Source organism: Streptomyces sp. NPDC006510 (genome assembly GCF_040611955.1).
In the GTDB taxonomy this organism is placed as follows: domain Bacteria; phylum Actinomycetota; class Actinomycetes; order Streptomycetales; family Streptomycetaceae; genus Streptomyces.
This window is the reverse complement of the sequence record NZ_JBEXPH010000032.1, coordinates 1-56,334: the sequence shown is the minus strand read 5'-3', so window position 1 is coordinate 56,334 and position 56,334 is coordinate 1. Positions and strand designations below refer to the sequence as shown.

At 69.3% G+C, this 56,334-nt stretch carries 51 protein-coding genes, 4 tRNA genes and 5 pseudogenes (1 of these 60 only partly in view); 22 read left to right on the top strand and 38 right to left on the bottom strand.

Going from position 1 to position 56,334, the window contains the following annotated elements:
• On the top strand, positions 1-550 hold the final stretch of the coding sequence (locus ABZY11_RS13430) for an RNA repair domain-containing protein (RefSeq protein ID WP_356479252.1). The gene continues 1,700 nt to the left of window position 1, outside the view; the window shows 550 of its 2,250 coding nt (coding positions 1,701-2,250); its start codon lies off the left edge, out of view; it ends in the stop codon at positions 548-550.
• Between the two features lie 89 nt (positions 551-639).
• Here ABZY11_RS13430 and ABZY11_RS13425 read toward each other — a convergent pair whose 3' ends face one another.
• Together ABZY11_RS13425 and ABZY11_RS13420 are read right to left on the bottom strand one after the other, a co-directional pair.
• A complete protein-coding gene (locus ABZY11_RS13425) occupies positions 640-849 on the bottom strand; it encodes a DUF397 domain-containing protein (protein ID WP_356479251.1) in 210 nt (69 codons plus the stop codon).
• A pseudogene (locus ABZY11_RS13420) lies at positions 846-1,175 on the bottom strand (Scr1 family TA system antitoxin-like transcriptional regulator); the annotation flags it as partial. The pseudogene ABZY11_RS13420 and the gene ABZY11_RS13425, both read right to left, overlap by 4 nt.
• A gap of 144 nt (positions 1,176-1,319) precedes the next feature.
• Here ABZY11_RS13420 and ABZY11_RS13415 point away from each other — a divergent pair.
• From ABZY11_RS13415 to ABZY11_RS13395, 5 genes and pseudogenes are all read left to right on the top strand, one after another.
• Positions 1,320-1,729 (top strand): annotated as a pseudogene (locus ABZY11_RS13415) (ATP-binding protein).
• 36 nt (positions 1,730-1,765) lie between these two features.
• Positions 1,766-2,072, top strand: a pseudogene (locus tag ABZY11_RS13410) (helix-turn-helix domain-containing protein); the annotation flags it as partial.
• A gap of 31 nt (positions 2,073-2,103) precedes the next feature.
• A pseudogene (locus tag ABZY11_RS13405) lies at positions 2,104-2,686 on the top strand (hypothetical protein).
• Between the two features lie 120 nt (positions 2,687-2,806).
• On the top strand, positions 2,807-3,265 hold the full coding sequence (locus ABZY11_RS13400; protein WP_356479250.1) for a GNAT family N-acetyltransferase: 459 nt from the start codon (positions 2,807-2,809) through the stop codon (positions 3,263-3,265).
• Positions 3,266-3,574: 309 nt separating this feature from the next.
• The gene (locus ABZY11_RS13395; RefSeq protein ID WP_356479255.1) at positions 3,575-5,533 is read left to right on the top strand and encodes a PIG-L family deacetylase; all 1,959 of its coding nucleotides are present in this window, start codon (positions 3,575-3,577) and stop codon (positions 5,531-5,533) included.
• 106 nt (positions 5,534-5,639) lie between these two features.
• On the opposite strand, the gene tuf is transcribed toward ABZY11_RS13395, so the two are convergent.
• From tuf to rpsL, 4 genes are all read right to left on the bottom strand, one after another.
• On the bottom strand, positions 5,640-6,833 hold the full coding sequence (gene tuf / locus ABZY11_RS13390; RefSeq protein WP_356479249.1) for an elongation factor Tu: 1,194 nt from the start codon (positions 6,831-6,833) through the stop codon (positions 5,640-5,642).
• Positions 6,834-6,993: 160 nt separating this feature from the next.
• Entirely contained in the window at positions 6,994-9,120 is a 2,127-nt protein-coding gene (fusA, locus tag ABZY11_RS13385; RefSeq protein WP_356479248.1) for an elongation factor G, read from the bottom strand.
• Positions 9,121-9,158: 38 nt separating this feature from the next.
• Positions 9,159-9,629, bottom strand: a complete 471-nt coding sequence (gene rpsG, locus ABZY11_RS13380) for a 30S ribosomal protein S7 (RefSeq protein WP_072485550.1) — start codon at positions 9,627-9,629, stop codon at positions 9,159-9,161.
• 2 nt (positions 9,630-9,631) lie between these two features.
• The gene (rpsL, locus tag ABZY11_RS13375; protein WP_003948652.1) at positions 9,632-10,003 is read right to left on the bottom strand and encodes a 30S ribosomal protein S12; all 372 of its coding nucleotides are present in this window, start codon (positions 10,001-10,003) and stop codon (positions 9,632-9,634) included.
• A 381-nt stretch (positions 10,004-10,384) separates the two neighbouring features.
• Between rpsL and ABZY11_RS13370 the strand changes: the two genes are divergently transcribed.
• From ABZY11_RS13370 to ABZY11_RS13345, 6 genes are all read left to right on the top strand, one after another.
• Positions 10,385-11,134: a Crp/Fnr family transcriptional regulator gene (locus ABZY11_RS13370; RefSeq protein ID WP_356479247.1), complete on the top strand. Its 750-nt coding sequence runs from the start codon at positions 10,385-10,387 to the stop codon at positions 11,132-11,134.
• Between the two features lie 146 nt (positions 11,135-11,280).
• On the top strand, positions 11,281-12,063 hold the full coding sequence (locus ABZY11_RS13365; protein WP_356479246.1) for a hypothetical protein: 783 nt from the start codon (positions 11,281-11,283) through the stop codon (positions 12,061-12,063).
• Positions 12,060-14,231: a hypothetical protein gene (locus tag ABZY11_RS13360; RefSeq protein ID WP_356479245.1), complete on the top strand. Its 2,172-nt coding sequence runs from the start codon at positions 12,060-12,062 to the stop codon at positions 14,229-14,231. The genes ABZY11_RS13365 and ABZY11_RS13360 overlap by 4 nt, the downstream gene beginning before the upstream one ends.
• Before the next feature lie 36 nt (positions 14,232-14,267).
• Positions 14,268-15,857, top strand: coding sequence for a hypothetical protein (locus ABZY11_RS13355; protein ID WP_356479244.1), 1,590 nt, complete (start codon positions 14,268-14,270; stop codon positions 15,855-15,857).
• Positions 15,854-16,363 carry a Pycsar system effector family protein gene (locus tag ABZY11_RS13350; protein ID WP_356479243.1) on the top strand — a complete coding sequence of 170 codons (510 nt, stop codon included), beginning with the start codon at positions 15,854-15,856 and terminating at the stop codon, positions 16,361-16,363. Before ABZY11_RS13355 ends, ABZY11_RS13350 begins: the two co-directional genes overlap by 4 nt.
• A 24-nt stretch (positions 16,364-16,387) precedes the next feature.
• Positions 16,388-17,479 carry a M48 family metalloprotease gene (locus ABZY11_RS13345; RefSeq protein ID WP_356479242.1) on the top strand — a complete coding sequence of 364 codons (1,092 nt, stop codon included), beginning with the start codon at positions 16,388-16,390 and terminating at the stop codon, positions 17,477-17,479.
• A 94-nt stretch (positions 17,480-17,573) separates the two neighbouring features.
• Here the strand turns inward: ABZY11_RS13345 and ABZY11_RS13340 are convergent, their stop codons facing one another.
• The 10 genes from ABZY11_RS13340 to ABZY11_RS13295 form a co-directional block, all read right to left on the bottom strand.
• On the bottom strand, positions 17,574-21,473 hold the full coding sequence (locus ABZY11_RS13340; RefSeq protein ID WP_356479241.1) for a DNA-directed RNA polymerase subunit beta': 3,900 nt from the start codon (positions 21,471-21,473) through the stop codon (positions 17,574-17,576).
• A 129-nt stretch (positions 21,474-21,602) separates the two neighbouring features.
• On the bottom strand, positions 21,603-25,088 hold the full coding sequence (gene rpoB / locus ABZY11_RS13335) for a DNA-directed RNA polymerase subunit beta (protein ID WP_356479240.1): 3,486 nt from the start codon (positions 25,086-25,088) through the stop codon (positions 21,603-21,605).
• Between the two features lie 620 nt (positions 25,089-25,708).
• Complete coding sequence (gene rplL / locus ABZY11_RS13330; RefSeq protein ID WP_118901854.1) at positions 25,709-26,092, bottom strand: 50S ribosomal protein L7/L12; 384 nt, start codon at positions 26,090-26,092, stop codon at positions 25,709-25,711.
• Positions 26,093-26,203: 111 nt separating this feature from the next.
• Complete coding sequence (gene rplJ, locus ABZY11_RS13325) at positions 26,204-26,734, bottom strand: 50S ribosomal protein L10 (protein ID WP_093540771.1); 531 nt, start codon at positions 26,732-26,734, stop codon at positions 26,204-26,206.
• A gap of 274 nt (positions 26,735-27,008) precedes the next feature.
• On the bottom strand, positions 27,009-27,911 hold the full coding sequence (locus ABZY11_RS13320) for a hypothetical protein (protein WP_356479239.1): 903 nt from the start codon (positions 27,909-27,911) through the stop codon (positions 27,009-27,011).
• Between the two features lie 162 nt (positions 27,912-28,073).
• Positions 28,074-28,796 carry a 50S ribosomal protein L1 gene (rplA, locus tag ABZY11_RS13315; protein WP_072485562.1) on the bottom strand — a complete coding sequence of 241 codons (723 nt, stop codon included), beginning with the start codon at positions 28,794-28,796 and terminating at the stop codon, positions 28,074-28,076.
• An 82-nt stretch (positions 28,797-28,878) separates the two neighbouring features.
• Entirely contained in the window at positions 28,879-29,313 is a 435-nt protein-coding gene (rplK, locus tag ABZY11_RS13310; RefSeq protein ID WP_006126872.1) for a 50S ribosomal protein L11, read from the bottom strand.
• A gap of 176 nt (positions 29,314-29,489) precedes the next feature.
• On the bottom strand, positions 29,490-30,368 hold the full coding sequence (nusG, locus tag ABZY11_RS13305; protein ID WP_356479238.1) for a transcription termination/antitermination protein NusG: 879 nt from the start codon (positions 30,366-30,368) through the stop codon (positions 29,490-29,492).
• Positions 30,369-30,441: 73 nt separating this feature from the next.
• Positions 30,442-30,729, bottom strand: coding sequence for a preprotein translocase subunit SecE (secE, locus tag ABZY11_RS13300; protein WP_093540775.1), 288 nt, complete (start codon positions 30,727-30,729; stop codon positions 30,442-30,444).
• A gap of 106 nt (positions 30,730-30,835) precedes the next feature.
• Positions 30,836-30,908: transfer RNA gene (locus ABZY11_RS13295), tRNA-Trp, on the bottom strand.
• A gap of 225 nt (positions 30,909-31,133) precedes the next feature.
• Between ABZY11_RS13295 and ABZY11_RS13290 the strand changes: the two genes are divergently transcribed.
• A complete protein-coding gene (locus tag ABZY11_RS13290) occupies positions 31,134-32,360 on the top strand; it encodes a pyridoxal phosphate-dependent aminotransferase (protein ID WP_356479237.1) in 1,227 nt (408 codons plus the stop codon).
• Between the two features lie 122 nt (positions 32,361-32,482).
• Complete coding sequence (locus tag ABZY11_RS13285) at positions 32,483-33,505, top strand: adenosine deaminase (RefSeq protein ID WP_356479236.1); 1,023 nt, start codon at positions 32,483-32,485, stop codon at positions 33,503-33,505.
• 16 nt (positions 33,506-33,521) lie between these two features.
• Here the strand turns inward: ABZY11_RS13285 and ABZY11_RS13280 are convergent, their stop codons facing one another.
• Positions 33,522-34,127, bottom strand: coding sequence for a TetR/AcrR family transcriptional regulator (locus ABZY11_RS13280; RefSeq protein WP_356479235.1), 606 nt, complete (start codon positions 34,125-34,127; stop codon positions 33,522-33,524).
• 87 nt (positions 34,128-34,214) lie between these two features.
• Between ABZY11_RS13280 and ABZY11_RS13275 the strand changes: the two genes are divergently transcribed.
• The gene (locus ABZY11_RS13275) at positions 34,215-34,850 is read left to right on the top strand and encodes an NAD(P)H-binding protein (RefSeq protein WP_356479234.1); all 636 of its coding nucleotides are present in this window, start codon (positions 34,215-34,217) and stop codon (positions 34,848-34,850) included.
• Between the two features lie 30 nt (positions 34,851-34,880).
• Here ABZY11_RS13275 and ABZY11_RS13270 read toward each other — a convergent pair whose 3' ends face one another.
• From ABZY11_RS13270 to ABZY11_RS13235, 8 genes are all read right to left on the bottom strand, one after another.
• The gene (locus ABZY11_RS13270) at positions 34,881-35,936 is read right to left on the bottom strand and encodes a UDP-N-acetylmuramate dehydrogenase (protein WP_356479233.1); all 1,056 of its coding nucleotides are present in this window, start codon (positions 35,934-35,936) and stop codon (positions 34,881-34,883) included.
• 70 nt (positions 35,937-36,006) lie between these two features.
• Positions 36,007-37,437: an MFS transporter gene (locus ABZY11_RS13265; protein ID WP_356479232.1), complete on the bottom strand. Its 1,431-nt coding sequence runs from the start codon at positions 37,435-37,437 to the stop codon at positions 36,007-36,009.
• Positions 37,438-37,512: 75 nt separating this feature from the next.
• On the bottom strand, positions 37,513-38,061 hold the full coding sequence (locus tag ABZY11_RS13260) for a TetR/AcrR family transcriptional regulator (RefSeq protein WP_356479231.1): 549 nt from the start codon (positions 38,059-38,061) through the stop codon (positions 37,513-37,515).
• Between the two features lie 116 nt (positions 38,062-38,177).
• On the bottom strand, positions 38,178-38,606 hold the full coding sequence (locus ABZY11_RS13255) for a MaoC family dehydratase (protein ID WP_356479230.1): 429 nt from the start codon (positions 38,604-38,606) through the stop codon (positions 38,178-38,180).
• Positions 38,606-39,058, bottom strand: a complete 453-nt coding sequence (locus ABZY11_RS13250) for a MaoC family dehydratase N-terminal domain-containing protein (protein ID WP_356479229.1) — start codon at positions 39,056-39,058, stop codon at positions 38,606-38,608. The genes ABZY11_RS13255 and ABZY11_RS13250 overlap by 1 nt, the downstream gene beginning before the upstream one ends.
• 123 nt (positions 39,059-39,181) lie before the next feature.
• Positions 39,182-39,346 (bottom strand): 50S ribosomal protein L33, encoded by a 165-nt coding sequence (gene rpmG, locus ABZY11_RS13245; protein ID WP_003956487.1) that lies wholly within the window; start codon positions 39,344-39,346, stop codon positions 39,182-39,184.
• An 89-nt stretch (positions 39,347-39,435) separates the two neighbouring features.
• Positions 39,436-39,508: transfer RNA gene (locus tag ABZY11_RS13240), tRNA-Met, on the bottom strand.
• A 45-nt stretch (positions 39,509-39,553) separates the two neighbouring features.
• Positions 39,554-39,626: transfer RNA gene (locus tag ABZY11_RS13235), tRNA-Thr, on the bottom strand.
• A gap of 302 nt (positions 39,627-39,928) precedes the next feature.
• Between ABZY11_RS13235 and ABZY11_RS13230 the strand changes: the two genes are divergently transcribed.
• Together ABZY11_RS13230 and ABZY11_RS13225 are read left to right on the top strand one after the other, a co-directional pair.
• Positions 39,929-41,230 carry an amidohydrolase family protein gene (locus ABZY11_RS13230; RefSeq protein WP_356479228.1) on the top strand — a complete coding sequence of 434 codons (1,302 nt, stop codon included), beginning with the start codon at positions 39,929-39,931 and terminating at the stop codon, positions 41,228-41,230.
• Positions 41,231-41,264: 34 nt separating this feature from the next.
• Positions 41,265-41,921 (top strand): SDR family oxidoreductase, encoded by a 657-nt coding sequence (locus ABZY11_RS13225; protein ID WP_356479227.1) that lies wholly within the window; start codon positions 41,265-41,267, stop codon positions 41,919-41,921.
• Between the two features lie 60 nt (positions 41,922-41,981).
• Here the strand turns inward: ABZY11_RS13225 and ABZY11_RS13220 are convergent, their stop codons facing one another.
• Positions 41,982-42,431, bottom strand: coding sequence for a DUF523 domain-containing protein (locus ABZY11_RS13220; protein WP_356479226.1), 450 nt, complete (start codon positions 42,429-42,431; stop codon positions 41,982-41,984).
• Positions 42,432-42,495: 64 nt separating this feature from the next.
• Positions 42,496-42,577, bottom strand: a tRNA-Tyr gene (locus ABZY11_RS13215).
• Between the two features lie 212 nt (positions 42,578-42,789).
• Here ABZY11_RS13215 and ABZY11_RS13210 point away from each other — a divergent pair.
• From ABZY11_RS13210 to ABZY11_RS13200, 3 genes are all read left to right on the top strand, one after another.
• A complete protein-coding gene (locus tag ABZY11_RS13210; RefSeq protein ID WP_072485575.1) occupies positions 42,790-43,278 on the top strand; it encodes a YajQ family cyclic di-GMP-binding protein in 489 nt (162 codons plus the stop codon).
• Positions 43,279-43,476: 198 nt separating this feature from the next.
• Positions 43,477-43,977 carry a methylated-DNA--[protein]-cysteine S-methyltransferase gene (locus ABZY11_RS13205; RefSeq protein WP_356479225.1) on the top strand — a complete coding sequence of 167 codons (501 nt, stop codon included), beginning with the start codon at positions 43,477-43,479 and terminating at the stop codon, positions 43,975-43,977.
• Position 43,978: 1 nt separating this feature from the next.
• Positions 43,979-44,692, top strand: a complete 714-nt coding sequence (locus ABZY11_RS13200) for an alpha-ketoglutarate-dependent dioxygenase AlkB (protein ID WP_356479224.1) — start codon at positions 43,979-43,981, stop codon at positions 44,690-44,692.
• Here the strand turns inward: ABZY11_RS13200 and ABZY11_RS13195 are convergent.
• Together ABZY11_RS13195 and ABZY11_RS13190 are read right to left on the bottom strand one after the other, a co-directional pair.
• Positions 44,653-44,925, bottom strand: a complete 273-nt coding sequence (locus tag ABZY11_RS13195; RefSeq protein WP_356479223.1) for a GlsB/YeaQ/YmgE family stress response membrane protein — start codon at positions 44,923-44,925, stop codon at positions 44,653-44,655. The two genes, ABZY11_RS13200 and ABZY11_RS13195, sit on opposite strands and share 40 nt — an antisense overlap.
• Before the next feature lie 105 nt (positions 44,926-45,030).
• Positions 45,031-45,585, bottom strand: a complete 555-nt coding sequence (locus tag ABZY11_RS13190) for an SMI1/KNR4 family protein (RefSeq protein WP_356479222.1) — start codon at positions 45,583-45,585, stop codon at positions 45,031-45,033.
• Between the two features lie 156 nt (positions 45,586-45,741).
• Between ABZY11_RS13190 and ABZY11_RS13185 the strand changes: the two genes are divergently transcribed.
• On the top strand, positions 45,742-46,143 hold the full coding sequence (locus ABZY11_RS13185; RefSeq protein ID WP_072485811.1) for a YccF domain-containing protein: 402 nt from the start codon (positions 45,742-45,744) through the stop codon (positions 46,141-46,143).
• A 60-nt stretch (positions 46,144-46,203) separates the two neighbouring features.
• Here the strand turns inward: ABZY11_RS13185 and htpX are convergent, their stop codons facing one another.
• The 9 genes from htpX to ABZY11_RS13140 form a co-directional block, all read right to left on the bottom strand.
• Positions 46,204-47,067 (bottom strand): zinc metalloprotease HtpX, encoded by an 864-nt coding sequence (gene htpX / locus ABZY11_RS13180; RefSeq protein WP_356479221.1) that lies wholly within the window; start codon positions 47,065-47,067, stop codon positions 46,204-46,206.
• Positions 47,068-47,282: 215 nt separating this feature from the next.
• Entirely contained in the window at positions 47,283-47,738 is a 456-nt protein-coding gene (gene mscL, locus ABZY11_RS13175) for a large conductance mechanosensitive channel protein MscL (protein WP_356479220.1), read from the bottom strand.
• Positions 47,739-47,832: 94 nt separating this feature from the next.
• Positions 47,833-49,455 carry an NADH-quinone oxidoreductase subunit N gene (locus ABZY11_RS13170; protein WP_356479219.1) on the bottom strand — a complete coding sequence of 541 codons (1,623 nt, stop codon included), beginning with the start codon at positions 49,453-49,455 and terminating at the stop codon, positions 47,833-47,835.
• Positions 49,452-50,999, bottom strand: a complete 1,548-nt coding sequence (locus ABZY11_RS13165; RefSeq protein WP_356479254.1) for an NADH-quinone oxidoreductase subunit M — start codon at positions 50,997-50,999, stop codon at positions 49,452-49,454. Before ABZY11_RS13165 ends, ABZY11_RS13170 begins: the two co-directional genes overlap by 4 nt.
• Before the next feature lie 27 nt (positions 51,000-51,026).
• On the bottom strand, positions 51,027-53,072 hold the full coding sequence (locus tag ABZY11_RS13160) for an NADH-quinone oxidoreductase subunit L (RefSeq protein ID WP_356479218.1): 2,046 nt from the start codon (positions 53,070-53,072) through the stop codon (positions 51,027-51,029).
• The gene (nuoK, locus tag ABZY11_RS13155) at positions 53,069-53,473 is read right to left on the bottom strand and encodes an NADH-quinone oxidoreductase subunit NuoK (RefSeq protein WP_356479217.1); all 405 of its coding nucleotides are present in this window, start codon (positions 53,471-53,473) and stop codon (positions 53,069-53,071) included. The genes ABZY11_RS13160 and nuoK overlap by 4 nt, the downstream gene beginning before the upstream one ends.
• Positions 53,473-54,027, bottom strand: coding sequence for an NADH-quinone oxidoreductase subunit J (locus ABZY11_RS13150; protein ID WP_356479216.1), 555 nt, complete (start codon positions 54,025-54,027; stop codon positions 53,473-53,475). Before ABZY11_RS13150 ends, nuoK begins: the two co-directional genes overlap by 1 nt.
• Entirely contained in the window at positions 54,024-54,614 is a 591-nt protein-coding gene (locus ABZY11_RS13145) for an NADH-quinone oxidoreductase subunit I (RefSeq protein ID WP_356479215.1), read from the bottom strand. Before ABZY11_RS13145 ends, ABZY11_RS13150 begins: the two co-directional genes overlap by 4 nt.
• Positions 54,614-55,582: a complex I subunit 1 family protein gene (locus ABZY11_RS13140; protein ID WP_356479214.1), complete on the bottom strand. Its 969-nt coding sequence runs from the start codon at positions 55,580-55,582 to the stop codon at positions 54,614-54,616. The genes ABZY11_RS13145 and ABZY11_RS13140 overlap by 1 nt, the downstream gene beginning before the upstream one ends.
• A 516-nt stretch (positions 55,583-56,098) precedes the next feature.
• On the opposite strand from ABZY11_RS13140, the pseudogene ABZY11_RS13135 reads away from it, so the two are divergent.
• Positions 56,099-56,334, top strand: a pseudogene (locus ABZY11_RS13135) (hypothetical protein); the annotation flags it as partial.

The window sequence follows — 56,334 nt, the reverse complement described above, 5'->3', positions numbered from 1 at the left end:
GACCTGGGCCACCTGGGACTGGGACCGCGCGGTCGGCTCCGACGGGACCGGCGCCCCTGGTGGACTCCCCCTCACCGTGCTGACCCCGACCGACCCTGTCCGCTCCTGCACCACACAGGTCTCCCCGGCCGGCCGGGACCTCGTCGCCGAGGAACTCTTCCGCGCCTGGGAGATCCTGGAATCCGCCGACGACACCGGCCCCGTACCGCACGCCCTGCTCCGCACCCCGCCGCCGCTGCACGCGCAGCACACCGCCTGGGCCCTGGCCTCCGTACGACCCGGCCCCGACGAGGGGCGGCTGCGCGGTCGTCTCCTCGCCCTGACCACCGCCCTCGCCGGGGCGGGCGCCCCGGACTCCCGTATCTGGCCGCGCCCGCTCACCTCCGACGGTCTGGCGGGATATGCGATCGGCCTGGGCGCCACGCCGCCCGACGGGCACCGGCTGGCGGAGATCGGGGCGGAGATTCTGCGCGGCATCCCGGATGCCTCGCTGGCCCGGGTGGAACTGTCCGTTCTCCGGCCGGCCGGAGACCCGGCGTTCGCCTTCTGAAGGACTGGCCGATGTCCCTTCCCGCGTCTGACAACAGCGCGCCCCCGGTCCGGCATCAACCGGGCTCGGGGGCGTGAGTGCGTGTGGGATCAGTGCCCGGCGGCGTACGAGACGAAGCCCGCCCAAGCGCCTGAGGCGAAAGCGAGCCGGGCCCCCTGCACGTTCTTGGAGTCGCGCACGAGCACCGCGCCGGGGGTGGACGCGACCTCGACGCAGTCGTTGCCGTCGCCACTACTGCTGTAACTACTCTTGAACCACTCCCGCTCGGAAGCGTCCCCGGCAGAGGGCTTGTTGATCATGTCTCTCCCAGCACTTGCTCGATGAAGGCCAGCGACTCTCGTGGCGTAAGAGCCTGGGCCCGGATCATCCCATAGCGCAAACCAAGGATCCTGAGCTTCTTCGGGTCGGAAACCGGGCGGCCACCGAACGCGCCCTCGGAACGCCCCACCGCACTGCCGCCGGGGAACTTCAGCACCTCGATCAGTCCGCCCGTCCCAGGATGTTCCTCGCGGTTGGTCGGCATCACCTGGATCACCACATTCCGCAACCGCCCTACTTCCAAGAGGCGTTCGAGTTGTCGGCGCAACACCATTGCGCCTCCGACCGGACGTCGAAACGTCACCTGCATGCCGTTCTTGGCCCAACCCCTGGTGTCCCCGACACGTCACCCCGGACAGCCGGGACAGCACTGGACAAGCACGGGACAATCACCGTACGTAAAGGGCTCGTTGCTGTTCACCGTACGCACGCCCTGGCCACGCCGAGCGACGTGAACCAACACATCATCCGAACCGAACATTCCGCTCCCACCCGGCAGTTCACCGTGCTGCTCTCCCCCGCCCGGGGCTTCCTCAGGACTCGGCCGCGCACATCGTCGCCGAGCTGGCCGCCAACGCCGCCGCCCACGGCCGCGTACCCGGACGGGACTTCCAACTCAGCCTCACCGCCCACCGCGACGAGCTCCTGCGGATCGAGGTGACCGACATCCGGGGCGAGCAACTGCCCGTCGCGTCCACCCCCGACCAGCTCGCGGAGAGCGGGCGCGGTCTGCTGATCGTCGAGGCGCTCGCCGACCGCTGGGGCATCGACGTCGGACCTGCCCCGCGCAAGACGATCTGGGCCGAACTCGACCTCGTACCGCGACCGCTCACCGGGTCGCGGAAACCCACGACCCGGTGAGCCACGTCCCCGCGCTCCACGACACATAAAGCTGACGACATCCACGCCCTCGCCCCCGGCATCGCCACCTGGCTCGAACGCGACACCCACCCCGACACCATCCGCCACGCCCCTCACCACCGACCTCCCAAACCCCCTGAAACACCCTGCCAAGCTCCTCCGCCACCGGATCACGGCGCTCCTGCCACCACCGCTCCCGGGAGCCCAGGATGTCGCCGCACTCGCACGTCCCGGCGTCATCGTCATCCCGCTCCAGAACTGCGACCGCTGCGACCGCGCCTTCCGCTCCCGCCACCCCGGCCACTGCCGCGACTGCCGGTCAGGCCTCCACACAGCCGCCTGACGAAACCGTCACCCAACACGAACGGACCTCCATGGTCAGCTCGCCCCACGAGGCAATGCACCGCACCTTCCAGGAGTACCCCGGCCTCTTCTCCCGCGTCTCCGAAGTACTCGGAGTCGACATCCCACCACCCACCTCGGCCACCGCCCTGCCCACCGACCTCACCGAAGCCCGACCCGTCGAACGCCGGGTGGACACCCTCCTGCGCATCGAAACAGAGCACGACGGGCCCTTCCTCCTCGCCATCGAGGCCCAGGGCAAGAAGGAAAACCCTGTCCGCCGCACTGCGGGACACACCGGAAGCAATCGCCGACCCCATCGTCGAACTCACCGCACAGGGCCTGGGCAACCGCCCGGCCGCACAGCACTGGAGGAACCTGGTGGCCGTGGACACGTCTTTCTACAAGTCCTTCATGTCGGAAGAAATCCGGGACGAAGGCCGCGCACGAGGCCGAGCCGAGGACATCCTGCTCGTACTGGCACAGCGCCGCATCACCGTTCCCGACAAGGCTCGCGAGCGGATCACCGATTGCGGCGCCCCCGAGACTCTGCGCCAGTGGCTCATGCGAGCCGTCACCGCCGTCACCGCCGAGGAGATCTTCGCCGAGAAGTAGCCTCGTCCCGGTGGCTGCGCCGCTCCTGTCCACAGGCCCCGCATCCGGTTCACCGGCTCCCCCACAGGTACCGTCCCACCTTCATGGGCGCCTGAGCTGTGGCTCTGACACACTCCGTCCATGACAACGAGCACCACCGCGCCCTGGACCCTGCGCCCCGCCCGGCCCGAGGACGTCGAGACCATCGCCGAGCTCAGGGCCGTCGTGATGCGCCCCGACCTGGAGCGGCTCGGGCGTTACGACGAGCACCGCGTACGGCAGCGGCTGCGGGACGTCTACGCACCGGAGCACACCTCAATCATCGTCGCGGACGGGGAGTTCGCGGGGTCGATCACCCTGCGTCCGGCCGAGGGCGGCATGTGGCTGGAGAACTTCTACCTCTCCCCCGCCCTCCAGGGGCGCGGGATCGGCACCGCGGTGCTCCGTTCGCTGCTCGCGCGGGCCGACGAGGAAGGCGTGACCGTGCGCCTGGACGTGCTCCAGGGCAGCGCCGCCCGCGCGCTCTACGAACGGCACGGGTTCACCGAGGAGCGGCAGGACCCGATCGATGTGTTCATGGTGCGTACACCCACGAGTTGAGCTGTCCGGGTCACACCCGTAGAAACCCAGGCAACCCGCCTCCGTGAATCTCCGTCTATCCCCCCGCAGCAGCGGCTCGCCCCCGCCGTGGCCTGCACGGATTCGGCACGCAGCACAGGGCCGCACGGCCGCCCGCTGCGGGAGAAGTGGACGGAGCACGGTGTGACGGATCGACCCGCGTCGCGCGCATCCCGCTCGGGAGTACCGCGGCGCACCCTGCTGGCGGCGGCCGGTGCGAGTGGCCTGACGGCCCTCACCGCCTGCACGGCGCCCTCGCCGCCCCGCCGCCGCGACCCCGCCGCGGACCCGATGCCCGGACTGCCGATCAGTACCTCGCACCCGGCGCTGATGATGCAGGTCCTCGCCCACCCGGACGACGACCTGTACTTCATGAACCCGGACACCCAGCAGGCGCTGGACGCCGGTACCCCGCTGGTCTGCGTCTATCTGACCGGTGGTGAGGCCACCGGCATAAATCGTGTGCCGGGCCGCCCGCTGCCGGCGCCCGACAAGGCCGCGTACTCCTCCTCGCGTCACCAGGGGCTCCGCCAGGCGTACGCGACGCTGCTCGGCCTCGGCAGGTTCACCCCGTGGCGGAGGTCCGTCATCGAGCTGCACGGCGGCCACCGAGCGGAGATCAACACCCTCGGCAACCGCGGCCGCAGGGTCGAGCTGATCTTCATCAACACCGCCATGCACACCTCGTACGGGCGGCTCGGGCTGCCCAGCCTCTGGCAGGACCGGCGCCTGATCCTGCCGACCGTGGTCGCCGACGGCTCCCCGCTGAAGAAGGCGGGTTCGTACACCTACGACGGGCTGATCGACGTCCTGGTCGGGCTGTTCGAGCAGTACCGGCCGAGCATCCTGCACACCATGGACCCGGACCCCGACATCCAGCACAGCAGCGAGGCCGTCCGGCGCCGGGACAGCGAGCAGCAGGGCTACTCCGACCACCCCGACCACACCGCCACCGCGCTGTTCACCTGGGCGGCGCTGATCCGGTGGGTGGCCGGGGCCACCAAGGGCGGCGGCGAGGTGCCGAGCTTCGCCACCACTGCGTTCCGGGCCTACTACAACCGGCACTGGCCGAAGAACCTGCCGCCCGCCGTGCTGGCCGAGAAGGCGTCGCACCTGGTGCCGTACGGCGGCTCGGCGGACTGGCGGTGCGGCAACCCGGCGGGCTGCGGGGACTACAACGTGGGCGGCAACCGGCCGCTGACCAACCGGAAGGGCTGGGTGCGGTCCACCCACTACCGCTACCCGGGCCCCCGGCCCACCGTCGGCACCGAACCGGACGGCCGACTCGTCACGTACGGGGTGCTCGGCCTGCGGGCGGTGCGCCGGCGCGAGAGCACACCAGGCAGCGGAGTGTGGGACGCGCCGGACGACCTCGGCGGCGGCCCGCTCGCCCCGGTCCTGGGCAGCGCGACGCTGCCGGACGGGCGCCATCTGCTCTTCGGGCTGCGGTTCTCGGCGCTCAGCGGGCACGGCGCGGACAACGAGCGCGAGATCGTCGCGCTGGAGCAGCGCTCCCCCGGCGGTGCCTTCCGCGCCTGGCAGGGGCTGGGCAACCCGGTGCGCGGCCATGACGGCGGGCGCCGGATCGGTGTCCCGGTCGCGGTCGCCGCACCCGACGGGCGGGTCCATCTCTTCGTGCGGAACGCGGAGAAGGGCGTCAGTACCCGGGTACGGGACACGGCCGGCCGGTGGAACGAGTGGCGGGACATGGGCGGCGGCGAGATCCAGGACGGGCTGAGTGCCGTGGTGGACGCCGGGGGCTGTGTCCATCTCTTCGCGGCGGGGCGGTTCGTGGTGCACCACTGGACGCAGGACGCGCCCGGCGACGAGGTGACCGCGCGCACCCAGATCACCGGGGTGCCGGTGCCCGGGGACGGCCCGGCCGTGCTGCCGGGGGCGGACGGCAGCATCGAGCTGTTCTACCGCGCGGCGGCGAAGGCCGCCCTGACGACCGTACGAACCGGGGAGGCGGCGGACGAGACCGGCATCGACGGCTACGGGCGCCTGATCCGGGACCGGGCGGGCTTCGACGGGTACGGGCCGGTGGCCGCCGCCGGGTCGCCGGGCGCCCCGGTACTGCTCGGCCGCACCGCCAAGGGGCTCATCCAGCTCCGTACGCCCGCCGGGCTCTTCGTCCGGCGGCGCGGGCCGGTGGCCCTGGACGGGCCGGCCCTGCACATCGGGAAGGACGGGCGGCCGGCGGTGGTGGCGCTGGGCCCGGATGCCCTGCCCTGGCTCTGGCGCCCCTGAGGCCCGCGCCCGGACATGACGAAGGGCCCCGGTCCACCGCTTGCGCGGCGGGCCGGGGCCCTTCTCGGTGCTCTGTGCGGAGCAACCAGGTCAGACAGTCAGGTAATTACTTGACGATCTTGGTGACCTGGCCGGCGCCCACGGTCCGGCCACCCTCACGGATGGCGAACTTCAGGCCCTCCTCCATGGCGACCGGCTGGATCAGCTGGACCGACATGACGGTGTTGTCGCCCGGCATGACCATCTCGGTGCCCTCGGGAAGGGTCACCACGCCGGTCACGTCCGTGGTACGGAAGTAGAACTGCGGGCGGTAGTTGTTGAAGAACGGGGTGTGACGGCCACCCTCGTCCTTCGACAGGATGTAGGCCTGGGCCTCGAACTCGGTGTGCGGCGTGACCGAACCGGGCTTGATGATGACCTGGCCGCGCTCGACGTCCTCGCGCTTGATGCCACGGAGGAGCAGACCGACGTTCTCACCGGCCTGGCCCTCGTCGAGCAGCTTGCGGAACATCTCGATGCCGGTGACCGTGGTGGTGGTCTTCTCCTGCTTGATACCGACGATGTCGACGGTCTCGTTGACCTTGAGGACACCACGCTCGATACGACCGGTGACGACGGTGCCACGACCGGTGATCGTGAAGACGTCCTCGATCGGCATCAGGAACGGCTTGTCGACGTCACGCTCGGGCTGCGGGATGTTCTCGTCGACGGCCTTCATCAGGTCGAGGACGGTCTGGCCCCACTCCTTGTCACCCTCGAGCGCCTTGAGCGCCGAGACCTTGACGACCGGCAGGTCGTCGCCCGGGAACTCGTACTCGGAGAGGAGCTCACGGACCTCGAGCTCGACGAGCTCCAGGATCTCCTCGTCGTCCACCATGTCGGCCTTGTTCAGGGCGACGACGATGTACGGAACGCCGACCTGGCGGGCCAGGAGCACGTGCTCCTTGGTCTGCGGCATCGGGCCGTCGGTGGCGGCGACCACGAGGATGGCGCCGTCCATCTGCGCGGCACCCGTGATCATGTTCTTGATGTAGTCCGCGTGACCCGGGCAGTCGACGTGCGCGTAGTGACGCGACTCCGTCTGGTACTCGACGTGCGCGATCGAGATCGTGATACCGCGCTGGCGCTCCTCGGGAGCCTTGTCGATCTGGTCGAAGGCCGAGGCCTCGTTCAGGTCCGGGTACGCGTCGTGCAGCACCTTGGTAATGGCGGCCGTGAGGGTCGTCTTACCGTGGTCAATGTGACCGATGGTGCCGATGTTGACGTGCGGCTTAGTCCGCTCGAACTTCGCCTTCGCCACTGGGTCCTCCTGTGGAGTGGTTCTGTACGCCTTGCTTCATCGGCGCCAGGTGATCTTTGCTGGGATGCCGGGGCCGGGGGCATTCACCGCATTGCTTGCGCTCTGCGACGAATGCCCCATCAGGCTCCGGTGACAAGCCTAAAGCGTGAGCTCGGGAGAGTTACTCGCCCTTGGCCTTCGCGATGATCTCCTCGGCGACGTTCCGCGGAACCTCGGCGTAGGAGTCGAACTGCATCGAGTAGCTTGCGCGACCCGAGGTCTTGCTGCGGAGGTCTCCGACGTAGCCGAACATCTCCGAAAGGGGCACGAGGCCCTTCACGACGCGAGCGCCGCTGCGCTCCTCCATGGCCTGGATCTGGCCACGGCGGGAGTTGATGTCACCGATGACATCGCCCATGTAGTCCTCGGGCGTGGTCACCTCGATGGCCATCATCGGCTCGAGGAGCACGGGGGACGCCTTGCGGGCACCCTCCTTGAACGCCTGCGAACCGGCGATCTTGAACGCCAACTCGGAGGAGTCGACCTCGTGGTAGCCACCGTCGAGAAGGATGACGCGGACGCCCACCATCTCGTAGCCGGCCAGGATGCCGAACTGCATGGCTTCCTGAGCACCCGCGTCCACCGAGGGGATGTACTCACGGGGGATGCGGCCACCGGTGACCTTGTTGACGAACTCGTACGAGGCCTCGCCGCCCTCGAGGGGCTCGATCGCGATCTGCACCTTGGCGAACTGACCGGTACCACCGGTCTGCTTCTTGTGGGTGTAGTCGATGCGCTCGACGGCCTTGCGGATCGTCTCGCGGTACGCGACCTGGGGCTTGCCGACGTTGGCCTCGACGCGGAACTCGCGCTTCATGCGGTCGACGAGCACCTCGAGGTGAAGCTCGCCCATACCACCGATGATGGTCTGGCCGGTCTCCTCGTCGGAGTGCACCTGGAAGGACGGGTCCTCCTCGGAGAGGCGCTGGATGGCGACACCCAGCTTCTCCTGGTCACCCTTGGACTTGGGCTCGATGGCGACCTGGATGACCGGCGCCGGGAAGTCCATGGACTCCAGGATGACCGGGTTCTTGTCGTCACACAGCGTCTCACCGGTGGTGGTCTGCTTCAGGCCCATGACGGCGATGATGTCGCCGGCGCCCACCGACTCGATCTCCTCACGCTTGTTCGCGTGCATGCGGTAGATCTTGCCGATGCGCTCCTTCTTGCCCTTGACGGAGTTCAGCACCGAGGTGCCGGACTCCAGGCGGCCCGAGTAGACCCGGACGAAGGTGAGCTTGCCGAGGTGCGGGTCGCTCATGATCTTGAACGCGAGGGCCGCGAGCGGCTCGTCGTCGGACGGCTTGCGCTTGACGACCTCCTCCGGGTCCTTGACGCCGTGGCCCTCGATGGCCTCGACGTCCAGGGGGGAGGGGAGGTAGCGCACGACGGCGTCGAGCAGGGGCTGGACGCCCTTGTTCTTGAACGCGGTGCCGCAGAACACGGGGGTGACGGTCGTCTCGCCGCCCTTGCCGGAGTTGATGGTGATGCGACGGATGCCCTCGTAGAGCTGCTCCGCGGAAGGCTCTTCGCCCTCCAGGTAGAGCTCCATGAGCGCCTCGTCGTTCTCCGCGGCGGCCTCGAGGAGCTTGCCGCGCCACTCTTCGGCAGCCTCGGCAAGGTTCTCGGGGATGTCGACGATGTCGTACGCCTCGCCCTTGGTGGCTTCCACGGGGTAGACGAACGCCTTCATCGTCACGAGGTCGACGACACCCGTGAAGTCTGCCTCGGCACCGATCGGGAGCTGCATCACGATCGGGGTAGCGCCGAGGCGGCCCGTGATCATGTCGACGCAGCGGAAGAAGTCGGCACCGGTGCGGTCGAGCTTGTTGACGAAGCAGATACGCGGCACGCCGTAGCGGTCCGCCTGACGCCAGACGGTCTCGGACTGCGGCTCGACGCCCGCCACACCGTCGAACACGGTGACGGCACCGTCGAGGACGCGGAGCGAACGCTCCACCTCGACGGTGAAGTCGACGTGACCCGGGGTGTCGATGATGTTGATGGTGTGGTCAACATCATTGAGCGGCCAGTGACAGGTCGTCGCGGCGGACGTGATCGTGATGCCGCGCTCCTGCTCCTGCTCCATCCAGTCCATCGTGGCAGCGCCGTCGTGGACTTCACCGATCTTGTACGAGACGCCGGTGTAGAACAGGATCCGCTCAGTGGTGGTCGTCTTGCCCGCGTCGATGTGGGCCATGATCCCGATGTTGCGGACCTTGGCCAGGTCAAGCGAAGTGGTGGCCATAAGGCTCAATCTTCTCTCGGTCTCGATGTGGGTAGCGACTACCAGCGGTAGTGCGCGAAGGCCTTGTTGGACTCGGCCATCTTGTGGGTGTCCTCGCGCTTCTTGACGGCAGCGCCAAGACCGTTGGAGGCGTCGAGCAGCTCGTTCATGAGGCGCTCGGTCATGGTCTTCTCGCGGCGGGCGCGGGAGTAGCCCACGAGCCAGCGCAGCGCGAGGGTGGAGGCGCGACCGGGCTTGACCTCGATCGGCACCTGGTAGGTGGCGCCACCGACACGGCGGGACTTGACCTCGAGCGAGGGCTTGACGTTCTCAAGCGCGCGCTTCAGCGTGATGACCGGGTCGTTGCCGGTCTTCTCGCGGAGGCCCTCCATGGCGCCGTACACGATCCGCTCGGCGGTGGAGCGCTTGCCGTCCAGCAGGATCTTGTTGATCAGCGAGGTGACAAGAGGAGAGTTGTAGACCGGGTCGATGATGACCGGGCGCTTCGGGGCGGGGCCCTTACGAGGCATTCTTACTTCTCCTTCTTGGCGCCGTAGCGGCTGCGGGCCTGCTTGCGGTTCTTGACACCCTGGGTGTCGAGCGAGCCGCGGATGATCTTGTAACGAACACCCGGCAGGTCCTTCACACGGCCACCACGCACGAGCACGATGGAGTGCTCCTGCAGGTTGTGTCCCTCACCCGGGATGTAGGCCGTGACCTCGATACCGGAGGTCAGACGCACACGCGCGACCTTACGGAGTGCCGAGTTCGGCTTCTTCGGGGTGGTCGTGAACACACGCGTGCAGACGCCGCGGCGCTGGGGCGAACCCTCGAGCGCGGGCGTCTTGTTCTTCTCGACCTTGTCCTGCCGGCCCTTCCGGACCAGCTGCTGGATCGTAGGCACTACTTCTCCGGTTTCTGTGTGCCGTTCGTGAAACTAACCTGGAACGTCACCGACCCACGCGGTCGGGTGTGTCGAATACTGCAGGCTTCTGCCGCAAGGCAGGAGGAGCGCAGATTGCGGTAGCCACTGACGGACTCGCCATGCGGTTGAGGACACGCACACGAGCCCAGGCACACCCCAGGCACAAGGTCTGAGCGTACCTACCTCGTCGACTCCGGTCAAAACAAATGCCCTCAGCCACGACACGCCGGACTTCCGCAGCTCACGGCCGACGGAATCGAGACAGCCGACCGGGGGCGCACGGCAGGAAAACAACCTTGGCGGTCCGGCAATACATGTTCTCAGTACATTGAACCGCGGAGTGGACGATCGGGGGACGGGATGGCGGCGGCGTACGTACCCGACGGCGACGGACTCGACGACCGGGTGCCCTTCCTCGCCCGTCTGGAGCGTGAGGACCGGGTGTCCCTGCTCGGACTGGGACGCGAACTGAGTTTCGCCTCCCGGGCCCCCCTGCTCAGGCAGGACGAGCCATCCGCGTACGTCCTGTTGATCGTCAACGGCTGGACGAAGGTCACCACATCCGCGCCGAACGGTTACGAGGCGTTGCACGCCCTTCGTGGCCCCGGCGACATCGTGGGCGAATCGGCCGCGTTGACCGGGCGGCCACGCTCGGCGACGGTGACCGCGCTCTCACCTGTGCGGGCCGTGGTCGTGGCGCACGAGAAGTTCCGCGCGTTCGTGGCCGGCTCCGCCACGGTCTCGCTCACACTCCTGGCGTTGGCCGCCGACCGGACGCGCGCTGCGGACCGGCGCAGTCTGGAGTTCGCGGCGATGACCGTACGGGAGCGCTTCGCCGTCCTGCTGCTGGATCTGGCCCGCACCCACGGCGGCCGCACGGACGAAGGCATCGAACTCGACATACCGCTCAGCAAACAGGAGCTGGCCGGGGCGGTCGGGGCCTCCAGGGAAATGGTCCAGCGGCTGCTGAAGGACCTGCGCGAGCGGGGCATCGTACTGACAGGGCGGCGGGCGATGGTGATCGTGCGGCCGGACGCACTCCGCCGGATCGCCCGGGCTCAGGAATCCCTCCGGCCGGTCGTCCGCCACGAAGCTCCGCAGACTCCGTAGAAGCAGGCTCCGCACGCTGCGCGCGACCGCGGGTGGCTCTGTGCACACGGTCACACACCAACTGAGTCATCCGCCCTCACCACCGCAGTCCCATCGGCCCCACGCTCGTGTCTTCGCCCCACGGAGACCCGAGCGAGAGGCACCCCATGAGCGATCCCGTGAACAGCACGATCCTGCTGCTCGACATCGAGAAGTACAGCGAGCGTGACGATGTCGAGCAGGCGTATCTGCGCCGCATGCTCTACGACCTCACCGACCGGGCGCTGCTGGCCGCCGGGATCGACGAGACCCGGCGCAGGCGGGCGGACCGCGGTGACTCCGTGATGGAGCTGATCGACGCCAACTGTTCGGTGATCGCCCTGCTGCGGGCGCTGCTGACCGAGGTGCCGGCCCAGTTGCACAGCCAGAACCGACGTGCGTCCGCCTCCGCACAGATGCGGCTTCGTGGAGTGGTCGCTTCGGGTTACGTCGCCGTGGACCGGCTCGACGGATGGGTCGGCAGCGATCTCAACCACGCGTGCAGACTGCTGGACGCGGAGCTGCTGAAGGCGGCGCTGCGGGAGTGCCCGGGCGACTTCGCACTGTGTGTGTCCGACCCGGTCTACCGAGGGGTCGTGCGGCACAGCCACGTGGGCGTACCGGCCGAGGAGTTCCGCTCCGTCACGGTGGACAGCAAGAACGGTCCGCTCGCGGCGTGGCTGCACGGTCCGCTGCCGAGTGAGCGCCCACACCTCGCGAGCGGGCAGGCGGACGCCCCGCCGGCCTCCGGTACCGCCCCGCACACCCCACAAGCGCCGGCCCAGGCCTTCGACTTCGGCGGTGCAACCGTCAACGGGGGTGTCTTCGGCGGGACCAACCACGGCATCGGTGGCGGCACCTTCTCCGGGGACGTCCGTCTCGGCGACGGCGGCCGGGAGAACCGCCGGTGAGCGCCGAGGAGCAGCCGCACGGCTCCCAGCCCTCGACCGGAGGCGACCAGCCTTCCGAGGCGCAGGACGGCCGTCACGGCGACGGGGAGGCGACCGAGGGGACCGATCAGCCGCAGCCCGCCTGGGCGGCCCGGCGGGACCTGGAGAACCACACCCCACGGACCATGGGGTTCGGGGACGGCACCCAGGTCGGCGGGGGCGTCTTCGGCGGGATCAATCACGGCATCGGTGGCGGCACCTTCTACGGGGACGTCCTGCTCGACCGGACCGAGATCATCTACCAGTTCGGCGCGTCCTCCGCACTCCATGCCTCGGGCGAGATCGCACAGTCCACCTTGGAGGAGTTGTCGGCCTGTTTCGTGCCCGCGTGCGCCGACTTCGACGCGTTGGTCGACCGGCTGCGCGAGGAGCATGTCCTGGTGCTGTCGGGCCCGTATTTCGCGGGTCGGCGGACCGCCGCGCTCATGCTGCTGCACCGGCTCGGCGCCGCTCCGGTCCAGGCGATCGGCCGGGACACCACCCCCGGGCAGCTCACGGCCGGACTCGGTGGCGGCGAGGCACGGGACGGCCGCACCGGCCATGTCCTCTGCGATCTGATCACCGAGCGGAGCCGGCCGCTGCGCGAGGCGGACCTGTTGGCCGCCCGCAAGGAGCTGGGCGAGAACGCGTATCTGGTGATCACCGTGGGGCCGACGGCCTTGCTGGAGGACGTACCGGTGGTGAGCTGGCAGGCTCCCCCGCCGGGTGATGTCCTCGCCGCGCACCTGACGGTGCTGGTGGGCGAGGACCACGTGTCGGAGCTGCTGTCCCTGCCCGCCGTGACCGCGTTCCTCGAACGCAGCCATCAGCCGCGCGAGGCCGCCGAGTTCGCCCGGCTCCTGGCGAGGTACGCGGCCGGGGAGGCCGACGCCACTCAGCTCGGGGACTTCTCCCTGGTCGCGTTGGAGAACCAGGTCCAGGAGTGGTTCGAGGACGACGGGACCGTGCTGCACCTGCGGGACAAGGCGTTCCTCGTCGCCCTGGCCGCGTTCGACGAGGGGCCGTACGCCCTGACGGCGGAACTGAGCGATCTGCTCTACACCTTCCTCCAGGAGATCCAGGACGGGGCGCGGTTCCCCACCGTCCCGGTCTTCGGCACGCACATCGGCAAGCGGCTCCAGCTGGCCCGAGCCCGTCGGTTCGACGCCGAGGAAGCCACCGAGTGGGGTCCGGTCCGGCAGGTGAAGGCCGCCTATCGGGACGAGCGGGCCTCGCTCGTACTGCTGCGCGAGGTATGGACCGGGCACCCCTCGGCACGGCCCGCGCTCGTGCACTGGTTGCAGCGGCTGGCAGGAGACGGGCGGCCGTTCGTACGCACCCGTGCCGCCTCCACCGTCGCCGTACTCGCCCATACCGATCTGCCGTCCGCCATGGCACTGGTCATCGAGCCGTGGGCTTCCTCCCACCTCTACCGACAGCGCCTCGTCGCCGTCAACGCGCTCACGCTCACCCACGTGCTGGGCACTCCCAATGTGCCGCGCATCCTCGACGCCTGGTGCGAGAGCGACGAGTCGTCGCTGCGCTGGGTGGCCATCCGCGCCCATGGACTGATCGGCCCGGAACGCCCGGCCGAAACCCTGGCGGCGCTGCGCGCGGCAGCCCGGCACCAGGCGGGACAGCCGGAGCCCGACGCGGATCTCTCGGGGCAACTCGCCGAGTCCGTAGAGCTTCTGCTGCTGTCACCGGCGGGCGACGACGTGCTCGCGGGGCTGCTCAGGACGCTGCACGACGACCGTCCGGCGACCGATCTCGCACTCGGCGGCTTCATCAGCGCCTGCCGTCGGACCGAGCAGGACGAACGCCACGGACAACCGCTCGTTCTGTCCTGGTACGCACGGGCGTCGGCCTCGCGGACACCGGCCGCCACCAGCATCGTCGAGCTGTGGCGCACCGCTCTGGGAAGCCGGGGCCACACCCGGGAGGCCCTCGACGTACTGCGCCTCTGGACGCTTTCGGCGGACCACGACCCCACCACGGAGTGGGCGCTCGCCGCGCTGCTGCCCTCACTCGTCACCACGTCGTCGGAGCACCAGCGGCTCAGCCATCTCCTGCGGACGATGCCCGGCGAGGACGGCGCCGATCCCCCGCCCGTGGCAGGCCGGCTGCTGGCCGTCCTGTCTCATCCCTGACCTGCGACCTCAGCAAGAGCAACAGGAGAGTGCCCCATGCCCGAATTCCGCCGAGCACCCGACTGGGACCAACGGGCCGACCGCGGAACGCGGTTGACCGACCCGGTGGTCACGGTGCGGCAGCTGTCCCGCTTCGGATTCGCCCGCCGCCCGCTCACCCGCATCGACCACGCCCTGGTCTTCTCGGCCCCGGACGGCTCGTACGACACCTACCTTCCACCGCTCCGGCCCACCCGGGCCGGAGCTGCCGCGAAGCGATACACCTCGGTGTACGAGGTCGACATGGGCGTCCATCCCGTGCGCGAGGAGATCGGCCTGCCCAGCGACGACGACGCCTTCGAGTTCGGGGTGGTCGTCGAACTGTCGTGGCAGGTCGTCGACCCCGCGCTGTTCGTGGCGAGCCGCCACCGTGACGTGCCACGGCTGCTGATCAGCGAGCTGGAACAGCCGGCCCGGGCCGTCACCCGCCGCTACCCCGCGTCCCGGAGCGCGGAGGCCGAGGAGGCACTGCTGCGGGAAGTGCGCGCACAGGGTGCGCTCGGCACCCAGGCGGGACTCTCGGTGACCTGGACCGTACGGCTGCGCGGGGACCAGGGGGCCATCGACCATGTGCGGCGCATGAGGTCCATCGACCACGCGGCCACCGAGCAGGTGCACACCGAGCAGCGCGGCAGGGAGCACGATGCCGCGATCGACCGGCGCGTCAGGGAGCAGGACGCGTTGCAGTGGGGGCGCGCGGCCGAATTCGAGGAGCAGCAGCACGAACTGAGGTTGCAACAGCAGAAGTGGCAGCACGCGGAGGCGGTCGACCGGGCCCGACGGCAGATGGAGCTGCAGCGGGTGAACGCGGAAAAGATCGCCTTCTACGAAAAGCACTTGGAACAGGGCGGGGTCCGCGCATGGGCGCTCCATCTGGCCGACCATCCCGAGGACACCAGGCTCGTGGTGACCAGCCTGCGCCAGGACCAGCTGCACATGATCAAAGCGCAGATGGAGCTGGCGGGCGAACTGCTGAAGGGCGACAGCGCGGAGAACCACGAGCTGGAGGCACCGAAGAAGAAGGCTCTCCAGGCGTTGATCGACGTACTGAACCAGCACCTTCCGGGAGTCACCGCGCAGAGCACTGCTGAGGGCCGGCTGACCGTGTCGATGCCGCAGGACGCGCCGAGAGCGGTACCGGAAGCGGTCACGGGGGGCACATCCTGGCCGGACTTCGACCTGATCGGCGGCATCGGCACAAACGGCGGGGAGGCGCACCGGCTCGACGGCACCCCCTTCCGCAGGGCCGACCCGGAGGCGGGTGCCCCGTTGAGCCACTTGCCGGGCTGGCAGCCGCCGCCGGGCTACGGCAGCACTCCCCTGAAACCAACGGGCACGGCCACACCGTCGGCCGGTGCGGAAGGCATGCGCAGAGCAGCCGACGGGACCGGTGTGCCGAGGACAAGGCCGGTGACTGCCGCAGGCTCTCCCCTCCCCCGGCCGGCGTCCGCCTCCGTCGAAGACACGACGGCGGACGCCGCAGGACCGGCTGACCGGGGCGGGGTGACCGACGCAGCCGAGTCCACGGACATGCCGCCGGACACGGACTTGGCCGGAGCACCGGGCCAGGAGGGCCGCAGCACATGACCGACAGTCCATCGAACCGGAACGCCGATGCCGGGGCGCGGCTCCTCCTCGATCTGCGGTCCGAGATCGCACGGGCCGACAGCAAGGCGTCCGTACTGGTCGCCGCGCTCGGCATGACCGCAGGCGTGATCAGCGGCTGGCTGGCCGGCAGCGAGTGGCACCCGAACACGCTCTCCGTCCCCGGTACGGCCCTGTGGTGGACAGGCGTCGGCGGGCTGGCGACCGCACTGCTCTCCATGCTGATGGCCATATTCCCGCGCTACCGCGGCAGTGCCTGGGTCCCCGGGGCCCCTCTCACCTACTTCGGGGACATCCGGCGCGCCGCCCGACAGAACCGGCTGTCCGAAGCCCTCGACACCACCGAGAGGGCCCCGGCCGCCGCGCTCGTCACGGCCCTGACCGAAACCAGCCGGATCGCCGTGTGCAAGCACCAGTGGATACGTGTGGGGCTGCTCGCCTACTCCGTCGGCGCCGTCCTGCTCCCCGCCTCGCTACTCCTCGGCTGACACTCCTCATGCCAAAGGATGACCATGACTCCACCAACACCTCAGCCCCAGGACCCGGGCGACGGGCCCGCACCGGCGGACAGCGGCTCCGTGCAGTCCCCGGCCGACGACGGGGTCGTACCGCCCCCGGATCCGCACCTGACCGCCACCGCACCGACCGCGCCCGATGACTTGATCTACGAGCATGGGCCGGGCCGACGCGTGTACTACGCAGCGCATCAGCGGCGTGTGGACATCACCGCACTCGGACAACTGACACTGGCGCTGCCGGCCTTCCTGATGAGCATGCTGGTGGTGCTGCTGATGAGCGCGATCCTGGACGGCTGCCTCGGGCTGCCGTTCTGGATACCGGTCATGCTCTGGCTGGCATCCGGCGTCCTGGTCTTCCACCGGCCCACAGAGGATCTTCTCGCCCGCTACCTGCTTGGACTCCGGCGCCCGATGCCGCAGGAAGCCGCTCGGCTGGAGCCGGTCTGGCGGGAGGTGACGGCCATCGCCGGCATCGACGGAGCGCTGTATCAGCTCTGGATCGAGGAGAGCGACGGCCTCAACGCGTACGCCGCCGCGGGCCACATCGTGGGGGTCACCCGGTTCGCGCTGGAACAGTTGCCGAGTGGCCAGCTGGCCGCCGTACTCGCCCATGAGCTGGGTCACCACACCGGCGGCCATGCGTGGTCGTTACTGCTGGGCCACTGGTACGGGCTGCCGGGCCGGGCGGCCTGGCGCGTCCTCCGCGTGATGGCCCGCTCCGTCGTCACGCCTGCCAGGTGTGCCGTCTACTTCGCCGTCGGCGTCCTGCTCCTTGCGATCGGCGGGCTCGCCTCCACCGCTGCCGCGATCCTGTACGGGTTTCCGCTGCTTCTCGTACTCCCGTATCTGTCGGCAGCGGTGGGACGCCGCGCCGAGCTGCGTGCCGACCGCCACGCCGCCGCACTCGGATTCGCGCCGAAACTGGCCGAGGTGCTGGAGACGATGCACGCGAACGAGATCCGGGCACGGCAGGAGGCCCTCGCCGTCATGGGAGGACGGATGGAGCGCGAGTCGACGCCCGCCCGGCTGCTCTCCACCCACCCCGACTTCCCGACCCGGCTGCACCATCTGCGGCACTACCTGTAGCCGTGACGGCCGGTGCGGCACACCGGGATACGCCGGAGGGCGGCCACCCCGTACGAAACGGGGTGACCGCCCTCCGGTCGGTCAAGCGACTCGCTTACTGGTTGTACGGACCGTAGTCGTAGTCCTCCAGCGGAACGGCCTGGCCGGAGCCCGTGCCGAACGGCGAGTAGTCGATGTCGTCGTAGCCGACGGCCGAGTACATCGCGGCCTTGGCCTCCTCGGTCGGCTCGACCCGGATGTTGCGGTAGCGGGACAGGCCCGTACCGGCCGGGATGAGCTTACCGATGATGACGTTCTCCTTGAGGCCGATGAGGCTGTCGGACTTGGCGTTGATCGCCGCATCCGTCAGGACTCGGGTCGTCTCCTGGAAGGAGGCGGCCGACAGCCAGGATTCCGTCGCCAGCGAGGCCTTGGTGATACCCATCAGCTGCGGACGGCCGGAGGCGGGGTGACCGCCCTCGGTGACCACACGACGGTTCTCGGTCTCGAACTTCGAGCGCTCGACGAGCTCGCCCGGCAGCAGCTCCGCGTCGCCGGACTCGATGATCGTCACGCGGCGCAGCATCTGCCGGATGATGATCTCGATGTGCTTGTCGTGGATCGACACACCCTGCGAGTTGTAGACCTTCTGGACCTCGCCGACCAGGTGGACCTGGACCGCGCGCTGACCGAGGATCCGCAGCACGTCGTGCGGGTTGGTGGCACCCACGGTGAGCTTCTGGCCCACCTCGACGTGGTCGCCCTCGCCCACGAGCAGACGGGCGCGCTTGGAGATCGGGAAGGGGATCTCGTCGCTGCCGTCGTCCGGCGTGACCACGAGCTTCTTGGTCTTCTCGGTCTCCTCGATCCGGACCCGGCCCGCGGACTCCGAGATCGGGGCGACACCCTTGGGCGTACGGGCTTCGAAGAGCTCGACGACTCGGGGCAGACCCTGGGTGATGTCGTCACCGGCCACACCACCGGTGTGGAAGGTACGCATCGTCAGCTGGGTACCGGGCTCACCGATGGACTGGGCGGCGATGATGCCGACCGCCTCACCGATGTCGACCAGCTTGCCGGTGGCGAGCGAGCGTCCGTAGCAGAAGGCACAGGTGCCGACCGCGGACTCACAGGTCAGGACCGAACGGGTCTTGACCTCCTCGACGCCGGCGCCCACCAGGGCGTCGATCAGGACGTCACCGAGGTCGACGTTGGCAGGCGCGATGACCTTGCCGTCGACGACGACGTCCTCGGCGAGCATGCGGGCGTAGACCGAGGTCTCGACGTCCTCCGTCTTGCGGAGCACACCGTCCGCACCCTTGACGGCGATCTTCAGCTTGAGGCCGCGGTCGGTGCCGCAGTCCTCCTCGCGAATGATCACGTCCTGCGAGACGTCCACCAGACGACGGGTCAGGTAACCCGAGTCGGCGGTACGCAGGGCGGTGTCCGCCAGACCCTTACGGGCACCGTGCGTGGAGATGAAGTACTCCAGAACGGTGAGGCCCTCACGGAAGGACGCCTTGATGGGACGCGGGATCGTCTCGTTCTTGGCGTTGGACACCAGACCACGCATACCGGCGATCTGACGCATCTGCATCATGTTTCCTCGGGCACCCGAGTCAACCATCATGAAGATGGGGTTCGTCTTGGGGAAGTTCGCGTTCATCGCCTCGGCAACCTCGTTGGTCGCCTTGGTCCAGATCGCGATGAGCTCCTGCGTGCGCTCGTCCTTGGTGATCAGACCGCGCTCGTACTGCTTCTGGACCTTCTCGTCCTGCGCCTCGTAGCCCGCGACGATCGCCTTCTTGGCCTCGGGGACCACGACGTCGGAGATGGCCACGGTGACACCGGAACGGGTCGCCCAGTAGAAGCCCGCCGCCTTCAGGTTGTCGAGCGTCGCCGCCACGATGACCTTGGGGTAGCGCTCGGCGAGGTCGTTGACGATCTCGGAGAGCTGCTTCTTGCCGACCGAGTAGTCGACGAACGGGTAGTCCTCGGGCAGCAGCTCGTTGAAGAGCGCGCGGCCCAGGGACGTACGCAGCCTGAACGTGTCGCCCTGCTGGTACTCCTGCTCGCCTTCCTCGGCGACCGGCGGCACCCAGCTGCGCGGCGGGATGGTGCCCACCGGGAAGCGGATGTCGACCTTCGCCTGGAGCGACAGCTCGCGGGCGTCGAAGGCCATGATCGCCTCGGCCGTGGAGCCGAAGGAACGGCCCTGGCCGATGACCTTGCGCTCCTCCTCGTCCGTGGTGAGGAAGAACAGGCCCAGCACCATGTCCTGGGTCGGCATGGTGACGGGACGGCCGTCGGCCGGCTTCAGGATGTTGTTCGAGGACAGCATCAGGATGCGGGCCTCGGCCTGCGCCTCCGCGGAGAGCGGCAGGTGCACGGCCATCTGGTCACCGTCGAAGTCCGCGTTGAACGCGGTGCAGACGAGCGGGTGGATCTGGATGGCCTTGCCCTCGACCAGCTGCGGCTCGAAGGCCTGGATGCCGAGGCGGTGCAGGGTCGGTGCACGGTTCAGCAGCACCGGGTGCTCGGCGATGACCTCTTCGAGGACGTCGTACACCACGGTGCGGCCGCGCTCGACCATGCGCTTGGCCGACTTGATGTTCTGCGCGTGGTTCAGGTCGACCAGGCGCTTCATCACGAACGGCTTGAAGAGCTCCAGCGCCATGGCCTTCGGCAGACCGCACTGGTGCAGCTTGAGCTGCGGGCCGACGACGATCACGGAACGCGCGGAGTAGTCCACACGCTTACCGAGAAGGTTCTGACGGAATCGACCCTGCTTGCCCTTCAGCATGTCGCTGAGGGACTTGAGCGGGCGGTTACCGGGACCGGTGACCGGGCGACCGCGGCGGCCGTTGTCGAACAGCGCGTCGACGGCCTCCTGCAGCATCCGCTTCTCGTTGTTCACGATGATCTCGGGGGCACCGAGGTCAAGGAGACGCTTGAGGCGGTTGTTGCGGTTGATCACACGGCGGTACAGGTCGTTCAGGTCGGAGGTCGCGAAGCGGCCACCGTCCAGCTGCACCATCGGACGCAGGTCCGGCGGGATGACCGGCACGCAGTCGAGCACCATGCCCTTGGGCTTGTTGCTGGTCTGCAGGAACGCGGAGACGACCTTGAGGCGCTTGAGCGCACGGGTCTTCTTCTGGCCCTTGCCGGTACGGATGATCTCGCGGAGGCGCTCGGCCTCCTCGTCGAGGTCGAAGGACTCCAGGCGCTTCTGCAGGGCGGCGGCACCCATGCAGCCGTCGAAGTACGTGCCGAAGCGGTCACGCAGCTCGCGGTAGAGCAGCTCGTCGCCCTCAAGGTCCTGGACCTTGAGGTTCTTGAAGCGGCTCCACACCTCGTCGAGACGGTCGATCTCGCGCTGCGCACGGTCGCGCAGCTGCTTCATCTCGCGCTCGGCACCTTCGCGCACCTTGCGGCGCACATCGGCCTTGGCGCCCTCGGCCTCCAGCTCGGCCAGGTCGGTCTCGAGCTTCTTGGCGCGGGCTTCCAGGTCGGCGTCGCGGCGGTTCTCGATCTGCTGACGCTCGACGGAGACGTGCGCCTCCAGCGAGGGCAGATCGCGCGTACGGCGCTCCTCGTCCACGAACGTGATCATGTACGCGGCGAAGTAGATGACCTTTTCCAGGTCCTTCGGCGCGAGGTCGAGGAGGTAGCCCAGGCGCGACGGGACGCCCTTGAAGTACCAGATGTGGGTGACGGGAGCGGCAAGCTCGATGTGGCCCATGCGCTCACGGCGCACCTTGGCGCGCGTGACCTCGACGCCACAGCGCTCACAGATGATGCCCTTGAAGCGGACACGCTTGTACTTGCCGCAGTAGCACTCCCAGTCCCGGGTAGGACCGAAGATCTTCTCGCAGAAGAGTCCGTCCTTTTCGGGCTTGAGCGTGCGGTAGTTGATGGTCTCCGGCTTCTTCACTTCGCCGTGGGACCAGGTCCGGATGTCGTCCGCGGTGGCAAGGCCGATCCGCAGCTCGTCGAAGAAGTTGACGTCGAGCACTTGTCGTCAATCCCTCTTTCGGGGGTTCGAGCCCCCTCGCGTCAGGCGAGAAATCGGGGCACTTCAGCAATGGTCTGAACGGGTCCGGGGAGAGCCGGCCGGATCACAGGGATCCGGCCGGCCAACCCGTCAGACCTCTTCGACGCTGCTCGGCTCGCGCCGGGACAGGTCGATACCGAGCTCCTCCGCCGCGCGGAAGACGTCCTCGTCCGTGTCGCGCATCTCGATGGACATGCCGTCCGAGGACAGCACCTCCACATTGAGACAGAGCGACTGCATTTCCTTGATGAGCACCTTGAAGGACTCAGGGATGCCCGGCTCGGGGATGTTCTCGCCCTTGACGATGGCCTCGTAGACCTTCACGCGGCCGGTCACGTCGTCGGACTTGATCGTCAGGAGCTCCTGGAGGGCGTACGCGGCGCCGTAAGCCTCAAGGGCCCACACCTCCATCTCACCGAATCGCTGTCCACCGAACTGAGCCTTACCACCCAGCGGCTGCTGGGTGATCATGGAGTACGGGCCCGTCGAACGAGCGTGCAGCTTGTCGTCGACGAGGTGGTGCAGCTTCAGGATGTACATGTAGCCGACCGAGACCGGGTCCGGGAACGGCTCGCCGGAGCGGCCGTCGAACAGCTTGGCCTTGCCGGAGGGCTGCACCAGGCGGTCGCCGTCGCGGTTCGGGATCGTGGCCTCGAAGAGACCGGAGATCTCGTCCTCGCGCGCACCGTCGAAGACGGGGGTGGCGACGTTGGTGCCGGGGGCGACCTGGTCGGCGCCGATGGACTGCAGGCGCTTGGCCCACTCGTCACCGAGGCCGGAGACGTCCCAGCCGCGGCTGGCGAGCCAGCCGAGGTGGATCTCCAGGACCTGTCCCGGGTTCATTCGGGACGGGACACCCAGCGGGTTGAGGATGATGTCGACCGGGGTGCCGTCCTCCAGGAACGGCATGTCCTCGATCGGCAGGATCTTCGAGATGACGCCCTTGTTGCCGTGACGGCCGGCGAGCTTGTCACCGTCGGTGATCTTGCGCTTCTGCGCGACGTAGACGCGAACCAGCTGGTTCACGCCCGGCGGCAGCTCGTCGCCCTCTTCGCGGTCGAAGACGCGGACGCCGATGACCTTGCCGATCTCACCGTGCGGCACCTTCAGCGAGGTGTCGCGCACCTCGCGCGCCTTCTCACCGAAGATCGCGCGGAGCAGGCGCTCCTCGGGGGTCAGCTCGGTCTCACCCTTGGGCGTGACCTTGCCGACGAGGATGTCACCGGCGACGACCTCGGCACCGATACGGATGATGCCGCGCTCGTCGAGGTCGGCGAGGACCTCTTCGGAGACGTTCGGGATGTCCCGGGTGATCTCCTCCGGGCCGAGCTTGGTGTCACGGGCGTCGACCTCGTGCTCCTCGATGTGGATCGAGGAGAGGACGTCGTCCTGCACGAGGCGCTGCGACAGGATGATCGCGTCCTCGTAGTTGTGACCCTCCCACGGCATGAACGCCACGAGCAGGTTCTTGCCGAGGGCCATCTCACCGTTCTCGGTGGCCGGACCGTCGGCGAGGACCTGGTCGGCGACGACCCGGTCGCCCTCGGAGACGACAACCTTCTGGTTGACCGAGGTGCCCTGGTTGGAGCGCATGAACTTGGCGATGCGGTACGTGGTGTACGTGCCGTCGTCGTTGGTGACGGTGATGTAGTCCGCGGAGACCTCCTGGACCACACCGTCCTTCTCGGCCTTGAGCACGTCGCCGGCGTCGGTGGCGCAGCGGTACTCCATGCCGGTGCCGACGAGCGGGGCCTCCGACTTAATCAGCGGCACCGCCTGACGCATCATGTTCGCGCCCATGAGGGCACGGTTGGCGTCGTCGTGCTCCAGGAAGGGGATCATCGCGGTCGCGACGGACACCATCTGGCGCGGCGAGACGTCCATGTAGTCGACGTCCGTGCCGGGCACGTAGTCGACCTCGCCGCCACGGCGGCGGACCAGCACGCGGGACTCGGCGAACCGGAGCTCCTCGGTCAGCGGCGCGTTGGCCTGCGCGATGACGAAGCGGTCCTCCTCGTCAGCGGTCAGGTAGTCGACCTCGTCGGTGACCTGGCCCTCGACGACCTTGCGGTACGGCGTCTCGATGAAGCCGAACGCGTTGATCCGGCCGTAGGAGGCCAGCGAGCCGATCAGACCGATGTTCGGGCCTTCGGGCGTCTCGATCGGGCACATGCGGCCGTAGTGCGAGGGGTGCACGTCACGGACTTCGAAGCCGGCCCGCTCACGGGAGAGACCACCCGGGCCGAGGGCGTTGAGACGACGCTTGTGCGTCAGGCCCGACAGCGGGTTGTTCTGGTCCATGAACTGGGACAGCTGGCTGGTGCCGAAGAACTCCTTGATGGAGGCGACGACCGGCCGGATGTTGATCAGGGTCTGCGGCGTGATCGCCTCGACGTCCTGGGTGGTCATGCGCTCGCGCACGACGCGCTCCATACGGGCGAGACCCGTACGGACCTGGTTCTGGATCAGCTCGCCGACGTTGCGGATACGACGGTTGCCGAAGTGGTCGATGTCGTCGGTCTCGACCATGATCGAGCGGCCGGACTCGCCGACCGTCTCGGTCTCACCGGCGTGCAGCTTGACCAGGTACTTGATCGTCGCGATGACGTCGTCGCTGGTGAGCACACCGGCGTCGAGCGGCTCGTCGGCGCCGAGCTTCTTGTTCACCTTGTAGCGGCCGACCTTCGCGAGGTCGTAGCGCTTCGGGTTGAAGTAGAGGTTCTCCAGCAGCGTCTGAGCGGCCTCACGGGTGGGCGGCTCGCCCGGACGCAGCTTGCGGTAGATGTCGAGCAGCGCGTCGTCCTGGCCCTGGGTGTGGTCCTTCTCCAGGGTGGCGCGCATCGACTCGTACTCGCCGAACTCCTCCAGGATCTGCTCGGTCGTCCAACCGAGAGCCTTCAGGAGAACGGTGACGGACTGCTTGCGCTTGCGGTCGATACGGACACCGACCATGTCGCGCTTGTCGATCTCCATCTCCAGCCAGGCACCCCGGGACGGGATGATCTTGGCGGAGAAGATGTCCTTGTCGGACGTCTTGTCGATGGAGGAGTCGAAGTAGACACCCGGCGAGCGGACCAGCTGCGACACGACGACACGCTCGGTGCCGTTGATGACGAAGGTGCCCTTGTTGGTCATGAGCGGGAAGTCGCCCATGAAGACCGTCTGGGACTTGATCTCGCCGGTCTCGTTGTTGGTGAACTCAGCGGTGACGAAGAGCGGGGCGGCGAACGTGAAGTCGCGCTCCTTGCACTCGTCGATCGAGTTCTTCGGGGGCTCGAAGCGGTGGTCGCGGAAAGTCAGCGACATCGACCCGGAGAAGTCCTCGATCGGCGAGATCTCCTCGAAGATCTCTTCCAGGCCGGACTTGGTCGGGACGTTCTGTCCGCTGTCCAGAGCAGCCTCGACGCGAGCCTTCCATGCGGCATTGCCGAGGAGCCAGTCAAAGCTCTCGGTCTGCAGCGCGAGGAGGTTCGGAACCTCGAGGGGCTCCTTGATCTTTGCAAAGGAGATGCGCAGCGGGGCGGTGCTGGCACCGTTGTTCGTATTCGCGGTCGAGGCGTTGCGCGAGGCGGCCAAGAGGGGGTCCTTCCGAGGGCTCGGACTCACTACGCGCGTACCGGTCCCAAGCCGGACACGATGACAGTCTGCTTCTGATTCGGCTGAATAAGGCCAGGTCAGAGGCGATCAGTCATCGGTGCTCAAGCGTGGGCATGCCCCTGGTGACGGGCAGGAGGCAGCTAACAGGCAGCGCAAAGGGTCAGTGTAGCCAAACGGCACACTGATGTCCAGTCGGGGTTCTCAGAGACCCACGTTGCTCTCAACAGCTCTTCTCAACACCTACGGCTAGCCCTTGCGCGTGCTGCGCTCTTCTTTACTGCCCGCTTCGCCCACGATCCATGCCTCGGATTCGGATCGATTGTGACGACGCGTCCTGAGAATTGCGCGCCGCGTGCGGTTCGTCAAGGCCCCCCTGCGGGGACAGAGCCCCGAGGTCCTCACCCGACCGCCTCCCGGCGCCGGTCGGCCGCCCCCGAGAGGCAACGGCGAAGATCACCATACTCGTCGGCGCCGGAAGAGCAAGGCAGCCACCTCGGGGACGCCGAAGGGCGACCACCCGGATGGGTGATCGCCCTTCGTTCGATGACGTCCGTGCCGACCGGCACGGGGCGTCAGAAGGAGTCAGCAGACTCCCTGAGTCACTTGACCTCGACGGAAGCGCCGGCGGCCTTGAGGGACTCGGCAGCCTTCTCGGCGGCCTCCTTGGCGACCTTCTCGAGGACCGGCTTCGGGGTGCCGTCGACGAGGTCCTTGGCCTCCTTCAGACCCAGCGAGGTCAGCTCACGCACGACCTTGATGACCTGGATCTTCTTCTCGCCGGCGCCGGTGAGGATGACGTCGAACTCGTCCTGCTCCGGGGCAGCCTCGGCGGCGGCGGCCGGGCCGGCCGGGCCGGCGACGGCGACGGCCGCGGCGGCGGTGACGTCGAACTTCTCCTCGAAGGCCTTCACGAACTCGGAGAGCTCGATGAGGGTCATCTCTTCGAACTGCGCGAGCAGGTCGTCCTGGGACAGCTTCGCCATGATGGCGTCCTTCCACTAATTCGGCAGGTGCCGGATGTACATGTAGGCGGGCGTACGTTCGGCCCGCTGCGACCGTCTCCCTAGTGGGCGACGATCAATGCGCGAGCCGAGTTACTCGGCACCGCCCTGCTCTTCGAGCTTGACGCGAAGCGCCTCCGCGGTGCGGACGAACTTCGACGGCAGCGCCTGGAAGAGCGAAGCAGCCTGGGACTGCTTGCCCTTGAAGGCACCGGCCAGCTTGCTGAGCAGAACCTCGCGGGACTCGAGGTCCGCAAGCTTCTTGATCTCATCGGCGGACAGCGCCTTGCCGTCAAGGACACCGCCCTTGATGATCAGGTTCGGGTTCTCCTTGGCGAAGTCACGAAGACCCTTCGCCGACTCCACCGGGTCACCGGTGATGAAGGCAACCGCCGTCGGACCAGTGAACTGGTCGTCCAGCGAAGTGATCCCGGCCTCGTTGGCCGCAATCTTGGTCAGCGTGTTCTTCACCACGGCGTACTGGGCGTTCTCACCGAGCGAACGACGCAGCGTCTTGAGCTGCGCCACGGTGAGACCCCGGTACTCGGTCAGCACGGCGGCGTTCGAGCTGCGGAACTGGTCCGCGAGCTCGGCTACCGCGGCAGCCTTGTCGGGCCTTGCCATGAGCGTCGGCCTCCTTCCGGGTGATGAGGACCGCTCAGAAGGGGCCGGGAAAGACGAAACGCCCCGGCGCAGGCGCCAGGGCGTAGCTCGACCGAATGAATCCGGGAGCTTTCCACAGTCACCTGCGCAGGTCGCCCGTACTCAACGGATCCTTCGGTCGCTGTTCCCTCTTGCGAGAGCGCAGCAACGACCAGCGGTCTTTGGCTTCTGTAGGAGAGTACGCGACCGGGGTCGCGCCGAGCAAATCCGTCCCGCTCAGGGCGGCGCGGGAGGTTCAGGACGCGCCCGAACCCGCTCCCTGCTGCTGCTTCAGCAGTTCGGCGAAGTCGACCGTGTCGGAAGCCGGGGGCTGCTCGACGGAGACCTTCGTTCCGTAGTCGCTGTAGTACACCGTGGAATTGAGCTCGCCGGTCTTCATCTGGCCGCGCTCGGTCTTCTTGACCAGCAGGTCGTTGTCGTCGACCCAGATGTCGACCGTCTCCGTCGTGATGCCGGCGTCGCTCAGCTGCTTCTTCAGCTGCTCCACCTGATCGGCGTCGAGCTCGGAGTTCTTCGCGGTCAGCGCGGCGACGTCGACGGTGCCGGAGTAGTGCGTGGCGGAGACGCCCCGTACGTCCTCCTTGCCGACCTTCTTCACATCGCCGGAGGCCAGCAGCGACTTCACGCCCTGGTCGGGCGTGGTGTTCTGCATCTGCTGCTTCATCGCCTCACCGGAGGCGCCCGCTATCTTGGCGAGGTCGGCGTAGCGGTAGCTGATCCAGTGCTTGCCGCCGGTCTGCTTCGCGAAGCCGTCGCCCATGTTGACGACGTAGCCGTCCTTGAAGTAGCGGGCCTGCATGGTGCCGGTGCCGCCGGTCTGCTTCATGGCGTCCGCCATGCTGCCGCCGGTGTACGTGATCTCCATGGAGCCCGTGAGACCGTCGGTCCAGTCGATGGTGCCGCTCTGCTCCATGGACATGGTGGTGCCCATCTGGGTGGTGCCCTCGACCTTCGCCGAGCTCTCCCCACCGGTCTTCTTCTGCACGGCGCGCAGCGCGGCGATCGGGTCGGCCTTCACGACGCCGCTGCCGTGGTTGTCGCTCTTGCCGCTGTCCGATCCGCTGCAGGCCGCGACCGACGTCAGCGCCGCTGCCGCTGCCACCGACAGACACACGCGTCGCACGGTATTGGTCCTCATGTCAGCTTCCACCCCTCGTTCGGCTCTGTCGGGGCCTCACGCTAACGCACGGGTCCGACAGGACCTCCGGCAATACGGATACAAGGACGGGCCCCGCACCTCGAAAGGTTGCGGGGCCCGTCAATGTCACACGTGACGCGGCTTGCTGCCGAGCGCTGGGGCTCAGACGGCGGCCGGGTCCTCCTCGACGAGGAGGTTACGGGTGCGGTTGGCGTCCAGCGGGATGCCGGGGCCCATCGTGGTGGCCAGGGTGGCCTTCTTGATGTAGCGGCCCTTGGCGGCGGACGGCTTCAGACGGAGGATCTCCTCCAGCGCCGCTGCGTAGTTCTCCACCAGCTTGGTGTCGTCGAACGAGACCTTGCCGATGATGAAGTGCAGGTTCGAGTGCTTGTCGACGCGGAACTCGATCTTGCCGCCCTTGATGTCGTTGACAGCCTTGGCGACATCGGGGGTGACGGTGCCGGTCTTCGGGTTCGGCATCAGACCACGCGGACCGAGCACCCGGCCGAGGCGGCCGACCTTGCCCATGAGGTCCGGGGTGGCGACGACGGCGTCGAAGTCCAGACGACCCTTCGCAACCTCGTCGATGAGCTCGTCGGCGCCGACGATGTCGGCGCCCGCGGCTTCCGCGGCCGCAGCACGGTCACCGGTCGCGAAGACCAGGACCCGGGCGGTCTTGCCGGTGCCGTGCGGGAGGTTCACGGTGCCACGGACCATCTGGTCGGCCTTGCGCGGGTCGACACCCAGGCAGAACGCGACCTCGACGGTGCCGTCGAACTTGGTGGAGGCTGTGTCCTTGGCGAGACGGACGGCCTCGAGCGGCGCGTAGTTGCGCGACCGGTCGACCTTGGCGTCCGCAGCGCGGAGGTTCTTGCTGCGCTTCACTTCTACTCCTGTTGGTTTCAGGGTGTGGAGTCGTGGTGCGGGCCAGCGCTTGGCCCTACCACTGGGGATGTGAGGGGCTGAATCAGCCTTCGACCGTGATGCCCATGGAACGGGCGGTGCCAGCGATGATCTTCGACGCGGCGTCGAGGTCGTTGGCGTTCAGGTCGGGGAGCTTCGTCGTGGCGATCTCGCGGACCTGGGCAGCCGTCAGCTTGGCGACCTTGGTCTTGTGCGGCTCGCCGGAGCCCTTCTCCACGCCCGCGGCCTTGAGGATCAGCTTCGCGGCCGGCGGAGTCTTGGTCACGAAGGTGAAGGAACGGTCCTCGTAGACCGTGATCTCCACCGGCACGACCATGCCACGCTGCGACTCGGTCGCGGCGTTGTAGGCCTTGCAGAATTCCATGATGTTGACGCCGTGCTGGCCGAGCGCGGGGCCGACCGGCGGGGCCGGGTTGGCCGCACCAGCGTTGATCTGGAGCTTGATAAGCCCCGTGACCTTCTTCTTCTTGGGAGGCATTGCTCTCTCCGGGTCCTAGTGAGAGTGTTTCGCCGCCGTCCGATCATCCGGATGGAGGCATACCGCGCAACGATAACGGGTATAGCTGCGCGACCAAAAACCGAGCAGGTCAGACGGGCTTCGCAGCCGGTCTGACCTGCTCGGTAGGCATGTGTCCAGAAACTGGCGGGAAGCCGCTAGTTCTTCTGGATCTGGTCGAAGCTGAGCTCGACCGGGGTCTCGCGGCCGAAGATCTCGACGAGACCCTTGACCTTCTTCGAGTCGGCGTTGATCTCGTTGATCGTCGCCTGCAGCGTCGCGAACGGGCCGTCGGTGACGGTGACCGAGTCGCCGACCTCGAAGTCGAGCACCTGGACCTCGACCTTGCGGGCCGGAGCCGGCTTGCCCTCGGCCTCGGCAGCCTCGCGGGCGGCCTTCTCCTCGGCCTCCGGGGCGAGCATCTTGACGATCTCGTCCAGGGTCAGCGGGTACGGGTCGTAGGCGTTGCCCACGAAGCCGGTGACGCCGGGGGTGTTGCGGACGACGCCCCAGGACTCGTTCGTCAGGTCCATGCGCACCAGGACGTAGCCCGGGAGCTTGTTCTGGCGGACGTTCTTGCGCTCGCCGTTCTTGATCTGGACGATCTCTTCCTCGGGCACTTCGGCCTGGTAGATGAAGTCCTCGACGTTGAGCGAGACGGCGCGCTGCTCCAGGTTGGCCTTCACACGCTTCTCGTAACCGGCGTACGTGTGAATGACGTACCACTCGCCGGGAAGGCCGCGCAGCTCATCGCGCAGGGCTGTGACGGCGTCGACGGGGGCGGCCGGCTCGGCCTCCTCCTCGTCGGCCCCGGCGGGCTCCTCGGCGTCCTCGTCGCCCTCGGGGTCGGCCTCTGCGGCCTCGTCCTCGGCGTGCACGGCGGCCTGCTCGGCGGGCTCACCTGCGGCGGCGTCGGCAGCTTCAGCCTGGTCCGGCTCCTCGGCGTCCGCCGCCTCGACGATGTCGAGCTCGTCCTCGGCGGACTCGAAGGCGCCCGCCGTCGGCTCGACGGCGTCGTTCAGGTTCGGGTCAGACACGGTGGCTGCTTCTTCCTGGATACAAATGGGTGGAACATGCGAAAGGGGCGCCCATGAGGCGCCCTCCGCGGGATCAGCCGAAGACGTACTTGATGACCCGCTGGAACCCGAAGTCAATCACGGTAACCAGACCGATCATGACGACGACGAAGACAATCACCACGGTGGTGTAAGTCGTCAGCTGGCTACGAGTCGGCCAGACGACCTTGCGCAACTCGGCGACGATCTGGCGGTAGAACAGCGCGAGGCGGCCCAGAGGGCCCTTCTTTCCGCGCTTGCCGCCCTTCCGGGTCTTCTTCTTCGACTCGGGTACTTCATCCTCGGCATCAGGCATGTCGATGGAGCCCACGGCGTCCGTCACGCTTCTCACCTGATTCCGGGTCATGGCCGTGCCGCGCCCGGTGGAGCCGCACGGCGGTGCATTGAAGTACGTACATGCGCACACTTCCTGGCGAAGAAGTGTGTAGCAGGGCCGGAGGGACTTGAACCCCCAACCGCTGGTTTTGGAGACCAGTGCTCTACCAATTGAGCTACGACCCTTTGTGGTTTCCACCAACCTACCGCATCCCGCCGGATGGTCCCGGTGCGGGAATGGTGTGGCTGGTGAAGGCCAACGACAGGTGAGTGTACGTGTTCAGCGGCCCGGCGTCGAACAGATAGCTCCCGACAACTCCTGATCGCATGTTGTCCGCATGCTGTACGAGTCGTGTCCGGTCCCTGAAACCGTTGTGCCGACAGGGATCACGGTCTGGAACCATGGAGGTCATGAGCGCTGCAACTTCCCCCTCCGAGCGCCGGGTCTCCGCCCGCATCGGTGCCATCTCCGAATCCGCCACTCTCGCCGTCGACGCCAAGGCCAAGGCCCTCAAGGCCGCCGGCCGTCCGGTGATCGGCTTCGGTGCCGGTGAGCCCGACTTCCCGACCCCCGGCTACATCGTCGACGCCGCGATCGAGGCCTGCCGCAACCCGAAGTACCACCGCTACACCCCGGCAGGAGGGCTCCCGGAGCTCAAGGCCGCCATCGCCGAGAAGACGCTGCGCGACTCCGGCTACGAGGTCGACGCCTCGCAGATCCTGGTGACCAACGGCGGCAAGCAGGCCATCTACGAGGCGTTCGCCGCGATCCTCGACCCGGGCGACGAGGTCATCGTCCCCGCCCCGTACTGGACCACCTACCCCGAGTCGATCCGGCTGGCGGGCGGTGTCCCGGTGGAGGTCGTGGCCGACGAGACCACCGGCTACCGGGTCTCCGTCGAGCAGCTGGAGGCGGCGCGCACGGAGCGCACGAAGGTCGTCCTGTTCGTCTCGCCCTCGAACCCGACCGGCGCCGTGTACAGCGAGGCCGACGCCGAGGCGATCGGCCGCTGGGCCGTCGAGCACGGCCTGTGGGTGCTGACCGACGAGATCTACGAGCACCTGGTCTACGGCGACGCGAAGTTCACCTCGCTGCCCGCGATCGTGCCCGAACTGCGTGACAAGTGCATCGTGGTCAACGGTGTCGCCAAGACGTACGCGATGACCGGCTGGCGGGTGGGCTGGATCGTCGGCCCGACGGACGTCGTCAAGGCCGCGACCAACCTGCAGTCGCACGCCACGTCCAACGTCTCCAACGTGGCCCAGGTCGCCGCGCTGGCCGCCGTCTCCGGGAACCTGGACGCGGTCGCCGAGATGCGTACCGCCTTCGACCGGCGCCGGCAGACCATCGTCCGGATGCTCAACGAGATCGACGGGGTGCTGTGCCCGGAGCCCGAGGGCGCGTTCTACGCGTACCCCTCGGTGAAGGAGCTGCTCGGCAAGGAGATCCGCGGCAAGCGCCCGGCCACTTCGGTCGAGCTGGCGGCGCTGATCCTGGACGAGGCCGAGGTCGCGGTCGTACCGGGCGAGGCCTTCGGTACGCCGGGCTACCTGCGGCTCTCGTACGCGCTGGGCGACGAGGACCTCGTCGAGGGTGTCTCGCGGATCCAGAAGCTGCTGGGCGAGGCCAGGGCGTAACGCCTCCCGCGCATTCGACGAGCGACCCCCGGCCCCGGCCGGGGGTCGCTCGTCCGTTCGGGGGTCAACTCGATGGGGAAAGCGGCTACCGCTCGACCCCTCGTGTGCGGCAGGATCTTCGAATGGAGCGCGATGTACGGCTGTTGCCCAAGGCCCACCTGCACCTGCATTTCACCGGGTCGATGCGGCCAACGACGCTGCTCGAACTCGCCGACAAGTACGGCGTGCGTCTGCCCGAAGCCCTGACCAGCGGCGAGCCGCCCAGGCTGCGAGCCACGGACGAGCGCGGATGGTTCCGCTTCCAGCGGCTCTACGACATCGCCCGGTCCTGCCTCAGGGCCCCCGAGGACATTCAGCGGCTGGTGCGCGAGACGGCCCAGGAGGACGTCGCGGACGGCTCCGGCTGGCTGGAGATCCAGGTCGACCCCACCTCGTACGCCCCCCTGCTCGGCGGGCTGATCCCGGCGATCGAGATCATCCTGGACGCGGTGGACGGTGCGTCGCGCGAGACGGGTCTGCCGATCCGGGTGGTGATCGCGGCGAACCGGATGAAGCATCCGCTGGACGCCCGCACGCTCGCCCGGCTCGCGGTGCGGTACGTGGACCGGGGCGTGGTCGGGTTCGGGCTCTCCAACGACGAGCGCCGCGGGATGGCCCGGGACTTCGACCGGGCCTTCGCCATCGCCCGCGAGGGCGGTCTGCTGGCGGCGCCGCACGGCGGTGAGCTGTCCGGCCCCGCCAGCGTGCGGGACTGCCTGGACGATCTCGACGCGGCCCGGATCGGCCACGGCGTACGGGCCGCCGAGGACCCGCGGCTGCTGCGCCGGCTGGCGGAGCGGGGGGTGACCTGCGAGGTGTGCCCGGCGTCGAACGTGGCGCTCGGCGTCTACGAGAAGCCCGCCGACGTACCCCTGCGCACTCTGTTCGAGGCCGGGGTACCGATGGCGCTGGGCGCGGACGATCCGCTGCTCTTCGGTTCCCGGCTGGCCGCGCAGTACGACTTCGTGCGGCGCCATCACGCGTTCACGGACGAGGAGCTGGCCGAACTGGCCCGGCAGTCGCTACGGGGCTCCGCCGCGCCGGCCCCGGTGCGGGACCGGCTCCTGGCGGGCGTCGACGACTGGCTGGCGAAGCCCGCGGGGTAGGGCGGGGCCGGGTCGGTTACGCCCCGATGCCACGCATCAGCACCCGGGCCACGGACGCGGCGAACTCGTCGAGGGACTGCGGCGGTGCCCCGGCCGTCGTGGCCTCGTAGGCGAAGGCCCGCTGCGCGCAGGCTCCGAGCAGCAGCGACGCGGCCGCGTAGGTGTCCGCGTCGGCCCGCACCCGGCCCGCCGCCCGTTCGGAGCGCAGATAGGCGTCCAGGCCCCGGATGGGCGTGTGCGGACCGGTACCGAGTTCCCTCATCGCCTCGTTGTGGCGTTCCTTGAGCCTGGGCTCGGCGTACAGCGAGGCGGCGATCGGGAAGCTCTGCTCGTAGAAGAGTGCGGCCTGGCGGGCGATCTCGGTGAGGTTCTGCTCGACGGTCCGCTCCCCCGACCCCGGGGACGCGATGAGCTGCTTGAGCAGCGGGTTGAGCCTGGGCAGCCGTTCCTTGAGCACGACCACGAACAGCTCTTCCTTGCTCGCGAAGTACTTGTAGAGCGCGGCTTCCGAGCAGTCCGCGGCTCTGGCGATCTCCTTGGTGGTGGCGCGGGCCAGGCCGATGGTGAGCATCAGCTGATGGGCGGCGTCGATGATGCGGACGCGGGCCGGCTTCTGCTCCATGTGCACTCCAACGAAGCTTGACGAGGTGGTAAGTATTCACTCACTCTACGGGTGAGTGAATACTTACCCACCCTGGGAGGGTGCGCAATGAGGATCACGGTGTTCGGCGCCACGGGCGGCGTCGGTCAGGAAATCGTCCGCCAGGCGGTGGCGGCGGGCCACGAGGTGACGGCAGTGGTCCGCGACCCGGCGCGACTGCCCGTCCCGCTCTCCGCTGTACAGGTCCACACGGTCGCGCGCATGGACGAGCCGGAGGCACTGCGCGAGGCGGTCGCGGGCCGGGACGCGGTGCTCTCCGCGCTCGGCTCGCGCGGCCGGAAGGCGGACGGGATCGCCGAGCGGCTCACCGGGTCGGTGCTGGCGGCGATGGAGGCGGAGGGGGTGCGGCGGCTGCTGGTGGTCAGCGCGACCCCGGTCGGCCCCCGGCCGGCCGACGACCCGCTGCTGGACCGGCTGGTCCGCAAGATGGTCGGGGCGATCCTCAAGGAGGTCTACGCGGACCTGACGCGGATGGAGGCCGCGCTGGCCCGGAGCGCGACGGACTGGACGTCCGTACGGCCGCCGAAGCTCACCAACGGGCCGCTGACGGGGACGTACCGGACGGCCGTCGGCGGCACACCGCGCAGCGGCCGGACGATCTCGCGGGCCGATGTGGCGCACGCGATGCTGGCGCTGGTCGACGATCCGGCGTCGGTGAAGCAGGGCGTGGGCGTGGCGTACTGAGCGGGCGTGGCGTGCTGAGCGGGGCGACCGCTACAGGGTCACGCCGACCGTCACCGGTTCGTTGACGAGCGTGACGCCGAACGCCTCGCGGACTCCGGCGACGACCTCGCGGGCGAGCGCGAGGAGGTCCTCGGTGGTCGCCTCGCCGCGGTTGGTGAGGGCGAGGGTGTGCTTGGTGGAGATACGGGCCGGGCCGGTGCCGTATCCCTTGGTGAAACCGGCCTTGTCGATGAGCCAGGCCGCCGAGGTCTTGACGCGTCCCCCGTCCGCGGGGAAGGCGGGGGGCGTCACCTCGGGGCCGAGCCGGTCCTTGGCGCGGGCGAGGAACGCCTCGTACTCCGCCTCCTCAAGGACCGGGTTGGTGAAGAAGGAGCCCGCCGACCAGGAGTCGTGGTCCTCCGGGTCCAGCACCATGCCCTTGCCGGCGCGGAGCGCGAGCACCGTTTCGCGGGCGGCCGCCGCGGGCACGCGCTCGCCCTGTTCGACGCCCATGACGCGGGCCGTCTCGGCGTACCTCAGCGGCGCGGACAGACCGCCCGCGTCCTCCAGCTCGAAGCGGACACGCAGCACCACGAAACGGTCGGGTTCGGCCTTGAAGCGACTGTGCCGGTAGGAGAACGCGCAGTCGGCGTTCGGGATGGTGACCGTTTCCTCGGCGTACCGGTCGTAGGCGACGACCTCCGTGATGGTGGCGGAGACCTCCTGGCCGTACGCACCGACGTTCTGGATCGGGGTCGCACCCGCGGAGCCCGGGATTCCGGCCAGGCACTCGATGCCCGCGAGCCCGGCCTCGACGGTACGGGCCACGGCGTCCGTCCAGATCTCCCCGGCGGCGAGTTCCAGCGTCGTGCCGTCCAGGGCGAAGCCCTTGGTCGCGATGCGCAGGGCGGTGCCGTCGAAGCCCTTGTCGCCGATGACCAGGTTGCTGCCGCCGCCGATGACGAGGAGCGGGGTGCCGCTCCCGTCGGCCTCGCGCACGGCTTCGATCACCTCGGCGTCGGTGGTCGCCGTGAGAAGCCGGGAGGCGGGGCCGCCCAGCCGGAAGGTGGTCAGGGGGGCGAGGGGCGCGTCATGGAGTTCCTGCACGGGCACAAGGGTACGGTCCGCGCCCCCACCGCTCGGGCAAGGGCCACGGACCGTACGCGCAAGCCGCGGCTCAGGCGGCGACGGGGGCGCGCTTCTCGACCGCCGCGGGTTCCGGGGCCGGGGTGCCGCGGCGGCCCGGTATCAGCAGGGCCGTGAGGGCGGCCAGGGCCACCGCCGAGGCACCGATCCACACCGCCGGAACGGTCCCGTCCGTGAAGGACCGAGCGGATTCGTAACCGCCCTGCGAGGAGAAGACCGTGGCGAGCACGGCGACCCCGAGGGCTCCGCCGACCTCGCGCAGGGCGTTGTTGGCGCCGGAGGCGATGCCCTGTTCCGCGGGGCGGACGCTGGACATCACGAGACTGGCGGCGGGCGCGAAGTACAGGGCCATGCCGGCCCCGCCGACGATCAGACCGGGCAGCTGCGAGGCGTACGAGGCATCGGGTGCGATGACCGTCGCGAAGAACGCGAGACCGACCGCCTGGAGGACGAGTCCGGCGACGACCACCGGGCGGCCGCCGAACCGGTCGGAGAGCATCCCCGCGATGGGTGCGACCAGCATCGGCATTCCGGTCCAGGGCAGCATCCGCAGGCCGGCCTCGGTGGGCGAGTAGCCCAGCACGCCCTGGAAGTACTGGCTGAGCAGGAAGATCGACCCGAACATGCCCAGGAACATCAGCATGCTCGCCATGTTGATGCCGAAGAAAGCGCGGTCGCGGAAGAGTCGCATGGGCAGCATGGGGTGCTTCGCACGGAAACCGTGACGGATGAAACCGGCTGTCAGCGCGGCGCCCACGACCAGCGCGGTGAGGACGGTGGGGCTGGTCCAGCCGTCGGAGTCGGCGTTGACCAGGCCGTAGACGATGCCGAACAGTCCGCCGCTGACCAGAAGCGTGCCGGGGATGTCGAGCCGTGCGTCCGGGGCGTACGACTCCGTCAGGCGCAACCGCGCCAACGGCAGCAGGGCCAGGCCGACCGGGACGTTCAGCCAGAAGATCCACTGCCAGGACAGGTGCTCGGTGAGACTGCCGCCGATCAGGGGGCCGCTGGCCACGGCCAGTCCGGTGACGGCGCTGAAGATGCCGAGCGCGGCACCGCGGCGGGCGGCCGGCACGGCGGCCGTGAGCAGGGTGAGCGTCAGCGGCATCATGATCGCGGCGCCCACGCCCTGGACCGCCCGGAAGGCGATCAGTTCGTTGATCCCGGGCGAGAGGGCGGCCGCGGCGGAGGCGCCGGTGAAGACGGTGAGCCCGGCGAGGAAGAGCCGGCGGCGGCCGAACCTGTCACCGAGGGCCGCCCCGAGCATCAGCAGGACGGCGAAGGTGAGGGTGTAGGCGTTCACCGTCCATTCCAGCTCGGCCAGCTCACCACCGAGGCTCTCGCGGATGGAGGGCAGAGCGGTGGTGACGACGAGGTTGTCGAGGGCCGCCATGAATCCGGCGACGCTGGTGATGACGAGGGCCCAGACCGCTCCTGAGCGGCCTGCTTGGTGCTGGTTCACTGCTCCCCCTGCGGGTTAGTTATCAATGACTAACTTCTCTGGGCAGAAAACCGGGCAGAGCCCGGTCCGTACCGTTCAGGCGATCGGCCTGGCCTCGTCGTAGAACCCCGACCAGACCCGGTGCCCGGCCGGGAAGCCGAGCGAGGTCAGTGTGTTGACGAGCATCCCGTACGCGAGGAACATCGTCGTTTCCTTGGCATCGGCACCCAGGGCGAGATGGATGTCCTCCCACATCTTCAGCCAGGCGGCCCGCGCCGCGTCGCCGAACTCGTGGTCCCCGGACGCATCGGCGCTCGCGACGGCCGCGTAGGTCTGCATCTGCATCTGGATCTTGTCGGGGTCGTCAACGATGAGCCGCTGGTACGCGGCGGCCATCGCCGTCACCGCCTCGTCGCCCTCAAGCCCCGCCCCGGCCTCGGCGAAGACCTTGCGGGTGTCCGCGAGGCACCGCTCGACGGCCGCGAGGAACATGGCCTGCTTGTTGGGGAAGAGGCGGAAGAGGTACGGCTGCGAGACACCGACGCGCTTGGCGATCGCCTCGGTGGAGGTGGCGCGGTACCCGCCGCGGGCGAACTCGGTGATCGCCGCACGGATGACGCTCTCGCGCCGCTCGTCTGCACTCATCCTTGCCATGCGAGTAAGTTAGTACTCAATCACTAACTTGGTCAACCGGTGCGCTCCCACAAGGGAGGGGCACGGCCCCATGGACCGTGCCCCTCCCCTTGCCGCGCGGTACGGCCTCAGGCGAGCCGCACCACGGCACGGGACATGCCCAGCACCTTCTTGCCCTCACTCATGGCCGTCAGGTCCACCCGCACCTGCTTGTCGTCCAGCAGGGCGGCCACCTTGGCGCTGACCTCGATCAGGGCGCCGTTGTCGTCGTTCGGCACGACGACCGGCTTGGTGAACCGCACCCCGTACTCGACGACCGCTCCCGGGTCGCCGGCCCAGTCCGTGACCACCCGGATCGCCTCGGCCATGGTGAACATGCCGTGCGCGATCACATCCGGCAGGCCGACCTCGCGGGCGAACTTCTCGTTCCAGTGGATCGGGTTGAAGTCGCCGGAAGCGCCCGCGTACTCCACCAGCGTCGCCCGGGTCACCGGGAAGGACTGCGCCGGCAGCTCCGTACCGACCTCGACCGACTCGTATGCGACCTTCGCCGTCATCACGCCTCCTCGGCGGCGCGCGCCACCAGCTTCGTCCACGCGGTCACCACATGCTCACCGGACTCGTCGTGGACCTCGCCGCGGACGTCCACGATGTCGTTGCCCGCCAGGGACTTGATGCCCTCGATGGTCGAGGTGACCGTCAGCCGGTCCCCCGCCCGCACGGGGCGCACATAGGAGAACTTCTGGTCACCGTGCACCACCCGGCTGTAGTCCAGGCCCAGCTGCGGATCCCGCACCACCTGCCCAGCGGCCTTGAAGGTGATCGAGAACACGAACGTCGGCGGCGCGATCACATCGCTGTGACCGAGCGCCTTGGCGGCCTCGGGGTCGACGTACACCGGATTCGGGTCGCCCACCGCCTCGGCGAACTCTCGGATCTTCTCCCGGCCGACCTCGTACGGCGGGGTGGGCGGATAGGTCCGCCCGACGAAGGACTGGTCGAGCGCCATGAGCTCGCTACCTCCTGATGAAAGATGAACAGGCCGAAGAAATGATGAACAGGCCGGAGTGCAGCCTCCATACAACGACACGAGGCCGCCCCCAATGGGAGCGGCCTCGTGTACGAGCCTGATTCAGCGCGTTTCGCGGTGCGCGGTGTGCGAGTTGCAGCGCGGGCAGTGCTTCTTCATCTCAAGACGGTCCGGGTTGTTACGCCGGTTCTTCTTGGTGATGTAGTTCCGCTCCTTGCACTCCACGCAGGCCAGCGTGATCTTCGGGCGGACGTCGGTGGCAGCCACGTGAGTGCTCCTTGGACGGACGGATGGACGGATGAACGCAAAAAAGAGTAGCCGATCGAAGGACCGACCCCACAATCGGCTACCGTAAGTAGCGGTGACCGGACTTGAACCGGTGACACAGCGATTATGAGCCGCTTGCTCTACCGACTGAGCTACACCGCTTTGATGACGAGTCCCCCCGCCGAAGCGGGGTTTCCCGATCACCAGAGCCCCAATGCGGAATCGAACCGCAGACCTTCTCCTTACCATGGAGACGCTCTACCGACTGAGCTATTGGGGCGAGCGATGAAGACATTACACGGTCTGTCGCCGATCGCCCAAATCCGTTTCGGGGCCCCATCCGGCGCACTTGATCGACACCGCGCCGATCCCGTGGCCGACAGCCCCGGAGACCGCCCGTCGGCCGCCTGAGCAGCGCCGCGGTCTCCTCACGGGGCACTGCCGCCACGCTCGTACACCCGCACCCCACGCACCCTCCAGGGCCACACCGGTACGACTATTTCGCTCCTCCTCGAACCGGACCGAACACGCCCCTAGGCTCGACTCACTCTGCGTGATCTTGTCCCCATTCCCAGGAGCGCGATGCCCGACAGTCAGCCGTGGCAGCCGGACGACCACGCCGCCGACGCGGCCGACGCGGCCAGCAGCCCCGACACCGTCACCCCGGCCGGGGCCGGCCCGGTGCTCTGCGGTGCCCGTCTCACCGACGGCCGCGTCGTGGACGTACGGCTCGGCGGCGGGCGGATCGAGGCCGTCGGTACGGCGGGCAGCCTGACCGCGACCGGTCCGCGGCTGGACCTGCGCGGCTATCTGCTGCTCCCCGCGCCCGCCGAGCCCCACGCCCACAGCGACATCGCGCTCACCGCCGACGGCGCGGGCCCCGGCGTCCCGGGACCGGCCTCGCACCGCCCGGAGGACATCCGGCGCCGTGCCACCGAGGCCGCCCTGCTCCAGCTCGGTCACGGCGCCACGGCGCTGCGCTCGCACGTGCGGATCGGGGACGTCCAGGGCCTCGCCCCGCTCGAAGCCGTACTGCAGGCGCGCCGTTCGCTGCGCGGACTGGCCGACCTGGCCGCTGTCGCCGTGCCCCGGCTGCTCACCGGCGTCGCGGGCGCCGGCAATCTGGCCATGCTGCGCGACGCGGTGAAGATGGGGGCCGGTGCGGTCGGCGGCTGCCCGGACCTCGATCCGGACCCGGCGGGGTACGCGGAAGCCGTCCTGGAGGTCGCCGCCGAACAGGGCTGCCCGGTCGATCTGCACACCGACAGCGACGATCCGGCCCGGCTCGGCCGGCTGGCCGCCATGGCCGGAGGGCTGCGGCCCGGCGTCTCTCTCGGCCCCTGCGCCGGCCTCTCCCGGCTCTCCCCGCAGGCCGCGGCCCGCGCCGCCGACCAGCTGGCCGCGGCCGGGGTGACGGTGATCTGCCTCCCCCAGGGCGGCTGCTGCGGCGTGGAGGGCCGGGGCACCGCACCCGTACGGCTGCTGCGGGCGGCCGGAGTGCGGGTCGCGGCGGGCAGCGGGGCACTGCGGGACGTCGCGAACCCCGTGGGCCGCGGTGATCCTCTGGAGGCCGCCTACCTGCTGGCCTCGCAGCACGGACTGCCGGCCGAGGAGGCGTACGAGGCGGTGTCCTCGGCCGCCAGGGCGGCGATGGGGCTGCCCGCGGTCAGGGTCGAGGCGGGCTTCCCGGCCGAGCTGCTCGCCGTGCGCGGGGAGCAGCTCCCGGGCGTGCTCTCGCTCGCCTACAGCCGGATCGTGGTGCATCGCGGCCGGGTGGTGGCGCGGACGAGCGCGGTGCGCGAGTACTGCGACTCCGAGACCGTCGTCGCCTTCGATCTGCCCCGCCAGGGGAGGCCGGATTCCGGGTCCTGCGGCGGGCCCTGAGCGCGGCGGGCCGCCGCGGCGTACGGTCGTGACCATGCGCATTGTCATCGCAGGTGGACATGGTCAGATCGCGCTGCGGCTGGAGCGGCTGCTCGCCGCGCGCGGGGATGAGGCCGTCGGCGTCATCCGCAATCCGGACCAGGGCGAGGACCTCCGGGCGGCGGGTGCCGAGCCGGTCGTCCTGGATCTCGAATCCGCCTCCGTGGAGGAGGTGGCCGAGGTGCTGCGGGGCGCCGACGCGGTGGTCTTCGCGGCCGGCGCGGGCCCGAACAGCGGCGCCGAACGCAAGGAGACGGTGGATCGCGGGGCGGCGGTGCTGTTCGCCGACGCCGCCGAGCGGGCGGGCGTACGGCGCTACGTCGTGGTCTCGTCGATGGGCGCCGACCCCGACCACCCGGGCGACGAGGTCTTCGACGCGTATCTGCGGGCCAAGGGTGCGGCGGACGCGTATGTGCGCTCCAGGCCGGCGCTCGACTGGACGATCCTGCGCCCCGGCATGCTGACGAACGACGCGGGCAAGGGGACGGTCCTGCTGACCGCGTCGACCGGCCGCGGGCCGGTGCCGCGCGACGACGTGGCGGCGGCGCTGCTGGAGCTGCTGGAGACCCCGGCGACGGCGGGACTGACGCTGGAGCTCATCTCGGGGAACGTGCCGGTGGCGGTCGCGGTGAAGGACATCGCGGGGAACTGACCGGGCGGGCTGTTCTGCTGGGCGGCCTTTCGGCAGGGCGTCCGCGCGGGGCCTTCGGGATCAGGTGCTCGGTGCCGGGCGGACGGTGATGCCGTGGCGCTCCAGCAGCGCGGCGGTGACGCCGTCGCCCTCGCGGAGCTCGCCCGTGAACGTACCGTCATAGACCGTTCCGCGCCCGCAGGAGGGGCTGCGCGCCATCAGCAGCGCCTCGGTGCACCCGGTCCGGCGCGCGGCGTCCAGTGCCCGTCCCGCGCCGTCCACGAACTCCTCCGTCACATCGTGCCCGGTGTCGTCGACGACCCGGGCGCGGCCGTCCAGCACGTCATGGCCGTCACCGCCGACGATCTCGGCGGGGCGGCGCGGGGTGGGCAGTCCGGCGGAGACCTCGGGGCAGAAGGCCACCGGGCGGCGGTCGCCGATGGCCGCGGTCACCGCGGCGGACGCCTTGCCGCGGCCGTCGAAGCGGCAGGGCACACCCTGCAGACAGGCGCTGACCAGTACGGATTCCATGTTCACGGCCCCTCGCAGCAGAAAACAAAGAAGGCCCCTGTCCTGAGACAGGGGCCTTACCATGTGGCGGCGCCAGGGTTCGAACCTGGGTAGGCTGAGCCGGCAGATTTACAGTCTGCTCCCTTTGGCCACTCGGGCACACCGCCGGGGATCGCTGCCGTGAGAACCGCTTTTCGGCGGTGCTCCGTGGCAACGACGTAAACGATACCCGATGCCCGGGGGTGCTTCGCCACCGCATTGATCAGCGGCCCGATCGGGCGCGGGTGGCTAGGCTTTGATCGGCGCCGCGGGGCCGACAGGCCCGCTGCCGCCCGTATGCACCGCGTTTCCGAACCCCCGATACAAGGAGCCACACGTCATGGCCGACTCCAGTTTCGACATCGTCTCGAAGGTCGAGCGGCAGGAGGTCGACAACGCCCTCAACCAGGCCGCCAAGGAAATCTCGCAGCGTTACGACTTCAAGGGCACCAACGCCTCGATCTCCTGGTCCGGCGAGAAGATCCTGATGGAGGCGAACGGCGAGGAGCGGGTCAAGGCGATCCTCGACATCTTCCAGTCCAAGCTGATCAAGCGCGGTATCTCGCTGAAGTCGCTGGACGCGGGCGAGCCGCAGCTGTCCGGCAAGGAGTACAAGATCTTCGCCACGATCGAGGAAGGCATCTCCCAGGAGAACGCCAAGAAGGTGGCGAAGATCATTCGCGACGAGGGCCCGAAGGGCGTCAAGGCGCAGGTCCAGGGCGATGAGCTGCGGGTCAGCTCGAAGAGCCGGGACGACCTGCAGGCCGTGCAGGCGCTGCTGAAGGGCCAGGACTTCGACTTCGCCGTGCAGTTCGTGAACTACCGGTAGGTCCCTCCCTTCGCCGGAGTGCGGAGCGGGATGCGCCGCTCCGCACCCGGGGTGCGATACCCGGGGCACTGCGCCAGGGGTGCCCGGGGTGCGATGTCCGAAAACCGCCGGTCGCGACGGAGCGGGGCACGCAGACTTGCCCATGTCGGGCGACGATCCGGTCGAATCCCGGCATGACGCGCAGGAAAGGGACGAGTCATGACCATGTACGCAACGGTCGACAGCCCGCTGGGTGAACTGCTGCTGGTCGGCGAGGAGACCACCGGCGGGGTGGCGCTCGCCTCGCTCTCGCTGCCCGGCCAGAAGGGCGCCGCGGTCGTTCAGGACGGATGGGTCCACGCACCGGAGGCCTTCGCGGGGATCGCCGCTCAGCTCCGGGAGTACTTCGCGGGCCGGCTGACCCGCTTCGACATCGTGTACGCGGACGGCGTGGGCACCGACTTCCAGCGCCGGGTGTGGGCCGCCCTGGACACCGTCCCGTACGGGGAGACCGTGTCGTACGGACAGATCGCCGAACGCATCGGCACCCCGGGGGCAGGGGTACGGGCCGTGGGGACGGCGATCGGGCGCAATCCGCTGCTGGTCGTGCGGCCGTGCCATCGGGTGATCGGTGCGGACGGTGCGCTGCGGGGTTACGCGGGTGGCCTGGAGCGCAAGGAGCGGCTTCTGGGGCTGGAAGGCGCCCTGGCGGTGCGCTGAGATGTCCGGGCTCTTCCCGAGGCCTCGCGCCGTCGTCGCGCCGGGGGCCGTGCATGTGCCCGAGTGGCTGTCGCCGGAGCGCCGGCGGGAGTTGGTGGCGGCCTGCCGGGAATGGGCGCGCGGGCCCGTGCCCCTGCGGCACACGGTCCTGCCGGGCGGCGGGGTGATGTCGGTGCAGACGGTCTGTGTGGGGTGGCACTGGCAGCCGTACCGGTATTCGCGCACGGCCGACGATGTGAACGGTGCGCGGGTGGCCGAATTCCCCGACTGGCTGGCGGAATTGGGGCGCGAGGCGCTGGTCGCGGCGTACGGGGACGAGAGCCCGGTACGGACGTACACACCGGACACCGCGCTCATCAACTTCTATGACGGGGCGGCGCACATGGGCATGCACCAGGACAAGGAGGAGCGGTCCGGGGCTCCGGTGGTGTCGCTCAGCATCGGCGACACCTGTGTCTTCCGCTTCGGGAACACCGAGAACCGCGGAAAGCCCTACACGGATGTGGAGTTGGCCTCCGGCGATCTGTTCGTCTTCGGCGGGCCGTCACGTTTCGCGTTCCACGGCGTACCGAAGGTCTGCCCAGGAACCGCCGATCCCGCGTCGGGGCTGAGCCGTGGCCGGCTCAATCTGACCCTGCGCGAGGCCGGGTTGGGTGCCTTCGGCACGGACGGGCGTCAGCGACGTTCGCGGGAGTTCCCGAACAGCAGCCGGTAGGCGATCAGCAGGACCAGCGAACCGCCGATGGCGGCGACCCAGGTGGCCATGTCGAAGAAGTCGTTGGTAATGGGGCGGTCGAGAAAGCGCGACGATATCCAGCCACCGAGAAAGGCGCCGACGATCCCGATGAGGGTCGTGCCGATCAGCCCGCCCGGGTCGCGGCCCGGGAGCAGGACCTTGGCGATGACTCCGGCCACCAGCCCGAGAATGATCCATCCGATAATGCTCATGCGTGCGAACCTACCCGTCACTCGTTCCTGGAATCCAAGACGTTCATGCCGGTGGAGCGGTTGCTCGTGGGCCGGCTGAGCGGGCCGGTCCCGGCCGCCCGCGGGTCACGCGCGGGCGCTGAACTCCGGCCAGGGCGCCAGTTCGGCTTCGTCCTCAAACTCCTCGGAGTACCACGCGGTGCCGTCCAGCCAGCCGCCGAGCCACTGGGCGAGGTCGGGCCGATCCACGTACCAGGCGTGCTCCGGCTCATCGGCGTTGGGCTCGAAGAGCAGCACCGTGGTGCGTTCACTGCGGCAGTCCACGCAGGAGTACATCCCGCAGCCCAGGCTGCATATCGGCAGCACGCCCTCCGGCCACGGCCGGCCTCCCTCCTGGGTCGCGTCCCGGCGGTGGGCGAGGTACTGCGCGACGGCGGACTCCTCCCCGTCCGGCGCCCGGTCGCCGATCAGCGGCATCAGGCCGTACTCCGGGCCGAAGCCGCCGTTGCCGATCCGCGTGCAGAGGGCGGTGAGCAGCGGCGGCAGAGGGAAGCCGAGGGCGGCTTCGGCGCGCGCGACGTCCTCGGCGGGCAGGGGCGCCGGGAGGGGGTATTGCGCCCCGCGCGGGGCGGTGCGAGCGGCCTTCTCCGCGGCCGCGAGCAACTGCTCGGTGTCGTTCATGCGTTCATGGTGAATGACGGCACTGACAGTGGCCCCGGAGCGCGGGAAGGGAACGGGTCACTCCACGAGCCCGCTCCGGTTACTGCTCTCCGTGACCGGGGCTGATACTGACCATGCAGAGCGACGACGGGCAACACCCTCGGAAGGCGAGTGACCATGAAGCTCATACAGCTGATCCTGAACATCCTGTGGGTGGTGTTCTGCGGGTTCTGGATGGCCCTCGGCTACCTCGTCGCCGCGATCATCTGCTTCGTACTGATCGTGACGATTCCGTTCGGCATCGCGTCCCTGAGGATCGCCGGTTATGTGCTGTGGCCGTTCGGGCGGACGACCGTGGAACGGCCCGACGCGGGGGCGCCCTCCTGCGTCGGCAATGTGATCTGGCTCGTCTTCGCCGGGTGGTGGCTCGCGCTGGGGCATCTGATCACCAGCATCCCGCTGTTCGTGTCGATCATCGGCATCCCCTTCGGCTGGGCGAACCTGAAGATGATCCCGATCTCGCTCATGCCGCTGGGCCGCGAGGTGGTCCCGAGCGACGAGGCCTTCGGAGCCCGCTGAACGGCGCGAGCGGCCCCGGACGAGGAGTCCGGGGCCGCTCGCGTGAGTCTCGGCGGGGCTTCAGGGGCGCGGGCCCGCCATCTGCTCCAGTCGGGCGATGCGCTCCGCCATGGGGGGATGTGTCGAGAACAGTTTGGACATGCCCTGGCCGGGGCGGAACGGATTCGCGATCATCATGTGGCTCGCGGTCTCGATCCTCGGCTCCGGGGGCAGCGGGAGCTGTTTCGTTCCTGCGTCGAGCTTGCGCAGGGCACTGGCCAGGGCCAGCGGGTCGCCGGTCAGCTGGGCGCCGGAGGCGTCCGCCTCGTACTCGCGGGAGCGGCTGACGGCCAGCTGGATGACGGAGGCCGCGACCGGGCCGAGGATCATGATCATCAGCATTCCGAAGATGCCCGGTCCGTCGTCGTCGTTGGACCGGCCCACCGGGATCAGCCAGGCGAAGTTGACCAGGAACATGACGACGGAGGCGAGCGCCCCGGCCACGGACGAGATCAGGATGTCGCGGTTGTAGACGTGGCTCAGCTCGTGTCCCAGTACGCCGCGCAGCTCCCGCTCGTCCAGGATCCGCAGGATGCCTTCGGTGCAGCAGACCGCCGCGTTGCGTGGGTTGCGCCCGGTGGCGAAGGCGTTGGGGGCCTGTGTCGGGGAGATGTAGAGCCGGGGCATGGGCTGGCGGGCGGCGGTGGAGAGCTCGCGGACCATGCGGTAGAGCTGTGGTGCCTCGAACTCGCTGACGGGGCGGGCCCGCATGGCCCTGAGCGCCAGTTTGTCGCTGTTCCAGTACGCGTAGGCGTTGGTGCCGAGGGCTACGAGGAGCGCGACGATCAGGCCCGTACGTCCGAAGAAGCTTCCGATGACGATGATGAGTGCGGACAGGCCCCCGAGGAGTACTGCGGTTCTCAGCCCGTTGTGCCGGCGGTGCACGGTACGCCCTCCAGGTGGTGCGGCAGGGGAACCCTTTGCTTGGTGGTCTCCACTCCCCCAGTGGAGCCTCCCGTACCGGTCAACGCCAGGCGGGAGGAGCTAGTTCCCTTGTGCGCGCCGCCACAGGGCAGGGCCTGTCCGGCCTTGGCGGCCGGATCAGGCTCTGCGCCGTACGGGTCAGTGGATGTGGGCGTACCGGTCCGGCGCCCGCCGGCTCAGCGCTGGGCGGGGAGGCCGGCGATCGCGAGGGCCTCGGGGTCCGGCTCGATCTCGCTGGTGCAGTGGGCGCAGCGGGAGGCGATGGCCGGGATCTCGGTGTAGCAGCGGGGGCAGTCGCGCAGGGCGGCCTTGATGTCGGCCTTCTCCGCCTTGGCGAAGCGGTTCTGGACCTTCGCCATGGGGACGACGACGCAGAAGTAGAGAACGGCGGCGGTGATCAGGAACGCGATGGCGGCGGCGAGGAACTTCCCGTACGGGAAGATGGTGCCCTCGACCGAGAACTGCGCCGAGCTGAAGTCGCCGACGGAGCCGGTGGCGAGGCCGATCAGTGGGGTGATGAAGGCCGTGCTGAATCCGGTGACGACTGCGGTGAACGCCGCTCCGACGGCCAGCCCGATGGCCATGGAGATGACGTTTCCGCGCAGGATGAAGTCCTTGAACCCGTTCAGCACTGCTCTTGCTCCTCTGGGATGCGTACGTGTGGGGGGTGTGCGGGCAAGACCATGCCTTGTACGGACCGTTCCGGGCAAACCGATCTTCGGTATGTCAGAAGAGATCGACGGCGGCGAACCGGAGGACCGTCTGCGGAGCGCCTGAGAGCACTACGCCGGCCACGGCGGTGAGGGCGATCGCGGCGGTGAGGGAGGCCGGGACGCGGTGCCTGGTGGGAGCGGGTACGGCCGCGTCCGGCCGGGTCTCCTCGCGCGGCGCGGCCGGGATCTCTCCCGGGCTGCCTTCCGCGGCCTCCTGCGGAGCGCGGAAGAGTGTCGCGGTCCACTGGAGGTAGTAGTAGAGCGCGATCACGACGTTGACGGCCATGACGACGGCGAGCCAGCCGAGGCCGGCGTCGACGGCCGCGGACAGGACCGTGACCTTGGCGAAGAGGCCGATGATGCCGGGCGGCAGCCCGGCCAGGCAGAGCAGGAAGAAGGCCATCGCCAGGGCGGCGAGGGGGCGGGTGGCGTACAGGCCGCGGTAGTCGGTGATCCGGTTGCCGGGGCTGGTACGGGCGACCAGGGCGGCGACCGCGAAGGCCCCGAGGTTCACGACGGCGTACATGAGGGCGTACGCGACGGTGGAGCCGATGTGCTCGTCGCTGGAGTACGCGGCGGCGGCGATCGGCACCAGGAGGTAGCCGGCCTGGGCGACGGACGACCAGGCGAGCAGGCGTACGGCGCTGCGTGCCCGGCCGGCGTTCTGGCGCAGGGCGGCGACGTTGCCGATCGTCATGGTGAGCGCGGCGAGGACTGCGAGGGCCGGTCCCCAGACGTCGGCGTACGCCGGGAACGCGATCACGGCGACGAGGATGAGGCCGGAGAAGCCGACCGCCTTGCCGACGACCGAGAGGTAGGCGGCGACCGGCAGGGGGGCGCCGATGTAGGTGTCGGGGACCCAGAAGTGGAAGGGCGCGGCGGCCGTCTTGAACGCGAAGCCGACGAGGGTGAGGGCGACGCCCGCCTTGGCGAGGGTGTCGAGCTGACCGGGTACGTCGTCGAGCCGGGCGGCGATCTCGGTGAGGTGCAGGGTTCCGGTGGTCGCGTACACGAAGCTGACGCCGAGCAGCATGACGGCGGTGGCGACGACGGAGGAGAGGAAGAACTTCAGGGCGGCCTCGGAGGACCGCCGGTCGCCGCGCTTGATGCCGACGAGCGCGAAGGCGGGCAGCGAGGCGACTTCGAGGGCGACGACGAGGGTGGCGAGGTCGCGGGCGGCGGGCAGGAGCGCGGCGCCGGACGCGGAGGACAGCAGCAGGAACCAGAACTCGCCGGCCGGGAGCTTGCGGGTGTCGCCGAACGAGAGCAGGGCGGTGAGCAGGGCGCCGCCGAGCACGAGGGCCTGGATGACCAGGGCGAAGTGGTCGGCGGTGTAGCTGCAGGCGCCGGTGGAGCCGGATCCGGTGGCCGCCTCGTTGAGGCAGAAGGTGGAGCGGTCGCCGTCGCGCAGCGGGACGAGGAGGGCCAGGGCGGCGACGAGCCCGGCGATGGTCAGCACGCCGAGGAGCGGCTTGCGGCGCTCGGGCAGGAAGAGGTCGGTGACCAGGACGATCAGGGCCACGGTCGCGACGACGACCGGGGGGGCGATCGCGAGCCAGTCGACGGACTGGATGAGGCTGGTGGTGCTCTCGGCCGCGGTGGTGACGACGCCCGGGGTGACGACGGCTGTGGTCACGACTTGCCTCCTGCGAGGAGCTTCTGCACGGCCGGGTCGGTGAGGCCGAGGAGGACGGCGGGCCACAGACCGGCGAGGACGGTGAGCGCGACGAGCGGGGTCCAGGCGGCGAATTCGTACGCCCGGACATCGGCGAGCTGCGGCTCTTCGCGCTTCTCACCCATGCAGACCCGGCGTACGACCATGAGCATGTACGCGGCGGTGAGCAGGGTGCCGAACGCGGCGATCGACATGAAGGTGAGGAAGGCGGGCCGACTGAGGCCGTCGGCGGGGTCGAAGGAGCCGAACAGGGCGAGCATCTCGCCCCAGAATCCGGCGAGGCCCGGCAGGCCCAGGGAGGCGACGGCCGCGAAGGCGAGGAGGCCGCCGAGGCGGGGTGCCCGGCCGTAGAGCGCGGCCCCGGTGGCCCCGGAGAGGGTGTCGAGGTCGGCGGTGCCGTACCTGTCCTTGACCGCGCCGACCAGGAAGAACAGCAGGCCGGTGATGAGGCCGTGGGCGATGTTGGCGAAGAGCGCGCCGTTGACTCCGGTGGGCGTCATGCTCGCGACGCCGAGGAGCACGAAGCCCATGTGGCCGACGGAGGAATACGCGATCAGGCGCTTGAGGTCGCCCTTGGAGCCGGGGCGGACCAGTGCCAGACAGGCCAGCGATCCGTAGATGATGCCGACGACCGCGAAGGCGGCGAGGTAGGGCGCGAAGGTGTGCATCCCGTCGGGGGCGATCGGGAGCAGGATCCGGACGAATCCGTACGTACCCATCTTCAGCAGGACACCCGCGAGCAGGACCGAGCCGACGGTCGGGGCCGCCGTGTGGGCGTCCGGCAGCCAGCTGTGCAGCGGCCACATCGGGGTCTTCACGGCGAGCCCGATGCCGATCGCCAGAACGGCGATGACCTGCACGGACGAGGTGAGCCCACGGCCGTTGTCAGTGGCGAGTGCCACCATGTCGAAGGTGCCGCTCTTCAGTCCGATGAGGAGCAGGCCCAGCAGCATGACGACCGAGCCGAGCAGTGTGTAGAGGATGAATTTCCAGGCGGCGGCCTGCCGCTGGGCACCGCCCCAGCGGGCGATGAGGAAGTACATCGGGATGAGCACCATCTCGAACGCCAGGAAGAACAGCAGCAGGTCGAGGACGGCGAAGGTCGCGAGGGTGCCGGACTCCAGGACGAGCAGGAGAGCGACGAAGGCCTTCGGGGAGGGGCCCGCAGGCGGCTTGAAGTAGCTGTGGAGCGCGCAGAGGAAGGTCAGCAGCGCGGTCAGTACGAGAAGGGGGAGCGAGATGCCGTCGATGCCGAGATGGATGCGGACGTCGAGCGCCGGAATCCAGCTGATGTCGGTGGTGGCCTGCATCTTCGACGGGTGGTCGTGGTCGAAGCCCGCGGCGAGCAGGATCGCCGCGACGAGGATCGCGCCGGTGACGGTCACGCCGTGGCGGAGCACGGCCTGGTCGGGGCCGGCGCCCTTCAGCCCCGGCGGGGCGGGCAGCAGGGCGGCCACGGCGCCGATGAGCGGGATGACGACGATGAACGCGAGAAGGAACTGCATCACGGATTCACTGATATCGATCACGGCTCACGACCCGGCGTTGACGTTGGCAAAGACGACGGCGGCGATCGCCAGGACCAGGGAACCCGCGAGCAGCGCACTGAGGTAGGTCTGCACGTTGCCGGTCTGGGCGCGGCGGACGGCGGTGCCGAGCCAGCGTGCGCCGGTGCCGGAGCCGCGTACGTAGGTGTCGACGACCTCGCGGTCCAGGAAGCGGACGAGGCTCGCCGCGGCCTGGACGGGGCGGACGAACAGTGCCGTGTACAGGGCGTCGAGGTGGAAGCCGGCGGCGGCGTGGTGATGGAGCGGGCCGAGCAGCAGGCGGCCGGGGTCGGCCGGGTCGGGGGCGTCCCCGTCGGCTCCGTAGGCGGCGGTGTGTGCCGTCATGGCCTGGGCCTCGATGAGGGCGGGTTCGGCGTCGGGGTGGGCGACGACGGTGCCGACGGCGGTGCGGGCGGCGAGCGCCGATGTGTGGCGCCAGGCACCGTAGGTGACGAGGCCGCCGATGAGGCCGACGCCCGTGGAGAGGACGGCGGTGGTGATGGACGGGGTGAGGCTGTGGCCGTCGAACCAGTCGGTGATCGTGCCGACGGTCAGTCCGAAGGCGATGGTGGGGACGGCGAGGACCCAGAGGACGGCGGTCATCGCAACGGGCTGCCTGCCGTGGTCGGGGGTCTCGGCGCCGCGTCCCCGGAAGGCGAGGAGCCAGAGACGGGTGGCGTACGCGGCGGTGAGGACGGCGGCGAGCAGTCCGGCGACGAGTACGGTCCAGCCGGCGGCGGCCGGGGCGACGTGCCGGTCCCCGAGCGCGGTGTGCTCGGCGGCGACGAGGACGGCTTCCTTGGAGAAGAAGCCGGCGAACGGGGGGATGGCGGCGAGCGCGAGCAGGGCGACGGTCATCGTCCAGTAGGCGTCCGGGATGCGCTTCGTCAGGCCGCCCATCCGGGACATGGCGGCCAGCGAGTTGGTCCCGGCGGCGTGGATGACGACGCCGGCCGCGAGGAAGAGGACGGCCTTGAACGCACCGTGGGAGAGGAGGTGGAAGACGGCGGCCCCGCGGTCACCGACGGCCAGGGCGCCGGCCATGTAGCCGAGCTGGCCGATCGTCGAGTAGGCGAGGACGCGCTTGATGTCGTCCTGGGCGAGGGCGGCGAATCCTGAGCCGATCATCGTGATCGCCGCCATCACGGCGAGTACGACGAGGGCCGCGCCGGACTCGGCGAAGACGGGGAGGAGCCGGGCCACGAAGTAGATGCCGGCGGCGACCATCGTCGCGGCGTGGATGAGCGCGGAGACGGGGGTGGGGCCGGCCATCGCGTCGGGCAGCCAGGTGTGCAGGGGGAACTGCGCCGACTTGCCGGCCACGCCCGCGAGGAGCAGCAGGGCGATGAGGGTGGGGTGGTCCAGGCCGCCGTTGGCGACGGCGCCCAGGATGCCGGTGATGCGGAAGGTGCCGGTGTCGGCGGCGAGCGCCAACAGACCGATCAGGAAGGGGACGTCGCCGAGCTTGGTGACCAGGAAGGCCTTGAGGGAGGCGGCGCGGGCCTCGGGCGTCTCCCAGTAGTGGCCGACGAGGAAGTACGAGCAGATGCCCATGATCTCCCAGCCGACCAGGAGCACCATCAGGTCGCCGGAGTAGACGACGAGCAGCATCGCGGAGGTGAAGAGGGAGACGAGGGCTGCGTACGAGGGGTAGCGGGGGTCGTCGCGCAGATAGGCGGTCGAGTAGATCTGCACGCAGCTGGCGACGAGCCCGACCAGGACGGCGACGAGGACCGCGAAGCCGTCGAGGTGCAGGGCGAGGTCGATCGGGACCGACCCGGTGGGGGTGAGCTGGGTCGCGGCGTCGATGGCCGGTCCGCCGCCCTGGCGTGCGGCGACGACGGCCGCGATGACGGCGGCGGCGAGGGTGGGCAGTACGGCGAGGGGCCGTACGAAGCCGGGGACGAAGAGAAGCGCGCGAAGCCCCGTCCCGGGGCGGTGGCGGGAGACGGGCGGGCCGAGCAGGAGACCGGCCGCGGCGCCCAGGAACGGAAGGAGGGGGACGAGTACGGCGAGGGTCGTGGTGGTCACGCGGTGGCCTCTGCCTTCTTTGCCTTCCCTGCCGCAGCAGTGGCCTGGTCTTCGGTGCCGGTGCCGGACTCGTCCGGGAGGGCTTCGGCGGCGTCGGTCTCGGCGGTGTCGCGGAGCCGGTCGATGTCCGAGCTGCCGCGGTTGCGGTACACGGCGAGGACGATCGCCAGGCCGATGCCGATCTCCGCCGCCGCGATGGCGATGGTGAAGAGGGCGAGGGCCTGGCCGGAGTGCAGGGTGTCGCGGAGCCAGACGTCGAAGGCGACCAGGTTGAGGTTGACGGCGTTGAGCATCAGCTCGACGGACATCAGGACCAGGATCGCGTTGCGGCGGGCGAGCACTCCGTACAGCCCGGTGCAGAAGAGGAGGGCGGCGAGCACGGCGGGATAGGCGAGGTGCATCAGCTCTGCTCCTTACCGCGCTTGCGGGACAGGACGATCGCGCCGACGAGGGCGGCGAGCAGGAGAACGGAGAGTGCTTCGAAGGGCAGCACCCAGTGCCGGAAGAGGAAGGAGCCGGTCACCTCGGTCGAGCCCTGGGCCGGTCCGTCCAGGTCGATCCAGGTGGTGCGGAAGGCGTCGACGACGACCCAGACGAGCGTGCCGGCGGCGGCGACCGCCACACCGAGGGCCGCCCAGCGGTTGCCCGAGTCGGCGTCCGGGGAGCGGCCGATGGGGGCCCTGGTGAGCATCAGCCCGAAGAGAAGGAGGACGACCACGGAACCGACGTAGATCAGTACCTGCACCCAGGCGATGAACTCCGCGGTGAGCAGGAGGTACTCGACGGCGAGACCACCGAGCGCCACGACCAGCCAGAGGGCGGCATGCACCAGTTGCTTGGTCGTGACGGTGACGAGGGCCGCGCCGAGGGTGGCGATGCCGACGAGGACGAAGGCGATCTCGATGCCGGTCGGGGAGAGGAAGCCGGAGTGGGCCGCGGTGGCTGCGAGTGTCACTCCTCCCCCTCTGCTTCCTTCTGGTCCTGCTGCGTCTGCCGGGCTTCCTGGGCTTCCTGGGCGCGCTGGGCTTCGAGTTTCTCCGCCGTCTTGCGGGCGGCGGCGATCTCCTTCGGCTCCTCGGCACCCGGGTCGAGCGCGGGCGGTTCCGGCACCGTCCACATCCATTCACGGAGCTTGTCGCGCTCATGGGTGAGTTCGAGGATGTCCGTCTCCGCGTATTCGAACTCCGGCGACCAGAAGAGCGCGTCGAAGGGGCACACCTCGATGCAGATACCGCAGTACATGCAGAGCGAGAAGTCGATCGCGAAGCGGTCGAGGACGTTGCGGCTGCGCTCGCGGCCGCCCGGGACGGCGGCCGGCACCGTCTCCTTGTGGGAGTCGATGTAGATGCACCAGTCCGGGCACTCACGGGCGCAGAGCATGCAGACCGTGCAGTTCTCCTCGAACAGCGCGATGACGCCGCGGGAGCGGGGCGGCAGCTCGGGCTGGACGTCCGGATACTGCGCGGTGACCGACTTCCTCGTCATCGTCCGCAGAGTGACGGCCAGGCCCTTGGCGAGGCCTGAGCCGGGGATCGGAGGCATTAGCTGATCGCCACCTTCACGATGCCGGTGAGCGCGATCTGCGCGAGAGCGAGCGGGATGAGCGTGGTCCAGGCGAGCTGCTGCAGCTGGTCCTCACGGAGCCGGGGGTAGGACACCCGCAGCCAGATGACGACGAAGGCGAGGACCGCGATCTTGAGGAGCGTCCAGACCCAGCCGAGTCCGTCGGCGCCGAACGGGCCGTGCCAGCCGCCGAGGAAGAGGACGGTGGTCAGTCCGCACAGGACGACGATGCCGGCGTACTCGGCGAGCAGGAACAGGGCGAAGCGCAGGCCGGTGTACTCGGTGTACGCGCCGAAGATGATCTCCGAGTCGGCGACCGGCATGTCGAACGGCGGGCGTTGCAGTTCGGCGAGTCCGGCCACGAAGAAGACCAGGGCGCCGACGATCTGCCAGGGCAGCCACCACCAGTGGAAGGCGTTGACGATGCCGGGAAGGGAGACCGTGCCCGCGGCCATCGCGACCGAGGCGGCGGCGAGCAGCATCGGAAGTTCGTACGCGAGGAGCTGGGCGGCGGTGCGGAGGCCGCCGAGGAGGGAGAACTTGTTGGCCGAGGCCCAGCCCGCCATGAGCGAGCCGAGCACTCCGACACCCATCACGGCGAGCACGAAGAAGATGCCCGCGTCGACGACCTGACCGACCGCGCCCTCGCTCGGGCCGATCGGGATGGCGACGAGTACGAGGAGGTACGGGAGGAGGGCGACGGCGGGGGCGAGCTGGAAGATGCGGCGGTCGGCCTCGGCCGGGACGATGTCTTCCTTCTGCGCGAACTTCACGCCGTCCGCGACGAGCTGGGCCCAGCCGTGGAAGCCGCCCGCGTACATGGGGCCGAGGCGGCCCTGCATATGGGCCATCACCTTGTGCTCGGTCTGCCCCACGACGAGCGGGAGGACCATGAACACGGCGAAGACGATGACGAGGCGGAGGGCGACGTCCAGTACGTCGTTCACGCGGTATCGCCTCCGGCGGGGTGGTCGGGGGTTTCCGGGGTCTCCCGGGGTTCCTGAGTTGCCGGGGTCTCCAGGGGTTCCTGAGCTTCCTGAGCTTCCGGGGGTTCGGGCTGGTTCGCGGGGGTGGTGTCGGTATCGGTGCCGGTGTCGGAGGTGCCGCTGCGTGGGGCCGCTCCCCTACCCGCCCCTTCCCGAACCGGGGGCTCCGCCCCCGGGCCCCCGCTCCTCAAACGCCGGAGGGGCTGAGAAGTACCCGGGTCCGGGACGGCGGCGTCCGGTCGGGGAGCACCCGCCTCCGCGTCGAAGGCCGGGCGGGCGTGGTGCCACGGGGCGTCGCTGGTTCCGGGGCGCGGCTGCGCTGCTCCGGTCGCGGTTCCTGCTCCGGCCCTCGTGCCTGTACCTGTACCTGTGCCGGCACCCGTGCCATTCCCGGTGCCAGTCCCGGTGCCCGTGCCCGTCTCTGTCCCGGTCCCGGTACCCGTGCCTGTCCTGGTCGCTGCCCCGGTCCCGGTAGCCGTGCCAGCCCCAGTACCCGTCCCGGCCCCGGTCCCCGGCTCCGCCCCGGTCCCCGGCTCCGGTGCCGCCGCCTCCCGCTGCTGCTGGCTCGCCGAGCCCTGGGACGCGCTGCGGGTACGGCGCGGAGTCGTGGGCCGGGGTGTCGTCTCCGTGCCCGCCTCCGGGGCTGCCGCTGCCGCTGCCGCTGCCGACGATCCCGCCCGCTGGGCGGCCGAGCCCTCGCTCGCGCTGCGGGC

Excerpts from the sequence above, each read along its gene's own strand:
- rplL (WP_118901854.1), bottom strand. The coding sequence starts at position 26,092 with ATGGCGAAGCTGTCCCAGGACGACCTGCTCGCGCAGTTCGAAGAGATG.
- ABZY11_RS13210 (WP_072485575.1), top strand. The coding sequence starts at position 42,790 with ATGGCCGACTCCAGTTTCGACATCGTCTCGAAGGTCGAGCGGCAGGAG.
- ABZY11_RS13165 (WP_356479254.1), bottom strand. The coding sequence starts at position 50,999 with ATGCAGTTCCTTCTCGCGTTCATCGTCGTCATCCCGCTCATCGGCGCC.
- ABZY11_RS13365 (WP_356479246.1), top strand. The coding sequence starts at position 11,281 with ATGAGCGATCCCGTGAACAGCACGATCCTGCTGCTCGACATCGAGAAG.
- nuoK (WP_356479217.1), bottom strand. The coding sequence starts at position 53,473 with ATGCACCTCGCCTATCCCGCCGTGCTCGCCGCCCTCCTCTTCTGCACC.
- rplJ (WP_093540771.1), bottom strand. The coding sequence starts at position 26,734 with ATGGCAAGGCCCGACAAGGCTGCCGCGGTAGCCGAGCTCGCGGACCAG.
- ABZY11_RS13350 (WP_356479243.1), top strand. The coding sequence starts at position 15,854 with ATGACCGACAGTCCATCGAACCGGAACGCCGATGCCGGGGCGCGGCTC.
- fusA (WP_356479248.1), bottom strand. The coding sequence starts at position 9,120 with ATGGCCACCACTTCGCTTGACCTGGCCAAGGTCCGCAACATCGGGATC.
- ABZY11_RS13370 (WP_356479247.1), top strand. The coding sequence starts at position 10,385 with ATGGCGGCGGCGTACGTACCCGACGGCGACGGACTCGACGACCGGGTG.
- ABZY11_RS13190 (WP_356479222.1), bottom strand. The coding sequence starts at position 45,585 with ATGAACGACACCGAGCAGTTGCTCGCGGCCGCGGAGAAGGCCGCTCGC.
- rplK (WP_006126872.1), bottom strand. The coding sequence starts at position 29,313 with ATGCCTCCCAAGAAGAAGAAGGTCACGGGGCTTATCAAGCTCCAGATC.
- ABZY11_RS13355 (WP_356479244.1), top strand. The coding sequence starts at position 14,268 with ATGCCCGAATTCCGCCGAGCACCCGACTGGGACCAACGGGCCGACCGC.
- ABZY11_RS13320 (WP_356479239.1), bottom strand. The coding sequence starts at position 27,911 with ATGAGGACCAATACCGTGCGACGCGTGTGTCTGTCGGTGGCAGCGGCA.
- ABZY11_RS13280 (WP_356479235.1), bottom strand. The coding sequence starts at position 34,127 with ATGGAGCAGAAGCCGGCCCGCGTCCGCATCATCGACGCCGCCCATCAG.
- ABZY11_RS13145 (WP_356479215.1), bottom strand. The coding sequence starts at position 54,614 with ATGCCTCCGATCCCCGGCTCAGGCCTCGCCAAGGGCCTGGCCGTCACT.
- ABZY11_RS13425 (WP_356479251.1), bottom strand. The coding sequence starts at position 849 with ATGATCAACAAGCCCTCTGCCGGGGACGCTTCCGAGCGGGAGTGGTTC.
- ABZY11_RS13260 (WP_356479231.1), bottom strand. The coding sequence starts at position 38,061 with ATGAGTGCAGACGAGCGGCGCGAGAGCGTCATCCGTGCGGCGATCACC.
- ABZY11_RS13290 (WP_356479237.1), top strand. The coding sequence starts at position 31,134 with ATGAGCGCTGCAACTTCCCCCTCCGAGCGCCGGGTCTCCGCCCGCATC.
- ABZY11_RS13250 (WP_356479229.1), bottom strand. The coding sequence starts at position 39,058 with ATGGCGCTCGACCAGTCCTTCGTCGGGCGGACCTATCCGCCCACCCCG.
- ABZY11_RS13220 (WP_356479226.1), bottom strand. The coding sequence starts at position 42,431 with ATGGAATCCGTACTGGTCAGCGCCTGTCTGCAGGGTGTGCCCTGCCGC.
- ABZY11_RS13205 (WP_356479225.1), top strand. The coding sequence starts at position 43,477 with ATGACCATGTACGCAACGGTCGACAGCCCGCTGGGTGAACTGCTGCTG.
- ABZY11_RS13200 (WP_356479224.1), top strand. The coding sequence starts at position 43,979 with ATGTCCGGGCTCTTCCCGAGGCCTCGCGCCGTCGTCGCGCCGGGGGCC.
- ABZY11_RS13225 (WP_356479227.1), top strand. The coding sequence starts at position 41,265 with ATGCGCATTGTCATCGCAGGTGGACATGGTCAGATCGCGCTGCGGCTG.
- ABZY11_RS13345 (WP_356479242.1), top strand. The coding sequence starts at position 16,388 with ATGACTCCACCAACACCTCAGCCCCAGGACCCGGGCGACGGGCCCGCA.
- ABZY11_RS13195 (WP_356479223.1), bottom strand. The coding sequence starts at position 44,925 with ATGAGCATTATCGGATGGATCATTCTCGGGCTGGTGGCCGGAGTCATC.
- ABZY11_RS13185 (WP_072485811.1), top strand. The coding sequence starts at position 45,742 with ATGAAGCTCATACAGCTGATCCTGAACATCCTGTGGGTGGTGTTCTGC.
- ABZY11_RS13275 (WP_356479234.1), top strand. The coding sequence starts at position 34,215 with ATGAGGATCACGGTGTTCGGCGCCACGGGCGGCGTCGGTCAGGAAATC.
- ABZY11_RS13285 (WP_356479236.1), top strand. The coding sequence starts at position 32,483 with ATGGAGCGCGATGTACGGCTGTTGCCCAAGGCCCACCTGCACCTGCAT.
- ABZY11_RS13255 (WP_356479230.1), bottom strand. The coding sequence starts at position 38,606 with ATGACGGCGAAGGTCGCATACGAGTCGGTCGAGGTCGGTACGGAGCTG.
- rpsG (WP_072485550.1), bottom strand. The coding sequence starts at position 9,629 with ATGCCTCGTAAGGGCCCCGCCCCGAAGCGCCCGGTCATCATCGACCCG.
- ABZY11_RS13395 (WP_356479255.1), top strand. The coding sequence starts at position 3,575 with ATGCCCGGACTGCCGATCAGTACCTCGCACCCGGCGCTGATGATGCAG.
- ABZY11_RS13400 (WP_356479250.1), top strand. The coding sequence starts at position 2,807 with ATGACAACGAGCACCACCGCGCCCTGGACCCTGCGCCCCGCCCGGCCC.
- ABZY11_RS13230 (WP_356479228.1), top strand. The coding sequence starts at position 39,929 with ATGCCCGACAGTCAGCCGTGGCAGCCGGACGACCACGCCGCCGACGCG.